General features: G+C 63.8%; 59 protein-coding genes and 2 pseudogenes (1 of these 61 running past the window's edge). 28 read left to right on the top strand and 33 right to left on the bottom strand.

What is annotated here, in order from left to right; translation table 11 throughout:
* From IQ26_RS12410 to mntR, 4 genes are all read right to left on the bottom strand, one after another.
* A protein-coding gene (locus IQ26_RS12410) for a TCR/Tet family MFS transporter (RefSeq protein ID WP_145717311.1) crosses the window boundary here: on the bottom strand, positions 1 to 240 show its 5' portion. The gene continues 1008 nt to the left of window position 1, outside the view; 240 of the gene's 1248 nt are visible here — the first part of the coding sequence; its start codon is at positions 238 to 240; its stop codon lies off the left edge, out of view.
* A gap of 193 nt (positions 241 to 433) precedes the next feature.
* Complete coding sequence (gene ypfJ / locus IQ26_RS12405; RefSeq protein ID WP_145717309.1) at positions 434 to 1372, bottom strand: KPN_02809 family neutral zinc metallopeptidase; 939 nt, start codon at positions 1370 to 1372, stop codon at positions 434 to 436.
* A gap of 362 nt (positions 1373 to 1734) precedes the next feature.
* The gene (locus IQ26_RS12400; RefSeq protein ID WP_126034291.1) at positions 1735 to 1923 is read right to left on the bottom strand and encodes a hypothetical protein; all 189 of its coding nucleotides are present in this window, start codon (positions 1921 to 1923) and stop codon (positions 1735 to 1737) included.
* A 94-nt stretch (positions 1924 to 2017) separates the two neighbouring features.
* Positions 2018 to 2473, bottom strand: a complete 456-nt coding sequence (gene mntR, locus IQ26_RS12395; RefSeq protein WP_145717306.1) for a manganese-binding transcriptional regulator MntR — start codon at positions 2471 to 2473, stop codon at positions 2018 to 2020.
* 244 nt (positions 2474 to 2717) lie between these two features.
* Here mntR and IQ26_RS12390 point away from each other — a divergent pair, with 244 nt between their 5' ends.
* The 3 genes from IQ26_RS12390 to IQ26_RS12380 all read left to right on the top strand — a co-directional run bounded on the left by IQ26_RS12390 (position 2718) and on the right by IQ26_RS12380 (position 5795).
* Entirely contained in the window at positions 2718 to 4085 is a 1368-nt protein-coding gene (locus tag IQ26_RS12390) for an Nramp family divalent metal transporter (protein ID WP_145717304.1), read from the top strand.
* A gap of 108 nt (positions 4086 to 4193) precedes the next feature.
* Positions 4194 to 4994, top strand: coding sequence for a protein-L-isoaspartate O-methyltransferase family protein (locus IQ26_RS12385; protein ID WP_407660311.1), 801 nt, complete (start codon positions 4194 to 4196; stop codon positions 4992 to 4994).
* A 147-nt stretch (positions 4995 to 5141) separates the two neighbouring features.
* Positions 5142 to 5795, top strand: coding sequence for a dihydrofolate reductase family protein (locus IQ26_RS12380; RefSeq protein ID WP_145717299.1), 654 nt, complete (start codon positions 5142 to 5144; stop codon positions 5793 to 5795).
* A gap of 65 nt (positions 5796 to 5860) precedes the next feature.
* Here IQ26_RS12380 and IQ26_RS12375 read toward each other — a convergent pair whose 3' ends face one another.
* The gene (locus IQ26_RS12375; RefSeq protein WP_145717462.1) at positions 5861 to 6730 is read right to left on the bottom strand and encodes a LysR family transcriptional regulator; all 870 of its coding nucleotides are present in this window, start codon (positions 6728 to 6730) and stop codon (positions 5861 to 5863) included.
* 97 nt (positions 6731 to 6827) lie between these two features.
* Here IQ26_RS12375 and IQ26_RS12370 point away from each other — a divergent pair, with 97 nt between their 5' ends.
* On the top strand, positions 6828 to 7427 hold the full coding sequence (locus IQ26_RS12370; protein WP_145717297.1) for a LysE family translocator: 600 nt from the start codon (positions 6828 to 6830) through the stop codon (positions 7425 to 7427).
* Positions 7428 to 7438: 11 nt separating this feature from the next.
* Here the strand turns inward: IQ26_RS12370 and IQ26_RS12365 are convergent, their stop codons facing one another.
* Entirely contained in the window at positions 7439 to 8233 is a 795-nt protein-coding gene (locus IQ26_RS12365) for an SDR family NAD(P)-dependent oxidoreductase (RefSeq protein WP_145717295.1), read from the bottom strand.
* 200 nt (positions 8234 to 8433) lie between these two features.
* Here IQ26_RS12365 and IQ26_RS12360 point away from each other — a divergent pair, with 200 nt between their 5' ends.
* The gene (locus IQ26_RS12360) at positions 8434 to 8892 is read left to right on the top strand and encodes a MarR family winged helix-turn-helix transcriptional regulator (protein WP_145717293.1); all 459 of its coding nucleotides are present in this window, start codon (positions 8434 to 8436) and stop codon (positions 8890 to 8892) included.
* A 29-nt stretch (positions 8893 to 8921) separates the two neighbouring features.
* On the opposite strand, the gene IQ26_RS12355 is transcribed toward IQ26_RS12360, so the two are convergent.
* Positions 8922 to 10100 (bottom strand): MFS transporter, encoded by a 1179-nt coding sequence (locus IQ26_RS12355; RefSeq protein ID WP_145717291.1) that lies wholly within the window; start codon positions 10098 to 10100, stop codon positions 8922 to 8924.
* A 192-nt stretch (positions 10101 to 10292) separates the two neighbouring features.
* On the opposite strand from IQ26_RS12355, the gene IQ26_RS12350 reads away from it, so the two are divergent.
* From IQ26_RS12350 to IQ26_RS41440, 5 genes and pseudogenes are all read left to right on the top strand, one after another.
* A complete protein-coding gene (locus IQ26_RS12350; RefSeq protein WP_145717289.1) occupies positions 10293 to 10649 on the top strand; it encodes an ArsR/SmtB family transcription factor in 357 nt (118 codons plus the stop codon).
* 59 nt (positions 10650 to 10708) lie between these two features.
* Entirely contained in the window at positions 10709 to 11467 is a 759-nt protein-coding gene (locus IQ26_RS12345) for a metallophosphoesterase family protein (RefSeq protein ID WP_145717287.1), read from the top strand.
* A gap of 397 nt (positions 11468 to 11864) precedes the next feature.
* Entirely contained in the window at positions 11865 to 12731 is an 867-nt protein-coding gene (locus IQ26_RS12340; RefSeq protein WP_322791161.1) for an SH3 domain-containing protein, read from the top strand.
* A 398-nt stretch (positions 12732 to 13129) separates the two neighbouring features.
* Positions 13130 to 16627, top strand: coding sequence for a carbamoyl-phosphate synthase large subunit (gene carB, locus IQ26_RS12335; protein WP_145717283.1), 3498 nt, complete (start codon positions 13130 to 13132; stop codon positions 16625 to 16627).
* A 249-nt stretch (positions 16628 to 16876) separates the two neighbouring features.
* Positions 16877 to 17131 (top strand): annotated as a pseudogene (locus IQ26_RS41440) (DUF262 domain-containing protein); the annotation flags it as partial.
* A 31-nt stretch (positions 17132 to 17162) separates the two neighbouring features.
* Here IQ26_RS41440 and IQ26_RS39685 read toward each other — a convergent pair.
* Genes IQ26_RS39685 through IQ26_RS12320 form a run of 3 tightly spaced genes read right to left on the bottom strand, consistent with a single transcriptional unit; the run spans position 17163 to position 18221 of the window.
* Positions 17163 to 17306, bottom strand: a complete 144-nt coding sequence (locus IQ26_RS39685; protein WP_167522680.1) for a RidA family protein — start codon at positions 17304 to 17306, stop codon at positions 17163 to 17165.
* 60 nt (positions 17307 to 17366) lie between these two features.
* The gene (locus tag IQ26_RS12325; RefSeq protein WP_145717279.1) at positions 17367 to 17831 is read right to left on the bottom strand and encodes a hypothetical protein; all 465 of its coding nucleotides are present in this window, start codon (positions 17829 to 17831) and stop codon (positions 17367 to 17369) included.
* On the bottom strand, positions 17832 to 18221 hold the full coding sequence (locus IQ26_RS12320; RefSeq protein ID WP_145717277.1) for a DUF6152 family protein: 390 nt from the start codon (positions 18219 to 18221) through the stop codon (positions 17832 to 17834).
* Between the two features lie 623 nt (positions 18222 to 18844).
* Between IQ26_RS12320 and IQ26_RS12315 the strand changes: the two genes are divergently transcribed.
* Positions 18845 to 19165, top strand: coding sequence for a DUF1476 domain-containing protein (locus tag IQ26_RS12315; RefSeq protein WP_145717275.1), 321 nt, complete (start codon positions 18845 to 18847; stop codon positions 19163 to 19165).
* Positions 19166 to 19183: 18 nt separating this feature from the next.
* On the opposite strand, the gene IQ26_RS12310 is transcribed toward IQ26_RS12315, so the two are convergent.
* The 4 genes from IQ26_RS12310 to IQ26_RS12295 form a co-directional block, all read right to left on the bottom strand.
* Positions 19184 to 19735, bottom strand: coding sequence for a DUF4142 domain-containing protein (locus IQ26_RS12310; RefSeq protein WP_145717273.1), 552 nt, complete (start codon positions 19733 to 19735; stop codon positions 19184 to 19186).
* Between the two features lie 97 nt (positions 19736 to 19832).
* The gene (locus IQ26_RS12305; protein ID WP_145717460.1) at positions 19833 to 20576 is read right to left on the bottom strand and encodes a DUF899 family protein; all 744 of its coding nucleotides are present in this window, start codon (positions 20574 to 20576) and stop codon (positions 19833 to 19835) included.
* Positions 20577 to 20752: 176 nt separating this feature from the next.
* On the bottom strand, positions 20753 to 21241 hold the full coding sequence (locus tag IQ26_RS12300) for a GNAT family N-acetyltransferase (RefSeq protein ID WP_145717271.1): 489 nt from the start codon (positions 21239 to 21241) through the stop codon (positions 20753 to 20755).
* Entirely contained in the window at positions 21234 to 22118 is an 885-nt protein-coding gene (locus IQ26_RS12295) for a lytic transglycosylase domain-containing protein (protein ID WP_145717269.1), read from the bottom strand. Before IQ26_RS12295 ends, IQ26_RS12300 begins: the two co-directional genes overlap by 8 nt.
* Before the next feature lie 179 nt (positions 22119 to 22297).
* Between IQ26_RS12295 and IQ26_RS12290 the strand changes: the two genes are divergently transcribed.
* Positions 22298 to 22867 (top strand): methylated-DNA--[protein]-cysteine S-methyltransferase, encoded by a 570-nt coding sequence (locus IQ26_RS12290; RefSeq protein WP_145717267.1) that lies wholly within the window; start codon positions 22298 to 22300, stop codon positions 22865 to 22867.
* 176 nt (positions 22868 to 23043) lie between these two features.
* On the opposite strand, the gene IQ26_RS12285 is transcribed toward IQ26_RS12290, so the two are convergent.
* Complete coding sequence (locus IQ26_RS12285) at positions 23044 to 23370, bottom strand: hypothetical protein (RefSeq protein ID WP_145717265.1); 327 nt, start codon at positions 23368 to 23370, stop codon at positions 23044 to 23046.
* Positions 23371 to 23698: 328 nt separating this feature from the next.
* Between IQ26_RS12285 and IQ26_RS12280 the strand changes: the two genes are divergently transcribed.
* Positions 23699 to 23911 carry a cold-shock protein gene (locus tag IQ26_RS12280; protein WP_023678332.1) on the top strand — a complete coding sequence of 71 codons (213 nt, stop codon included), beginning with the start codon at positions 23699 to 23701 and terminating at the stop codon, positions 23909 to 23911.
* Positions 23912 to 24338: 427 nt separating this feature from the next.
* Here IQ26_RS12280 and IQ26_RS12275 read toward each other — a convergent pair whose 3' ends face one another.
* The 3 genes from IQ26_RS12275 to IQ26_RS12265 all read right to left on the bottom strand — a co-directional run bounded on the left by IQ26_RS12275 (position 24339) and on the right by IQ26_RS12265 (position 26807).
* On the bottom strand, positions 24339 to 24950 hold the full coding sequence (locus tag IQ26_RS12275; RefSeq protein ID WP_145717263.1) for a glutathione S-transferase family protein: 612 nt from the start codon (positions 24948 to 24950) through the stop codon (positions 24339 to 24341).
* 112 nt (positions 24951 to 25062) lie between these two features.
* Positions 25063 to 25917 carry an EAL domain-containing protein gene (locus tag IQ26_RS12270; RefSeq protein WP_145717261.1) on the bottom strand — a complete coding sequence of 285 codons (855 nt, stop codon included), beginning with the start codon at positions 25915 to 25917 and terminating at the stop codon, positions 25063 to 25065.
* Positions 25914 to 26807 carry an EAL domain-containing protein gene (locus tag IQ26_RS12265; protein WP_145717259.1) on the bottom strand — a complete coding sequence of 298 codons (894 nt, stop codon included), beginning with the start codon at positions 26805 to 26807 and terminating at the stop codon, positions 25914 to 25916. Before IQ26_RS12265 ends, IQ26_RS12270 begins: the two co-directional genes overlap by 4 nt.
* A gap of 210 nt (positions 26808 to 27017) precedes the next feature.
* On the opposite strand from IQ26_RS12265, the gene IQ26_RS12260 reads away from it, so the two are divergent.
* Positions 27018 to 28220, top strand: a complete 1203-nt coding sequence (locus IQ26_RS12260) for a pyridoxal phosphate-dependent aminotransferase (RefSeq protein WP_145717257.1) — start codon at positions 27018 to 27020, stop codon at positions 28218 to 28220.
* A 62-nt stretch (positions 28221 to 28282) separates the two neighbouring features.
* Here the strand turns inward: IQ26_RS12260 and IQ26_RS12255 are convergent, their stop codons facing one another.
* Positions 28283 to 28678 carry a (R)-mandelonitrile lyase gene (locus tag IQ26_RS12255; RefSeq protein WP_145717255.1) on the bottom strand — a complete coding sequence of 132 codons (396 nt, stop codon included), beginning with the start codon at positions 28676 to 28678 and terminating at the stop codon, positions 28283 to 28285.
* Between the two features lie 344 nt (positions 28679 to 29022).
* Between IQ26_RS12255 and IQ26_RS12250 the strand changes: the two genes are divergently transcribed.
* Positions 29023 to 31074, top strand: coding sequence for an elongation factor G (locus IQ26_RS12250; RefSeq protein ID WP_145717252.1), 2052 nt, complete (start codon positions 29023 to 29025; stop codon positions 31072 to 31074).
* An 808-nt stretch (positions 31075 to 31882) separates the two neighbouring features.
* Positions 31883 to 32381 (top strand): annotated as a pseudogene (locus IQ26_RS12245) (methyltransferase family protein).
* A 170-nt stretch (positions 32382 to 32551) separates the two neighbouring features.
* Here IQ26_RS12245 and IQ26_RS12240 read toward each other — a convergent pair.
* Positions 32552 to 33448 (bottom strand): LysR family transcriptional regulator, encoded by an 897-nt coding sequence (locus tag IQ26_RS12240; RefSeq protein ID WP_126034322.1) that lies wholly within the window; start codon positions 33446 to 33448, stop codon positions 32552 to 32554.
* An 89-nt stretch (positions 33449 to 33537) separates the two neighbouring features.
* Entirely contained in the window at positions 33538 to 34512 is a 975-nt protein-coding gene (trxB, locus tag IQ26_RS12235; protein WP_126034323.1) for a thioredoxin-disulfide reductase, read from the bottom strand.
* A gap of 407 nt (positions 34513 to 34919) precedes the next feature.
* On the opposite strand from trxB, the gene IQ26_RS12225 reads away from it, so the two are divergent.
* A complete protein-coding gene (locus tag IQ26_RS12225; protein WP_145717248.1) occupies positions 34920 to 35405 on the top strand; it encodes an Lrp/AsnC family transcriptional regulator in 486 nt (161 codons plus the stop codon).
* A 1-nt stretch (position 35406) separates the two neighbouring features.
* On the opposite strand, the gene IQ26_RS12220 is transcribed toward IQ26_RS12225, so the two are convergent.
* From IQ26_RS12220 to IQ26_RS12205, 4 genes are all read right to left on the bottom strand, one after another.
* A complete protein-coding gene (locus tag IQ26_RS12220) occupies positions 35407 to 36066 on the bottom strand; it encodes a D-glycero-alpha-D-manno-heptose-1,7-bisphosphate 7-phosphatase (protein WP_145717246.1) in 660 nt (219 codons plus the stop codon).
* Positions 36059 to 36631 carry a D-sedoheptulose-7-phosphate isomerase gene (locus IQ26_RS12215; protein ID WP_145717244.1) on the bottom strand — a complete coding sequence of 191 codons (573 nt, stop codon included), beginning with the start codon at positions 36629 to 36631 and terminating at the stop codon, positions 36059 to 36061. Before IQ26_RS12215 ends, IQ26_RS12220 begins: the two co-directional genes overlap by 8 nt.
* Before the next feature lie 8 nt (positions 36632 to 36639).
* Complete coding sequence (rfaE1, locus tag IQ26_RS12210; protein WP_145717242.1) at positions 36640 to 38130, bottom strand: D-glycero-beta-D-manno-heptose-7-phosphate kinase; 1491 nt, start codon at positions 38128 to 38130, stop codon at positions 36640 to 36642.
* Between the two features lie 151 nt (positions 38131 to 38281).
* Positions 38282 to 38974 (bottom strand): LysE family translocator, encoded by a 693-nt coding sequence (locus IQ26_RS12205; protein ID WP_145717240.1) that lies wholly within the window; start codon positions 38972 to 38974, stop codon positions 38282 to 38284.
* A 165-nt stretch (positions 38975 to 39139) separates the two neighbouring features.
* Between IQ26_RS12205 and rfaD the strand changes: the two genes are divergently transcribed.
* Genes rfaD through waaC form a run of 3 tightly spaced genes read left to right on the top strand, consistent with a single transcriptional unit; the run spans position 39140 to position 42074 of the window.
* Entirely contained in the window at positions 39140 to 40108 is a 969-nt protein-coding gene (gene rfaD, locus IQ26_RS12200) for an ADP-glyceromanno-heptose 6-epimerase (protein WP_145717239.1), read from the top strand.
* Positions 40081 to 41088, top strand: a complete 1008-nt coding sequence (gene waaF, locus IQ26_RS12195) for a lipopolysaccharide heptosyltransferase II (protein ID WP_145717237.1) — start codon at positions 40081 to 40083, stop codon at positions 41086 to 41088. Before rfaD ends, waaF begins: the two co-directional genes overlap by 28 nt.
* A complete protein-coding gene (gene waaC / locus IQ26_RS12190; RefSeq protein WP_145717235.1) occupies positions 41085 to 42074 on the top strand; it encodes a lipopolysaccharide heptosyltransferase I in 990 nt (329 codons plus the stop codon). Before waaF ends, waaC begins: the two co-directional genes overlap by 4 nt.
* A 56-nt stretch (positions 42075 to 42130) precedes the next feature.
* On the opposite strand, the gene greA is transcribed toward waaC, so the two are convergent.
* Both greA and IQ26_RS12180 read right to left on the bottom strand, forming a co-directional pair.
* The gene (greA, locus tag IQ26_RS12185) at positions 42131 to 42604 is read right to left on the bottom strand and encodes a transcription elongation factor GreA (RefSeq protein WP_145717233.1); all 474 of its coding nucleotides are present in this window, start codon (positions 42602 to 42604) and stop codon (positions 42131 to 42133) included.
* 284 nt (positions 42605 to 42888) lie between these two features.
* Positions 42889 to 43422 carry a tetratricopeptide repeat protein gene (locus IQ26_RS12180; protein WP_145717231.1) on the bottom strand — a complete coding sequence of 178 codons (534 nt, stop codon included), beginning with the start codon at positions 43420 to 43422 and terminating at the stop codon, positions 42889 to 42891.
* A 198-nt stretch (positions 43423 to 43620) separates the two neighbouring features.
* Between IQ26_RS12180 and IQ26_RS12175 the strand changes: the two genes are divergently transcribed.
* The 4 genes from IQ26_RS12175 to IQ26_RS12160 all read left to right on the top strand — a co-directional run bounded on the left by IQ26_RS12175 (position 43621) and on the right by IQ26_RS12160 (position 47037).
* A complete protein-coding gene (locus IQ26_RS12175) occupies positions 43621 to 44046 on the top strand; it encodes a DUF3775 domain-containing protein (RefSeq protein ID WP_145717229.1) in 426 nt (141 codons plus the stop codon).
* Between the two features lie 180 nt (positions 44047 to 44226).
* Positions 44227 to 45135 carry an extensin family protein gene (locus IQ26_RS12170; RefSeq protein ID WP_162457940.1) on the top strand — a complete coding sequence of 303 codons (909 nt, stop codon included), beginning with the start codon at positions 44227 to 44229 and terminating at the stop codon, positions 45133 to 45135.
* 305 nt (positions 45136 to 45440) lie between these two features.
* Positions 45441 to 46241 (top strand): extensin-like domain-containing protein, encoded by an 801-nt coding sequence (locus IQ26_RS12165; RefSeq protein WP_145717458.1) that lies wholly within the window; start codon positions 45441 to 45443, stop codon positions 46239 to 46241.
* Between the two features lie 88 nt (positions 46242 to 46329).
* Positions 46330 to 47037, top strand: a complete 708-nt coding sequence (locus IQ26_RS12160; RefSeq protein ID WP_145717225.1) for an LssY C-terminal domain-containing protein — start codon at positions 46330 to 46332, stop codon at positions 47035 to 47037.
* 48 nt (positions 47038 to 47085) lie between these two features.
* On the opposite strand, the gene IQ26_RS12155 is transcribed toward IQ26_RS12160, so the two are convergent.
* On the bottom strand, positions 47086 to 48108 hold the full coding sequence (locus IQ26_RS12155; RefSeq protein WP_145717223.1) for a zinc-dependent alcohol dehydrogenase family protein: 1023 nt from the start codon (positions 48106 to 48108) through the stop codon (positions 47086 to 47088).
* A 128-nt stretch (positions 48109 to 48236) separates the two neighbouring features.
* Between IQ26_RS12155 and IQ26_RS12150 the strand changes: the two genes are divergently transcribed.
* Both IQ26_RS12150 and IQ26_RS12145 read left to right on the top strand, forming a co-directional pair.
* A complete protein-coding gene (locus IQ26_RS12150; RefSeq protein ID WP_145717221.1) occupies positions 48237 to 49151 on the top strand; it encodes a LysR family transcriptional regulator in 915 nt (304 codons plus the stop codon).
* A gap of 94 nt (positions 49152 to 49245) precedes the next feature.
* A complete protein-coding gene (locus IQ26_RS12145) occupies positions 49246 to 50562 on the top strand; it encodes a hemolysin family protein (protein WP_145717219.1) in 1317 nt (438 codons plus the stop codon).
* Between the two features lie 3 nt (positions 50563 to 50565).
* Here the strand turns inward: IQ26_RS12145 and IQ26_RS12140 are convergent, their stop codons facing one another.
* Positions 50566 to 51546: a quinone oxidoreductase family protein gene (locus IQ26_RS12140; RefSeq protein ID WP_145717217.1), complete on the bottom strand. Its 981-nt coding sequence runs from the start codon at positions 51544 to 51546 to the stop codon at positions 50566 to 50568.
* A gap of 97 nt (positions 51547 to 51643) precedes the next feature.
* Between IQ26_RS12140 and IQ26_RS12135 the strand changes: the two genes are divergently transcribed.
* Entirely contained in the window at positions 51644 to 52045 is a 402-nt protein-coding gene (locus IQ26_RS12135) for a winged helix-turn-helix transcriptional regulator (RefSeq protein ID WP_145717216.1), read from the top strand.
* A gap of 57 nt (positions 52046 to 52102) precedes the next feature.
* Here IQ26_RS12135 and IQ26_RS12130 read toward each other — a convergent pair whose 3' ends face one another.
* Entirely contained in the window at positions 52103 to 52708 is a 606-nt protein-coding gene (locus IQ26_RS12130) for an NADPH-dependent FMN reductase (protein ID WP_145717214.1), read from the bottom strand.
* Positions 52709 to 52800: 92 nt separating this feature from the next.
* Between IQ26_RS12130 and IQ26_RS12125 the strand changes: the two genes are divergently transcribed.
* On the top strand, positions 52801 to 53169 hold the full coding sequence (locus IQ26_RS12125; RefSeq protein ID WP_162457943.1) for a winged helix-turn-helix transcriptional regulator: 369 nt from the start codon (positions 52801 to 52803) through the stop codon (positions 53167 to 53169).
* Between the two features lie 49 nt (positions 53170 to 53218).
* Here IQ26_RS12125 and IQ26_RS39130 read toward each other — a convergent pair whose 3' ends face one another.
* The 3 genes from IQ26_RS39130 to IQ26_RS12110 all read right to left on the bottom strand — a co-directional run.
* Positions 53219 to 53368 (bottom strand): hypothetical protein, encoded by a 150-nt coding sequence (locus tag IQ26_RS39130; protein WP_156090934.1) that lies wholly within the window; start codon positions 53366 to 53368, stop codon positions 53219 to 53221.
* Between the two features lie 311 nt (positions 53369 to 53679).
* Complete coding sequence (locus IQ26_RS12115) at positions 53680 to 54075, bottom strand: acyl-CoA thioesterase (protein ID WP_145717208.1); 396 nt, start codon at positions 54073 to 54075, stop codon at positions 53680 to 53682.
* 245 nt (positions 54076 to 54320) lie between these two features.
* A partial coding sequence (locus tag IQ26_RS12110; RefSeq protein ID WP_208760146.1) for a group II intron maturase-specific domain-containing protein occupies positions 54321 to 54962 on the bottom strand: 642 nt, incomplete at its 5' end.

Here is a 54962-nt window from a genome sequence, read left to right as displayed (position 1 = left end):
CGGGCGGCGCCCGAAGCGGTCGCTGAGGTTGCCGACCAGCGGCGCGAACAGGAACTGCATGGCAGCGTAGACAAAGAACAGCCAGCCGCCCTCGATCGCCGCTTCGCTGACGCCGACGCCGGTCAATTCCTGCAGATAGGCCGGCAGCACCGGCATGATGATGCCGATGCCGGTGATGTCGAGCAGCAGCGTGGTGAAAACAAGCGCAAGGCCCCGCCTGGCGGTTTTGGCTTCGATCATGACGGTATCGACTCCTGGAGCCGCCTCGGAGCTAAGGCGGAACGGCTCGTTATAGGCGAGTCAGCCGCACAGAACAATAAGGGAACACGCCAGGAATTTTCATCCTGACATCAACTGTCGACATGAATGCGGCCATATCCTATATCGCCGCCCGCGCTTCAGCGGTCATTTCAACGGGAAACGAAAGTCCACCTCAGATGGGGGTGTTGAACGTATCGCAATCCGAAAGCTTGCCGCTCGTGTAGCCGCGCGCCAGCCAGGTCTGCCGCTGCTGCGAGGTGCCGTGGTTGAAGCTTTCCGGCACGACGTAACCCTGCATCTTCTTCTGCATCGTGTCGTCGCCGATCTGCTGGGCGGCGTTCAGCGCCTCTTCCATGTCGCCCTGTTCCAGGATGCCTTTCTGCCCGGTGAAATGCGCCCAGACGCCGGCGAAGCAGTCGGCCTGCAGTTCGACCTGGACCGACATGTGATTGGCGTCGGCCTCGCCCATCTGCTGGCGCATCTGGTTGAACTTGGGCAGGATACCGGTGAGGTTCTGCACATGATGGCCGACCTCATGCGCGATCACATAGGCTTGGGCGAAATCGCCCGAGGCGCCGAATTGCTGGTCGAGTTGCTGGAAGAAGGTGGTGTCGAGATAGACCTTGCGGTCGCCGGGACAGTAGAAAGGTCCGGCCGCGGACGAGGCGGAGCCGCAGGCCGAGCGGATCTGCCCGCTGAACAGGACCAGCTTCGGATCCTCATAGGTCAGGCCCTCGGCCTGGAAAATGCCGGTCCAGGTGTCCTCCGTCTCGGCCAGAACAGTCGAGACGAACTGCTTCATCTCGTCGGAGGCCGGTGCACCGGTGCCGCCGCCCTGCCCGCCGCTACTGTCGGTGATCTGGCCGCCGCCGCCCGGCACCAGGCCGCCATCGCCGCCGGCCAGGATCTGCAACGGGTCGATGCCGAAGGCCTTCAGCCCGAAATAGAGGACCACGAGAATGACGATGGTCGACAGCGACATTCCGCCGCCGGAGCGGCCGCCGACCGGGATGCGGAACTGGCCGGGCCGGCCGCCCGGCAGGTTGAACCCGCCGCCCTGGCCGCGTTCGTCCTCGACATTGTCACTCTGACGACGACCCTTCCAGAGCATGGCAACTCCCCGCAATGCACGTATCGGTAACCTGCCAATCCCATGGCCGGTCCGACCCAACAAATAATTATCTCAATGGTTGCGCCAAGTCACAGTTTTTTTCGCATTAAGGGAGGCTCCGCCGCGTTGCAGCCGCCATGGCACGCTGGGCAGAGGGAAGGTCGATCGCAACATCGTGGTTCTCGGCGTCAATCGAGCGTAACCGTGAAGCGCGACCATACTCCAACGTCCAGGCCGCACCGTCGCCATGCTCCCTCTGCCGCTCGCCGACTTCAAGACAACGAGTCGTACTATCGCCCAGATGGTGCCGGGCGCCACGCTGATCGCGGACACTCTGTCTGTGCTCCTCTTGGCGGCTACGCTCAGATCTTCTGCTTGGCGCCGGCGCTCTTGCCGTCCGAACTCTTCGAGCGCTCGTCAAAGCGGGCTGCGCCCTTTTTGAGCGGGCGGCCGGTATCCGCTTCCGTCTTGCGCTCGTCCTTCGCCGCGGCTTGCTTCAATCCCTTGGCTGCTTGCTTGCCCTTCGCTGTCGGTGCCTGTTCAACGCCCATGATATCCTCCTCGGCCTCGCGCCAATTGCGTGGCAGGTTCTCAACGCAGCAGCAATGCGGCGGTTCCGGCAGGACTGTCGCAATGGCGGTAGATTTAGCGTGACGCCGTCATCGCCTTGCGAAACGCTGCAAGCGTCTCGGCGCTGACATGGTGCTCGATGCCCTCGGCGTCGATACGCGCCGTCTCGGCGCTGACGCCGAGCGAGCGCAGGAAGGCTTCCACAGTCTGATGGCGAATGCGGCTCTCTTCCGCGACCTTGCGGCCGGCATCGGTCAGGAACACGCCACGGTAGGGTTTCCTGGAAACGAGCCCGTCCGCGCACAGCCGCGTCAGCATCTTGGCCACGGTCGGCTGGGCGACGCCGAGGCGCGCCGCGATGTCGACCTGGCGCGCCTCGTTGCCGTCCTCGATCAGGTCGGCGATGAGCTCGACATAGTCCTCGACCAGCGCACTGCGGCGCGCTTCGCGCGTCTGCCTGAACCCCTCAGAGTGAATTTCAGCATCAAGCAGCGGCTTTTCGCGTGGGACCGGTCTGTTCTTCAGCGCCAATACGCGCTCCTCCTCTCTTTCGACGGATGGGCCGGCAATTGTACATTCATAGCACGGGCTTCCATTCTTCTGGCCGTTTATTTGCATTCGACGGCAGGCGCAACCGGCGTTTCCGTTCCCCCCCGCGTCTCGCCAGCAGGGTGTCACTCAAAAGCAGAAACAATGAAATATAGCATGTTGTATAATGTTCAGCCCTGCCATAGATAGAGTGGCAGCAGAGACCGATCCAGCGGAAATCCCCCCAATGTCAGAAGCCGAAGCCGCAACAGCATCCCGAACCATGTGGCGTTTTGCTCGGCCGGAAGACGACGAGCAGCCAAGCCTGCGCGAGGTCAACGCCTCGATAGCGGTGCCGCAGTCGGGGATATGGTTTCGCCGGCTGTTCGCCTTCATGGGGCCGGGCTACATGGTCTCGGTCGGCTATATGGATCCCGGCAACTGGGCGACCGATCTCGCCGGCGGCGCCCAGTTCGGCTATACCCTGCTTTTCATCATCATGCTGTCGAACCTGATGGCGATCCTGCTGCAGGCGCTCGCCGCCAGGCTCGGCATCGCCACCGGCCGCGACCTCGCCCAAGCCTGCCGTGCCTATTATCCGCGGCCGGTCAATTTCATGCTGTGGATCGCTTGCGAGTTGGCCATTATCGCCTGCGATCTGGCCGAGGTCATCGGTACGGCGATTGCCCTGCAACTGCTGTTCGGCATCCCGCTGGTCGGCGGCGCCGTCATCACGGCCCTCGATGCCTTTCTGCTGCTTCTTTTGATGAACAAGGGTTTCCGTTTCCTCGAAGCCTTCATCATCGCGCTTTTGATCATTATCTTCGGCTGCTTCGCCATCCAGATCTTTGCCGCCGCCCCGCCGGTCGGCTCGATCCTGCATTCCATGTTCGTGCCGTCGTCGGAGATCGTCACCAACCCGGCGATGCTCTACATCGCCATCGGCATCATCGGCGCCACCGTGATGCCGCACAATCTCTATCTGCACTCCTCGATCGTGCAGACCCGCGCCTATGAACGCACCGACAAAGGCAAGCGCGACGCCATCAAATGGGCAACCACCGACTCGACCATCGCCTTGATACTGGCGCTGTTCGTCAATGCCTCCATCCTGATCGTCTCGGCGGTGGCCTTTCACGGCACCGGCCATCAGGACGTCGCCGAGATCGGCCAGGCCTTCGAGCTTCTGTCGCCACTGCTCGGCCTCGGCATCGCTTCGATCCTGTTTGCGGTGGCGCTGCTTGCCTCCGGCCTGAACTCGACGGTGACGGCGACGCTTGCCGGGCAGATCGTGATGGAGGGCTTTCTTCGCCTGCGCATCCCGCAATGGGCGCGCCGCCTGCTGACGCGCGGCATCGCCATCGTCCCGGTGGTGGTCGTCACCGCGCTTTATGGCGAGAAGGGCACCGGCCAGCTCCTCGTCTTCAGCCAGGTGATCCTGTCGATGCAACTCCCCTTCGCGGTGGTGCCGCTGGTGCAGTTCGTCTCCGACAAGCGCAAGATGGGCAATCTGGCCATTCCCAAGGGCGTCGCCGTGCTGGCCTGGGCGGTCGCCGCTCTCATCCTGGTGCTCAACTTCAAGCTGCTCTACGACACCGTCGCCGGCTACGGCTGAGGGGTTTTCTCGGCCGTGCATTGAAGGCAAGACAACTCGGCCAATTGCGCTATCTTCTCACGCGTCATGACCGGAACTGCCGAAGCCCGACAATTCTACGCGCGACTGATGGCTGCCAATGCGGGTTCGGCCGATCCGCGCCTCGAAGCGGTGTTCGCCGCGGTGCCGCGCGAAGCCTTTCTTGGTCCCGGACCGTGGACCGTGGTCGCCAACGGCGGCAAGGTCGAGACGCCGAGCGCCGACCCGGTGCACATTTATCAGAACGTGCTGGTGTCACTCGACGCCGACAAGGGCATCAACAATGGCGAGCCGTTCCTGCACGCCATGTGGATCGGCAAGGTGGCGCCAAAGCTCGGCGAGGCCGTCACCCATGTCGGCGCCGGCACCGGCTACTACACTGCCCTGCTGGCACAACTGGTTTCGCCGGGCGGCGCGGTCACCGCCTTCGAGCTGGAATCCAGTCTCGCCGACCGCGCGAGAGAGAATCTCGAAGCCTATCGCAATGTGACCGTCATCCATGGCGACGCGGTCGTCGGCGGCCTGCCACCGTCCGACATCATCTATGTCAATGCCGGCGTCGCGGCACCCCCGGCCGAATGGCTGAAGGCGCTGAAGCCCGGCGGCCGCATGATCTTTCCGTGGCGTCCGGCCGAGCGCGTCGGCCTGGCGGTGATGGCGACCCGCACGGATAAGGGTTTTGACTGCGAGCCGTTCATGCGGTCATGGTTCATCCCCTGCATCGGCGCCTCGCTGGCAAGCTCCGCGGCGAAAATCCCAGATCGCGAGAAGGCCGCGCGCAGCCGCTCGATCTGGCTGACCGCCGACAAGGCACCGGACCGCACCGCCACCGCGATCATCGGCAACGTCTGGTTCTCATCGCAAAGCATTGGCAGCAGGCGATCGCCATGAAGTCACCGAGGCGAGGCATTCCGTGCTTGCCGCTCGCCGCCGGCCGGAGCGGGAATTTTTCCCGGTCCCTGTCGGGTAAGCGTCCGCTCGCGCGTCCTTCGGCTGAAATCCGCCCCCGACGGTGCGGATGATGAAAGGGAGGATCCCATGAGGAAGATCATCACTGCGACATTCGTCAGCCTCGACGGCGTCATGCAGGCGCCTGGCGGGCCGGACGAAGACCCGGTCGGCGGCTTCGAATTCGGCGGCTGGACGTTCCATTACTGGGACGACGTCATGGGGGCCTTTATTGGCGGGGCGTTCTCGAAACCCTTCGCGCTGCTCCTCGGCCGCAAGACCTACGACATCTTCGCCGCCCATTGGCCGTACCAGGAGAGCGGTCCGATCGCCGACAGCTTCAATGCCGCCACCAAATATGTGACAACGCACCGGCCCGATACGCTGTCCTGGCAAAACAGCCAGTCGCTCGGCGACGACGTCGTGGCCGCGCTGCGCCTGCTCAAGCAGGAGGACGGCCCGGACCTGCTCATCCAGGGATCGAGCGAACTGATCCAGATCTTGCTCGCCAACGACCTGATCGACGAGATCAGCCTGCTGATCTTCCCGCTGGTGCTGGGCAAGGGCAAGCGGCTGTTCGGCAGCGGCGCAATGCCGGCGGCTTTCAAGCTGAACCGATCGCAGGCATCGACCACCGGCGTCATCATGGCGACCTATGAGCGCGCCGGTGAGATCAAGACTGGTTCCTTCGCCCAGGAACAGCCGTCCGAAGCCGAGATCGAGAGGCGCCGGAACTGGAAGTAGGCGACCGCGCCACTGTGTTAACAGGGGATGGCCGGGCACCGGCCGTCCCTTTGCTGTTTTGCCGATCACGCCGCCTGTTGCCGCCGCGCCAACCCGTCGCGGATGCACGCGGCAAATTCCTGCGCCGCCGGCCCGATACCATGCTTCGGCAGGTGCAAATTGATCGAGAAATTCGGCAAGGCCGGCAGCTCCGGAGCGGCGGACAGAATATCGAGGTCGGCAGGCACGGTGGAGGCCAGCCAGGTGGTGACGGCCAGGTCTGAACGCACAGTCGCCGTCGTCGCGTCGAGGTTGCCGTTCTCGAACACGGTCCGCCATTCCAGCCTATGCTCGTTGAGCGCCGCCAGCACCGCTGGGCGGAAGGCGCAGGTGTCGGCCACCATCGAAACCGGCAAAGGCCGCTTGCGGCGGGCTATGCCGCCTTTGGCGCCGACCCAGACCAGCCGGTCAATGGCAAGACACTCGCCGGCGGACGGACCGACTGGTTCCTCGATCACGGCAAGGTCTATCGTGCCAGCCGCCAAGGCCGCCGCAAGCTCCGGTGACGAGGCGCAGACCAGCGAAATCTCGACCTGCGGATAGGTCTCGGCATAGGTCTTCAACACAGGCGCAAGCATGGTGCCGACAAGATCGTATGGCACGCCAAGCCGCACCTCACCCGCGACCGCGCTGGTCGCCATATCGGCCCAGATCTCGTCATTGAGGCTGAGCAGGCGCTTGCCCTTGCCGAACAACCGCTCACCGGAACGGGTCAGCCTCAGCCCACGCCGGTCTCGCTCGAACAGGCTGCAGCCAAAAACCTCCTCCAGCCGCTTGATCTGCTGGCTGACGGCGCCTTGCGTCAAATGCAGCGCGTTCGCCGCCGCCGTCATGCTGGCCTTGTCGGCGACGGTGACGAAAGTCCGGATCAGGGCCGTGTCGAGATTGCGGATCATGAGTTGCATAATATTCTCTAATGCCAACCATGGCAAACATTGCATTTACTGATGCACAACAATGCCTAACATGCTGGTTCCCAACAGAGGAAACTGCATGTTTGAGGCGATCCTCCCGCTCGTCCTGTTCGCGCTGGTCTCGACCTCCACGCCCGGCATGGCCACGACCTTGTCGACGGCGTCCGGGGCACAGTTCGGCTTTCGCCGCTCCGTTCCGCTGATGGCCGGCAGCGCCACCGGCCTGGCCACGGTGGCAGCGGCCGGTGCGGCCGGGCTCGCCGGCTTGCTGGCGGCGGCCCCGTCCTTGCAACTGGCGATGAAGATCGCCGGATCGCTCTATCTGATCTGGCTCGCCCTCAAGATCGGCCGCAGCGGTCCACCCAATCTGGACGTGGCCATGGCCAAACCGAACAGCTTTTTCGGCGGCGCCGGCCTGCAATGGATGAACCCCAAGGGTTGGGCCATGGGGTTGGGAGCGGCGGCATCGTTCGCAGCACTTGCCGACGGACCGCTGCAACTCGCGCTTTTGCTCGGCGCAGTCTTCGGCCTGGCAGCCGCGCTGTCGCTGTCGGCGTGGTGCGTGGCAGGCACGCTGCTCGCCCGGTTGCTTAGAACCGAGCGGCAGTGGCGCGTGCTCAACGCCGTGCTTGGCCTGCTGCTCGCCGCCTCGATCATTCCGATGTGGCAGCCAGCATAGATGCCCGACGTTCAGGCGGCGTAGCGTGCCGCCGGCTTGCCCGCCAGAAGGCTGCCGAAAAACCCCTGCCGGGCGCCGAGAAAGGCGTCCAGTCCGGTCGCGTCGGCAAGGCCTGGCGCGGTGACGGGCTCGCCCCTGGCCAAACCGACAAGCGCTGCATCGACCAGATCGTCGGCGCTCATCACGATCTCTTGCGGCACATTCGCAAGATCGCTGCCGGCAACGTCCCAGAATTCGGTGCGCGTGGCCCCCGGCAGTACCACCTGCGCCTTCACTCCGGTGCCGGCGACTTCCCGCTGCAAGGCCTCGGTGAAGTTGACGACATAGGCCTTGGTGCCGCTGTAGATGCCGCCGAACGAAGTGTCGAAGGCGAGCACCGAGGCGATGTTGACGATGGCGCCGCGCTTGCGCGACAGCAGCCCCGGCAGCACCGCGCGCGTCAGCCGCGTCAAGGCGACGATATTGACCTTGATCATGCGCTCGGCGAGGTCGGCATCGGCTGTCGCCACCACTTGCGCCCCGCCGAGGCCGGCATTGTTGACCAGCAGCGTGACGCTCTCGTCGGCCGATATCGCCTGCTCGACGCGGCGGACATCGTTGTCGTCGGCAAGGTCAGCACTGATGACGCTGACCTTGCTTCTATAGGCATAGCGCAACTTCTCCGCCAGTTCCTCGAGCCGGTCGGCGCGGCGCGCCACCAGCACCAGATCATAGCCCTGCCCCGCCAGCCGATCCGCATAGACCGCGCCGATGCCAGACGAGGCGCCGGTGACCACCGCCGTGCCTTTGTTGTTCTGATTGCTCATTGTCCTGATCCTTCTGTTTCAACCTTGGCTGCCAGTATGGCGGGCGAACGCCCTGGCCTTTCCTCAGCCATCGGATTCCATTTAGTGGCATATGCCACTTTATGAGAAATAGGCATATGCCACTATCTTGTCAATCAGTCGGCCAAGGATTATTTCTGGCGGAACCGGCCGAACGCCGTTCGCCTCCCCAAGGAATCGCCATGACCCAAGCCACCCTGCCCGGCCTGACCCTTTGCAACAACGCCATGCTGCGCCGGGCGACGCGCAAGCTCGGCCAGTTCTATGACGATGTGCTGGCTCCGTCCGGCCTGAAGGCCACGCAGCAGGGCCTGCTCTACCAGATCCATATCGGCGACGAGCCGACCATGGGCGCCATTGCCGGGGCCCTTGTCATGGACCTGTCGGCGCTCGGCCACACGCTGAAACCGCTGATCCGCGACGGTTATGTCGAGACCTTCGCCGATCCGGGCGACCGCCGCATCAAGCGTGTGCGGCTGACGCCGCAGGGCCTGATCAAGCTCGATGAAGCCATGAAGCTGTGGCGCGTCGCCCAGCAGCGTTTCGAGGACATGGTCGGCAAGGAGCAGGCGGCAAAGCTGCGCGCGGCGCTGGATGACCTCGCCGCGCTGGATTTTGACCTGCCGCCAGCAGCGACCTGAGATCTCAGGCGGCCGGCAGCAGCCAGACTTTATTCGGCCGGCATGGCGACCGCCCGGGCCGCCCGGTGACCGGCCAGCACGACGCCGAGCCCCACGATCGGGAACACCGCCGCCACAAGGCCGAGATCGGCTGGCGCACCATAGCGCAGCACCGCGCCGCCGACGACGGCGCCCAGCGCCACGCCGAGATAGAGCGCCGAGGCGTTGAGCGACAGCACGATGGGTGCCGCGTCGGGCGCCAGCCTGATGATGCGGCTGGCCTGCGCCGGCGGGAAGGCCCAGCCGACAATGCCCCACGGCACCATCATGGCCATCAGCGCCGGTCCGGCAATCTCGCCCGGCAGGAATGTCGGGATCAGCGAAAGCGTGACCAGCATGACCGCGCTCAGCGCCAGCGACCAGCTGACGGTGCGCGTCGCGCCGAAGCGGTCGGCGGCCTGCCCGCCGACGATGTTGCCGATGACGGCGCCGACACCGAAGGCAAGCAGCATGCCGGGCAGCGCGATCGGGCTCAAGCCCCCGCCTTCGATGGCCAGTGGTGCGACAAAGGCAAAGACCGTGAAGGCGCCGGTGAGTGCCAAAAGCGTGGTCAGCAGGATCGATGGCACGCCGGGGCGAAGGGCTGCGGCCAACCGCTGCCCGAGCGGCAGCCTGGTGCCGACGATGCCGCGCGGCAGCCGGTACCACAGGATCGCGCCGGCCAGCGCGCCGAGACCGGCAATGGCAAAGAACGTGCCGCGCCAGCCGGCGACGGCCGCGACAAGCGCCCCGAGCGGCGCGCCGACCGCCACCGCAACCGTCGTGCCGCCAACAACGACGGCAATGGCGCGGGCGCGGTGATGATCGTCGACAAGCGCCACGGCCGTTCCTTGCGCCGTTGCCGCGAACAAGCCGGACGACAGCGCCATGACGATGCGCGCGATCAGCAGCAGTTCGAAGGACGAACTCAGCGCCGCAGCCAGATTGCCCAGCACGAAGAACACCAGCGTCCACAGGATGACGCGCCGCCGGTCCCACTCGCCGGTGAGCGTCGCCAGGATCGGCGCACCGATCGCATAGGCGAGCGCAAAGGCGGTGATCAGCGTCCCGGCGAGTGGGACGGAGATGGCGGCATCGGCCGCGATGTCGGGCAACAGGCTTGAAATGACGAAGCCTTCGGTCGCGATCGTGAATGACCCGAGCGCAAGCCAGATGAGGCGCTTATCCATGGATTCTTCCTTAGTTCAAAAGTTATTGAACAATTGGACATAACAGGGCATGATGTCAATGAAGCCTCGCGAAAATAGCTGACCCCTGCTGACAGCCCTGTGTCAGGACAAGGCGTGAATGGAGAGACTGTGTGCGTCCACCAAAGGAGGAGATGCGTTGAAATCGGCCCCGATTGCGCTTAATTCTCCGGCATGACCTTGCCCCATCCCACCGCCGACCAGATCAGCCTGCCGAACGTGCTTGCCGTGCTCGGAGACCCGACGCGGCTGGCCATCGTGCGCTATCTCGCCAGCAAGGAGGGCGTGCCGCTGAACTGCAGCCAGTTCCTCGATCTCGGCTCGAAGACCAATCTGAGCTATCATCTGGCCAAGCTGCGCGAGGCCGGCGTCACCCGCGCCGAGGTGGTCGGCACCAGCCGGCTGATCACGTTGCGCCGCGACGATCTCGACCGCCGCTTCCCAGGCCTGCTCGACAGCGTCATTGCCGCTGCCGTCGACGATACGGCACTGCCCGTGGTCGGCGCCCACGAGATCAAAATCCACGCCTGAAGGTTTCTCCCCGCTTCGCGGGGCGAAGGAAACGCTGCCCTGCCCACGGAGCTACCCTTATGCGCATTGCCGTCCTCGCCGATATCCACGGCAACATCCTGGCGCTGGACGCCGTGCTCGACGATCTGCGGCAGCGCGGCGGCGCCGATATTGTCGTCAACCTTGGCGATTGCGTCTCCGGCCCGCTCTGGCCGCGCGAGACGTTTGCGCGGCTTGAGGCGCTGAACCTGCCGACGGTGCGCGGCAATCATGACCGCCGTGTCGCCGGCGATCCGCTCGACGACGCGATGTGGCCCTCGGACCGCTACGCACATGACCGGCTGACGTTGGCACAGCGCGAGGCGCTGTTCGCCTTGCCTCTCACGCTGGAGATCGCGCCTGAGGTGACCGCCTTCCATGCCCGGCCCGACCATGACGAAAAATATCTGACCGATACGATGGCCGATGGCCGGCTGGTGCGCGCGCCGCTCGCCGCCATCAAGCGAAGGCTGGCCGCGCTCGACCCGGCTTGCCGCATCGTGCTGTGCGGCCACAGCCACCGCAGCGAACTGATCCGCATTCCCGACGGCCCGGTCGTCTTCAATCCGGGCAGCATCGGCTGCCCCGCCTACAACGATCCAACACCGCCGGCGCATGTTTCCGAGCAAGGCTCTCCTCACGCACGCTACGGCATCGTCGAATTGGGCGAGCAGGGCCGCCCCGACCGCTTCGAGGCCATCGCCGTCGACTACGACCACGAGGCGGCGGCGCGGCAGGCCGAACAGGCGGAACGGCCGGAATGGGCCCACGCGCTGCGCACCGGGTTTATATCAGGCTGAACGCGGAACGCGTTTATGCCAGGCTAAGCGAAGCTCATGCCTCCAGGCTGAGCGAGGCACGAGTTCATGCCAGGCTGAGCGAAGCTCATGCCTCCAGGCTGAACGCGGAACGCGTTCATGTCCGGCTGAACGTGTTCATGCCTCCAGGCTGAAACGCGTTCATGCCGTCCAGCTGAGCGAGGGCTGAACTTGTTCATGCCCGGCCGAACACCTTCATGCCGGGGCCGCATTTTCGGGGTTACCTAGCGCCGTGTCGTCGCTTATAAACCGGCTTGGCATGCGGTGGCGCTTCCGTGCCTGGCCGCGCCCTTCGGCAATGCAATCTATCGCCCACGGCCAGGTGATGAGGCGCACAATTTCGCTCCGAACGACGCTGCACGTGCTGATTGCCACCCCCTTGCTGCTGACGGCGCTGCTGCCGGCCAGGGCCGAGGAGGTCGTTTCGATCGTGACCGACCTCGCTCCGGGCGATCTCCTGAACGTCCGCGCCACGGCATCGGCGATGGGCAAGATCAAGGCCCGGCTGCCGAATGGCACGAGCGTCAACAATCTCGGCTGCAACGACGTCAACGGCTACCGCTGGTGCAAGGTTGCGGAGATTGACAACCCGCAACTGACCGGATGGGTTCCCGCGCGCTACCTGAACCCCGAGAATCCGGCGGCCGTTTCGGATGACGATGCCGAGACGACCAGCGAAAGCGCTGCTCCTGCAGCCGAGGCCTCGAACCCGGCAGCCGCAGACCAGCCGCTGCCCGACCTGACGGCGCGCCTGGGCGCGACCGGTCCCGAACCCACGATGACGGCCGCTGAGGCCATCGGCAGGGCGGCCATCGAGGATGCTTACCGCCTGGCGCTCGCGGCCAGCGCAAACCCGTCGACCGGGGAGATAGCCGCGTCGGACCAGCCCATCCAGAATCGCGCTGCCAATGCGGCGCCTCCGGCCGACGCACAAGCCGTTGCGCGGTTGCAGCCGCCAAGGACGCCGATCCCTGGTGCCGGCAACGAGATTCCCTGTGCGCGCTATGTCGGCCAGCCGATGACCAGCTGCAAGGCAGGCGTCGTGCACACGGGCGACAAAGCCGAGGTGACCGTGACCTGGCCCGATGGCGGCACGCGCGTGATCAGCTTCCAGGCCGGCCTGCCGGCCGGTTCCGATGCGCCCGGCGAATTCCGCTACACGCGCGAGGGCAGCCTGAACATGATCCGCGTCGGGGTGTCCGAACGCTTCGAGATTCCTGATGCCGCCCTGGCGACCAGAGGCTAGGTAGCATCTCGCTATGCCTATGCGGCACCGCGGCCGAACCTTTCGGAACGCCGGAGGGACAGCGCCCCCCTCTGTCCTGCCGGACATCTCCCCCACGAGGGGGGAGATTGGCTGCTTCGCCGACAACGCCTCTTTCTTGAGTGGCTATTGGCGAAATCAAAGACGAAGGCCGATCTCCCCCGTGTGGGGGAGATGTCCGGCAGGGCAGAGGGGGGCGCGACGGAATGAGGCGCTTGTTTGCTCAAGAAGCCCCACACAACCCGCATTTTAGGGGGTTACATCAGGCAAAACTCTTCCCTATAAGGCCCTCCTAGCCTGATACCAGAATCGCGAGCACAACCGGCCGGGTCTTCCCGTCCGGTTTTTCGTGCAAGCCGCCTGCCGAACGGACCCTCAATATGCCAAGACGCACCGACATCAAGTCGATCCTGATCATAGGGGCCGGCCCCATCGTCATCGGTCAGGCCTGCGAGTTCGACTATTCCGGCACCCAGGCCTGCAAGGCGCTGAAGGAAGAGGGCTTTCGCGTCATCCTGGTCAATTCCAACCCGGCCACCATCATGACCGACCCGGAGCTGGCCGACGCCACCTATATCGAGCCGATCACGCCCGAAGTGGTGGCCAAGATCATCGCCAAGGAGCGGCCGGACGCGCTGCTGCCGACCATGGGCGGCCAGACCGCGTTGAACACGGCGCTCTCGCTGCGCCGCATGGGCGTGCTCGACCGTTACGATGTCGAGATGATCGGCGCCGACGCCACGGCCATCGACAAGGCCGAGGACCGCGCTTTGTTTCGCGAGGCGATGAGCAAGATCGGGCTGGAGACGCCGAAGTCGATGCTGGCCAACGCCACCGACGTCAAGAACGCCGACCGCAAGACGCATGAGGCCGAGCGCGCAGCGCTGAAGGCCGAGAAGCCCGACAATCTCGACGCCGCGCTCGACGCGCTGGAAACGCGCTGGAACCTCGGCGAAGGCGACCGCAAGCAGCGCTACATCAGCCACGCCATGGCGATCGCGGCGCAGGCGCTCGACCATGTCGGCCTGCCCGCCATCATCCGCCCGTCCTTCACCATGGGCGGCACCGGCGGCGGCATCGCCTACAATCGCGCCGAGTTCTACGACATCGTCCAGTCCGGCCTCGACGCCTCGCCGACCACCGAAGTGCTGATCGAGGAAAGCGTGCTCGGCTGGAAGGAGTACGAGATGGAGGTTGTCCGCGACAAGGCCGACAACTGCATCATCATCTGCTCGATCGAGAACATCGACCCGATGGGCGTGCACACCGGCGATTCGATCACCGTCGCCCCAGCGCTGACCTTGACCGACAAGGAATACCAGATGATGCGCAACGCCTCGATCGCGGTGCTGCGCGAGATCGGCGTCGAGACCGGCGGCTCCAACGTGCAGTTCGCCGTGAATCCTGCCGATGGAAGACTCGTGGTGATCGAGATGAACCCGCGCGTCTCGCGCTCCTCGGCTCTCGCCTCCAAGGCGACCGGCTTCCCCATCGCCAAGATCGCGGCAAAGCTCGCCGTCGGCTATACGCTGGACGAGTTGGAGAACGACATCACCGGCGGCGCCACACCCGCCTCGTTCGAGCCGTCGATCGATTACGTCGTGACAAAAATCCCGCGCTTTGCCTTCGAGAAATTTCCCGGCGCCGAGCCGGTGCTGACCACGGCGATGAAGTCGGTCGGCGAGGTCATGGCCATCGGCCGCACCTTTCAGGAATCGCTGCAGAAGGCGTTGCGTGGGCTCGAAACCGGGCTGACCGGCCTCGACGAGATCGAGATCCCCGGCATCGCGCACGGCGCCGCCAGCCATGCCGACGACCGCAACGCCATCCGCGCCGCACTGGGCACGCCGACGCCCGACCGGCTACGCATGGTGGCGCAGGCGATCCGCATGGGCACCTCGCTCGAAGACGTGCACGCCATGTGCAAGATCGACCCGTGGTTCCTCGAACAGATCGCCGGCATCCTGGCCATGGAAGCCCGCATCCGCGAGCATGGCATTCCGCAGGACGCCGCCAATCTGCGCATGCTGAAGGCGATGGGTTTTTCCGATGCGCGCCTCGCGTCCCTGGTCAGGAAAGACGTGGAAGAGATTCAGAAGATTCGCGAAAAGCTCGACGTTCATCCGGTTTATAAGCGCATCGACACCTGCGCGGCCGAGTTCGCCTCGCCCACCGCCTACATGTACTCGACCTATGAAGTGCCCTTCGCCGGAGCGCTCGCCAACGAGGCGCAGGTCTCGTCGCGCAAGAAGGTCGTCATCCTCGGCGGCGGCCCGAACCGCATCGGCCAGGGCATCGAGTTCGACTATTGCTGCTGCCATGCGGCGTTCGCGCTGCGCGAGGCCGGCTTCGAGGCGATCATGGTCAACTGCAATCCGGAGACCGTATCGACCGACTACGACACGTCAGACCGGCTCTATTTCGAGCCGCTGACGCCGGAGGACGTGCTGGAGATATTGCGCGCCGAGCAGGCGTCGGGCGAGTTGGTCGGCGTCATCGTCCAGTTCGGCGGCCAGACGCCGCTGAAGCTGGCCGACGCGCTGGAGAAGGCCGGCATCCCGATCCTCGGCACCTCGCCCGACATGATCGATCTGGCCGAGGATCGCGACCGCTTCCAGAAGCTCTTGCACAAGCTCGGCCTCAGCCAGCCGAAGAACGGCATCGCCTATTCGGTCGAGCAGGCCCGCCTCGTCGCCGGCGAGCTCGGCTTCCCGCTGGTGGTGCGCCCGTCCTATGTGCTCGGCGGCCGCGCCATGCAGATCATCCACGACGAGGGCATGCTACAGACCTACCTGCTCGACACCGTGCCCGGCCTGGTGCCGGAGGACATCAAGCAGAAATATCCCAACGACAAGACCGGCCAGATCAACACGCTCTTGGGCAAGAACCCGCTGCTGTTCGACACCTATCTGTCGGGCGCCATCGAGGTCGATGTCGATTGCCTCTGCGACGGCAAGTCGACCTTCGTCTCCGGCATCCTGGAACATATCGAGGAGGCCGGCATCCATTCGGGCGACAGTGCCTGCTCGCTGCCGGTGCACTCGCTGCCCTCGGAGCTTGTCGACGAGCTGGAGCGCCAGACGGCGGCGCTCGCCAGCGCGCTCAATGTCGGCGGGTTGATGAACGTGCAATACGCGATCCAGGACGGCACGGTCTATGTGCTGGAGGTCAATCCGCGGGCGTCGCGCACCGTGCCCTTCGTCGCCAAGACCATCGGCCGGCCCATTGCAAAGATCGCCGCCCGCATCATGGCCGGCGAGAGCCTCGAAGACGCCTTCGCCCATTACGGCGCCATGCCCGACCCACGCAATCCCGGTCACATCGCGGTCAAGGAAGCGGTGTTCCCCTTCGCCCGTTTCCCCGGCGTTGACATATTGCTTGGCCCGGAAATGCGCTCGACCGGCGAGGTCATGGGTCTCGACCGCGACTTCGCGCTGGCCTTCGCCAAGAGCCAGTTAGGGGCTGGCGTCGACCTGCCGCGCTCCGGCACGCTGTTCGTCTCGGTGCGCGACGAGGACAAGAAGGGCATATTGCCGGCGGTGAAGCGTCTGGCCGGCCAAGGCTTCAAGGTGATGGCCACCTCAGGCACCGCGCGCTTCCTCGCCGAAAACGGCGTCGTCGCCGAGAAAATAAACAAGGTGCTGGAAGGCCGCCCGCACATCGAGGACGCCATACGCAATCGCCAGGTGCAGATCGTCTTCAACACCACGGACGGCCAGAAGGCGGTGTCGGACTCCAAGTCGCTGCGCAGGGCGACGCTGATGCAGAAAGTGCCGTATTACACCACGCTGTCGGGTGCGGCTGCGGTGGCGGAGGCTATTGCGGCGCTGAAGGCGGGGAGTTTGGAAGTGAGGCCGCTGCAGGAGTATTTTGCGTGAGAGCTTTCTTTTCCCGTTCAATGGGGAGAGATGCCAGCACGCAGATGAGGGGCGGCGCCGACCTTCAAACAGCTGCACGGTCCCAGCGGAGGATAATCATCCTCGATACGAGCCTTAGAGGTCCACACTGGCAAGATTTGTTTTCATTCCCTTATTCTTGCTGATGGACGGTGTATCTCATATTCTTAGCCGCGAAAATTGAAAACCTAACCGGTCCACGCTGTTTGAGATCAAGGAACAAGCAAAACAATGAGAAAGCCTGATCGAAGCAACTATACACCTTTAGATTTTCTGCAATGGGATGAGGCTGGAACATTAGCCATTTCTCCAAAATTCCAGAGACGAGGCGTTTGGAGCCGGGCAGCCCAGTCGTTTCTAATAGACACGTTATTACTTGGCCTTCCTGTCCCCCCAATTTACCTTCGAGTCACTCAGGATCCAATTAAGAAGGCTCTTGTTCGCGAAGTTGTGGATGGACAGCAGCGCGTCAGTGCTATTCTCGGATTCATGAGGGACAAATATTCCTTGACGAACCTCACGCCACCGCGACACACTCGATCTCGATGTCGAACTCCATTGGCCACGACGCCACCGAGACGAAGCTGCGCGCCGAACACGGCAGGGCGAGCGACCGCACCTTGGCCGACATCACCGGCACCTCGATGACTTTCTTCTTCATGGCAAACTCCCGCTGAATGCATTTGCATGGAGCTTATCTGCCCGCCTGCTGCCCCTCGCCTCAGTTTAGAAACCCAATAAACCGTCCGGCGAACAACACGCACGTCCACAGCACCAGCGAGAGCACGGCCAGCACGGTGACGGTCCCACCAGCCGGCTCGTCACCGCCTTTTGCGTGGCGCACAAACGCGAGAAAGTTGACGCCCGCGAGCAGGATAAGCCCCATCTTGGCGAGGAAAACCGGCATCGCCGCATACTCCCTCGCCCTGACAGAAAACAGCAGCGCCCCCGTGACAAGCGCCCCGCCAAACGCACATAACGCCACCCGGCGCAGCAGCGCCACGAACGCCGCCCGCGGCAACGAGCGGAAGGCGCCGATGATCCTGAGGTCCATGAGCCAGACGCTGGTCAACAGCGCGCCGGTCGATAGGATGTGCAGCGCGTTGACGATGGGGTAGGCGACGAAGGAGGCCTTCAGTCCCCGCACGAAGGCGAGTTGCTCGATGCCGGCAAACAGCGCGTCCATTCAGGCCGGCGGCACGCGGTCGGAATAGACATCGTAGGTCTTGCCGCCGACGATGATGCGCACCGCCTTCATGCGTTTTTCTTTCTCGTCGAGCGAGCGGTTGCCGATCGCGGTCACCTCGTCGCCGACCTTGGCGACTTCCTCGGTGAAGCCGGCGGCGATCGTGCGGGACGGCGGCGCCATCTCCACCCGCCAGGCCTCGCCCTCCACGTCGACATCCAGCGTGGCGTGCGGATTGCCGATGTAGATGGCCGTGATCCTGCCCCGCAGTTCGAAGAACCCGTCCTCAGTCCACGACCAGCCGTGATGGGCGTAAGCCGCGGTGCCGGCGGCAAGGATCGCTGCCGCTGCCAGCGTGACGCTACGAATCCCGTTGAAAGGTGACTGCATCGCTCGTCTCCTCGTCCCGCCATTCGAGAGTAGGTCACGGCGCGGCAACGTCAAATCACATCGGTGCGAAGGCCGTCGGCGGCGCTGCCGATCTCCCCCCTTGCGGGAGTGGTCCGCGCAGCGGACGGAAAGCCAATTGCTTGGCTTTCCGAACGACGAACGCCCGGCAGGGCAGAGGGGTGCTGTGCTGGGTGCTGCCCCTCCAACTTCTCAAGGCCTGGGTTCCTCGCCCCCGTGAAGCGCAGGGCAATCGCATATGGATTTTTTGCGAAGAGGACCCCCACCCTAACCCTCCCCACAAGGGGGAGGGAACGCTGCCGCGCGCCTTTCCTTCCCTCTTTGGCGTCGAAAGAGCGGCATTTTGCTGAGGTTAGCGCCACGGAAGTCTCCCTCCCCCTTGTGGGGAGGGGTTAGGGGTGGGGGTACATCGTAGAGCGAAAGCCTTGGCTTTTCATCTGCGATTGCCCTGCCGTGAAGCGGGGGAGAGGAACCCAGGCTGGAATGAAGCTGCGACATGAACGGTCCGGCCTTGCTTATGACATCCATGCACGCCATGTTCGGCCTCCCGCTCTTCCAGTCCACCGGATGAAGGTCGGAGACTCAACCCCCGAACGAGGCAAACCATGAGCAGTATGAGAGACCGTCAGGAAGGCTTCGAAAAGAAGTTCGCGATGGACGAGGAGACGAAGTTCAAGGCCATGGCGCGCCGTAACAAGCTGCTCGGCCTGTGGGCCGCCGAAAAGCTCGGCAAGACCGGTGAAGACGCTGATGCCTATGCGAAAGAGGTGGTGCGCTCGGACTTCGAAGAGGCAGGCGACGACGATGTGTTCCGCAAGGTACGCGCCGATTTCGACGCGGCGGGCGTCGCCCAGTCGGATCATCAGATTCGCAGCGCCATGGCCGAACTGCTGGTGACCGCGGTCGAGCAGATCAAAACGAGCTGAGCACTCGCTGTCGGCAGTCTAGCTGTGCGCGGCCGCCAGGTTCTTCAGGTGCTTTTCATGCATCCGCAGCGTCGGTAGCGTTTTCTTGGCGAATTCCTTCAGCGCCGGGTCTTCGCCCGACTGCGCGTAGGTCGAAAACAGCGCCAGCGCCTGCTTATGCGCCTCGGTCTGCAGGAGGATGTATTTCGCCTGGAATTCATCGCCGTCGAGCTTCCTGAGCTGGTCGAGCATCGCCTGGTCTTTCGGCTCCAGAGCCGGGCCGCTCGGTGTCACCGAGGCCGTGGTCTGGCTCTGCTCGAGCGCTGCCTTGAGATCCTCGCCAGCCTTGGTGTGGTCCTTGACCATCAGCGCGGCGAATTCCCTGACATCGGCGGCGACGTTCTTTTGTTCGGCCAGCCTGCTGCTTTCAATCTCGAACCGGTTGGCGCTGGCGGCCGTATTCGAGAAAGTCTCGGTGTCGATCCTGGTTTCCTCGACAGCAGGGATGTCGGCCGGGGCGTCTGATTGGGCGAAGGCCGCCGGCGCGCCGGCAAGCAAAGCGACCATGGCGATGGTGAGATGCGTTTTCACAGGAAAATCTCCGGGTTCGTGATCCTCGGAGTCTCCAACGCGACACAGGCGGCGAAGTTGCGCGCCTTCCTTCTCCCTTGTGGGAGAAGGCAAGGCCTCAATGGCAGCAGGCGCCGGCATATTGCAGCTGTTCGTCCCAGTCCGGCCGGCCCTCCGGGGTAAAATCCATCAGGTTCCACAGGATCTCGCAGGTGCCGACGGCGCGCGGGTCCTGGCCGGGCTCGGACGGCGCGAAGCCAAGCTCGGAGCTCCAGAAATGGCGGATGCCGTCGGCTTCACGATGGAACACCGACAGAACCGGAAGCTGCGCGCCATCCTCCGCCTCGGCGTGATAATCGCGCTTGAAGCTGTTGGCGGCCGAGGAGACCAGCCGCATGTTCTTCCAGCCGCGGTCGCGGCCAAGCGTGATCATGTTTTCGAGCGCGGTCTTGCCCACCACGGCGAAATTGAAGCCGGCGGCCTCGAGATGGCCAATGGCGCCGTCGAACTGGTCGAGCAGCGCCGTGCAGGACGGGCACGGCTGATCGGCCCGCGCGAGCTTCGCGGTGCCGCCACTGGTCGCCACGTCGCGCGTCTCCTGCGGATGGCGCGGAAACATCATCGAGTAGACGATCAGCGTGTCCTTGCCAGGCGAAAACAGCTCCGACAATTTTATGCGGGCCGGCTTGCCGTCGGCGCCAAGCCCGTCGAAAACATAATCCTCAGGCACCAGCCCGCCGGGCGGCAGCGCGCGGCGGGCGACCGCCACGTCCTCCATGACCCGGCGCAGCTCGATCTCCTTCCGCAGCAGCTTTTCGCGGGCGGTGCGGTATTTGGCGGATTCGTTGGGAAAGGTGATCATCGTCATCTCCATCATCCGTGGTTTTGACGGCGCGCGGCAACGCGCCTTACCTCTCAAGGACGTATGGCGAAGCAGGGTTCCGACATTTTTGCGCAAGCGAGGAGCAATCGCTTCCGGTTTGCGCCGACTTCGGCAATTGGCGGTCGAGCGTTCGCTTTGCCTGAAGCGATTGCCCCTCACCCCGCCCAGTCGACTTCGAACATCCCCAGCCGCTCGTAGAGCCTGACGGCGGCGGCGTTCTCCACCGTGTTGGTTTTGAGATCGACATGCGCGGCGCCGCGCGCGCGAAAGGCGGCGAAGACGTGCCACATCAGCGCTTCGGCGATGCCCCGGCCGCGCGCCTCGGGGTGGACGGCAAGGTCTTTCACGAAGGCCCTCGTCCAGCACAGCGCCGCGCCCGCCAGCCGGCCCTTGCCGTCGATAACCAGGAAACACAAGGCAGGGTCGAATTCCGCGTCGCTTGAAATGCGCGGCCACCATTCGTCGAACGGCCCGTCGGCGCCATCGTCGAACACGGCGGTCAGCAGCGCATGCAAGGCGCCCGCGTCGGTGGCCTCGAAGCCGCGCATGACGAAGCCTTCCGGCCAGCGCGGCGGGGCAAGCGTATCGTCGAGGATCTTGCGCAGCCTGATGTCGTTTGGCGCCGGCGGGCGCGGTTCAGGCATCGGGCTGCAGGCGACGCCTAACGCGGTCGCGGCCAAGGCCGGTTTCTTCCAGCATGCCCTTGCGCTTGGCGTCGTAATAATAGCCGCTCTGGTAGAGCCGGTCGGCGCGCTTGGCGTTGCCGCCGGCCACCAGCCAGGCGCCGCGCAGATATTTCACCGCATATTTCAGATTGGTCTCGGCGTCGAACAACCCCTTCGCCGGACCCTCATAGCCCATGCCGCGCGCCGTCGCATGCTTGATCTGCATCAGCCCCCAATGGCCGCGATTGTAGGCCTTGGGATTGAAGGTGCTTTCGCGGCTGACGACGCGGCGCACCAGATCGACCGGCACCTCATAAAGCGCGGCATATTTCTCGATCAGCCGCTCGAGCTCGCCGCGCGGCCCCGTCGAGTACTCCCTGGCAGGGCTGGTCGAAAGCAGGGCGGACGGGTTCTCAGGCACGGCATAGGCGACCTGCTGAACGCCGGGCATCGTCTTGCCTGTCTCACCGGTGACCGGCACGGCGGCAGCGGCCGTCGCATGGACAGGTGCCGCGCCGGCTGGCGCCGCGTCGGCCGCCATACCCGAAGATGCCGTGGCAGCCAGCGGGGTCGGGCCGGCAAAAGCGGCCGGCTGGGCAGGCGTCGCGGCGGTGTCGACAGGCAATGCCGCCGTCTGGACAGGCAATGCCGCCGTCTGGACAGGCGCGATACCGGAGGATTCTGGCAGCACCGAAACCGTGTCGGGCAACGCCAGCGCAAAACCGGCATCAGCGTCCGCCGCAGTGGTCTCAGTCAGCGAAGGCGCGGCCTTCATCTGCGCGGTCGAAGTGCAGCCGCTGAGACCGGCCGCAGCGAGCATCACGCCGATCGCGGGAAAGATGATTTTTGCTGGCAAGCCGCGCTCGGGTCCGGTTCGTCTGTTAAGAAGTCCTTACACCAGCGCCCTGGTCCGGGCAATCCGCAGCCTGCTGTGGACTTCAAGTGGTTTTCGGGTGGCAACGGCAACCTGAAAATGCGATATCTCGTTCTCGATATGTACCGGATTCCATCCGTTCCTTCGGAAAGGAGCACATCATGGAAAGCACCTCCCAGGCCACCGTCGGCCACGCCGTCTTCGAAACCGTGATCGGCTTCATGGGCATCGCCTGGAGCGAGGCCGGACTGACCCGGCTCTGCCTGCCCCAGCGCAACCGCGACGCGGTGGAACGCCGGCTCTTGCACCATGCCGGCATCGCCGCTTCGAGCGCCCGGCCGCAATGGGTCACCGAGCTGATCGCGTCGATACAGGCCTACGCGGCCGGCGAAGACGTCGATTTCTCCGGCGTGCCGGTCGATCTCACCGGGGTCGACGATTTCCGCCTCGCCATCTACGACGCGGCGCGAAAGCTCGCCTTCGGCGAGACCACCACCTATGGCGAGCTGGCCAGGCGCGCCGGCCATGCCGGGCTGGCGCGTGAGACGGGCGCGGCGCTCGGCGCCAACCCGGTGCCGCTGGTCATCCCTTGCCACCGCATTCTTGCCGCCGGCGGCAAGATCGGCGGTTTTTCCGCGCCGGGTGGCTCGACCACCAAGGAAAAGATGCTGGCGATGGAAGGCGTGCGCGTCGGCCCGCCGCCGCCGGCGCAAGTGTCGTTCGGATTCTAGGCATGTCGATATTCAGGTGATGCCGGCCTGCAAATGGCAGTTTCCTGCGCTTCCGGTACTCGCGCACCCGAACGTGCGCTGCGTTCCGGTTCTCGGAACCCACCATTTTCGGCTCGGCCTGACCTGAATCTCAACACGCCCTGGAGCATCATCCGGACCGTCTGCGACGGAAGACGCTAGTCCTGCAGGATGCGCCGGCGGAAACGCCGGTCCGTGTCCACCCGCTTGCATTTATAGACGATGCAGGAGTTCGTGTCGGCGCTCGGCACCGAAGCGCGTGCCCTGACTTCGCCGATGTCGCAGAAACGCTGGCTCCGCACATAGCGGTCGTAGAGCGGCAATCCCGGCGTGCGCGTCGACTGGTAACGCAGGATGACTGCGCCTTCCCGCGCGATCGTCGCCCGCACCCTGCCGCAGCTCATGCGGGTCGGGTCGTAGCGCGAGATCGCCTGCGCCTCGGCGGCCACCAGCATCAGGCAGGCGGCAAGCAGAACAGTTTTCATGGTCCTCTCCCAAAACAGGACCGGACGCTCGAAGGCGGCGCGGTCCTTCCCCCGCAACGTGCGCGTAAGCGATGCGACCTCCGCAACACGCGACGCTGCAACGCTTTCACGCGATTGGGGCGGCCGTTGGGCAGCGCCGCATCAGCGCCTTTTTTCGCGCAGTCTTGTTTTTTGCACGGAAGCGGACTATATCAGGTCCATTGATATTTCGGCCGATCGATCCGGGCCTCGCGATATTCGCGTTTGCTGACGTCTATCTCCAAAATCTCGATACAAACCGGCTGGACTTCGGTTCGGTCAAGCTAAAGCAAACGTAAGGACTATCGAAATGGCTACAGGTACGGTCAAGTGGTTTAATTCCACCAAGGGTTTCGGCTTCATCCAGCCTGACAGCGGCGGCGCGGACGTTTTCGTCCACATCTCCGCAGTCGAGCGCGCTGGGCTGTCGACCCTGGTCGAAGGCCAGAAGATCAACTTCGAGATCGAGCAGGACCGCCGCACTGGCAAGTCGTCCGCTGGGTCTCTGAGCAAGGCAGCCTGATTTTGCGAATGGCGCGTGCCGGAGCGAGAGCTCGGGGCGCGCGCGGCAAGTCACGGATGTACTGACGGTCGCGCGAGAAGCGCGCCGGAGCGGAAGGACCCGACAAGCCGAAGCAGCAGATTGCTGCCGGCCCGGCCAAAACGCTCCCGATCAGGCTACCAAGCATGGGAAGGCGGGATTTTGTCCCGCCTTTTTGCTGTCCGGATTTCATCTCTGTTCGGATTTTGCGCCACGGCCGAAGGCCGCAAGCCCGACCGGGCGTCGCGCCATTACAGCGCCGCGCGTCCTCTCGGACGCGCAAAGGACGCTGTAACACTTTGATTTTGCTCATGATCCTTACCGAAAATCGAAGTCGTTTTTCGGGGTCATGCGCTGGCGTGCCCCGTCCGGAGCGGCCGCGAAGCGGCGACGAGCGTGAGGACAAAGACTACCCCAGCCATTCTATCGGCACATGCCCTGGATCGGCCTCGACCCGCCTCAGCCAGGCCGCCACCGCCGGATAGGCGTCGAGCTGAAAACCGCCCACCTCGGCAGTATGCGTATAGGCGTAGAGCGCGATGTCGGCGACGCTCAGTGCCTCACCGGCAAAGAACGCACTGCCTTCCAGATGCTTGTTCATCACGCCGAGCGCCTTGTTTCCGCGCTCCAGCGTCACCGCCAGCCGTTCCGGCGTGGCGTCCTTGGCCCGTTCGGGAAAGGTCAGCAACGCCTTGCGCACCGCGATATAGGGCTCGTGGCTGTACTGCTCGAAGAACAGCCATTGATAGGCCAGTGCCCGCTCGTATTTGTCGGCCGGCAGGAACCGCGTGCCTTCGGCGAGATACAGCAGAATGGCGTTGGATTCGGCCAGCCGCCGGCCGTCGTCGAGTTCGAGCAGCGGCACCATGGCGTTCGGGTTCTTGGCGACATAGTCGGGCTTGCGCGTGTCGCCGGTATGCGAACTCACCTCGACATTGGTGAAGGGGATGCCGAGCTTGGCCATCAAAAGGCGCGGCTTGTAGCAATTGCCGCTGTCGATCATTCCATAGAGTATGGTCATTGGTGCTCCCATCGCCGCTCCCCAGCGGGACGGCGCTTACCGGCAATTATCCCGGCAGCATCGGCTTCATCCAGTGATTTGTTTTGGCGCAACCATCAGCGCCGCTGATACATCACCCGAACAGCGGCACGACCTTGTTGTCCATGCCGAGCAGCGTATCGACGGGCAGCGGCTCCTCGTCGAAGACCGTACCGGCCAGCGCCGGCCGCGCCAGATGATAGCCCTGCAAAAGATCGACGCCGCCATCCAGCGCGACGCGCAGATGGGTGGATTGCTCGATCCCTTCGACCAGCACCTTGGTGCCGCGGTCGTGCAGCGCGGAGACCAGCGGCCGGAAAAATCGTTCGGCGGCGGCATGGCGGCAGAATTCCGCGAACCAGGTGCCGTCGATCTTGACGATGTCGGGCTGGACAAGGGCGACCCGTTCAGCCGTCGAATGCCCCGTGCCGAAATCGTCGATGGCGATGCGGATGCCGTCGCGCCGCATCTCGCGCGCCAGGCTGACGAGCACCTTGTCGTCCGCGGCCTGCTCGGTGATCTCGCAGACCAGCATGCCGGGGTGCAGGTCGAACTCGGCGAGGTGCCTGGTCATCAGCCTGATCTCGGCCAGCGCCCGCCCAGGATGATCGTTGATCAGCGGATTGTAGTTGAAGAACAGGTCGAGCCCGTCGACGCCGATGTTGCGGAAGTTCCTGAGATGCAGCACCTGGCACATCGTCTCGACGAAAAAGCGATCCGGCGCCGGTACGCCCTCGAAAAACGCGGGTGGCGCGACCGGCCTGCCGGCGCGGTGCGGCTCGATCAGGCCTTCGACCGCGACGGCCTTCAAAAACTCGCCGCGCGGCGCGAAGATCGGCTGATAGGCGCTCCGCAGCCGGAACGCGCCATAGACGCCGTATTCGATCCCGACCTCGTCGGCAAAGATCGCCTCGCCGACATTGCGCCGCCTGTCGGGCCGCCCGGTCATGGCGCCACCTTGCGCCCGAAAGCCCGTTTCGGCCGCGGCGAAGGCGAGACAGTCGCAGGCGCTTCGCCGGCATCGGGCACTGTCACAGGCGCCTGTTTGTCCTTGCCGAAGACGTGAAAGCTGGTCGGCGCAAGCTCCGGGCGCGCCAGCGCGAATCCCTGCACCATCGAGGCTCCCGATTTCTCGGCCAGCTCAAGCTGCCAGCCTTCCTCGATGCCCTCGAACACCGTGCGGATGCCTTGCTGTTCGAAGCTTGCCACCATGGCGGTCAGCAAGGCGAAGCCAGCGCCGGACTCCATCAGTTGCATGATCCAGTGGGCATCGAATTTGACGATGTCAGGCCTGAGTTCCTTGATGCGGTTGATGTCGGACTCGTCGGCGCCATAATCGTCGACGGCAATGCGAAACCCGTTGGCCCTGAGCGCCTCGATGAAATTGTAGAGCGTTTCCTGTGACGCCGACTTCTGCTCGGTTACCTCGCAGACGACGCGCTTCGCATCGATGCCAGCTTCATGCAGCACCAGCCGCATGTCACGCAGTGCGCTGTCGGCGATGCTGCGCTCGGTGAACACCGATGGATCGAAATTGATGAAGATGGACGCCTCCTGCGGCAGGCAGGCGCCGGCGTTCAAAAGGTGAAGCGTCCTTGTCAGCGCTTCGATATGCAAGCGGTCGACCGGCGGACAGGTGCTGAAGAAAATCATCGGCGACTGCGGCTCGCCGTCACGGAACGGCCGGATCAGCCCCTCGAATGCGGTGACGGACAATTTGCCGTTGCTGAAGGCGAAGATCGGCTGGAAAGCGCTCTGCAGCATGTAGATGCCCCAGACACCGCTGGCGGTGCCGTCATCATGACGGACGATATGGGCAAGCCCGATGCTGCGCGACACGGTTCCTCGCTTTGCGAGACTGGCGGAATGGTGTGATCCGGCCGTCCGGGGTTTTACCGCCAGGAGGTGAATTTATTGTTGCCGGATTTGTCATTGCCGAGGATTTGAGGTCTGGCGCATCCGACAATGCTTGCGCTTGGCGGAATGATGCGACATGAGAGACGCCGCGGTCGGACGGACCGCCCAAGCCCACAAGGAGACACCATCGTCATGGCCTTTCTTGCCGACGTCCTTTCCCGCGTAAAGCCTTCCGCGACCATCGCAGTGACGCAGAAAGCGCGCGAGCTGAAAAGCGCCGGCCGTGACGTGATCGGGCTGGGCGCCGGCGAACCGGACTTCGACACGCCGGACAATATCAAGAACGCTGCAATCGAGGCCATCCGCCGCGGCGAAACGAAATATCCGCCGGTTTCCGGCATCGTGCCGCTGCGCGAGGCGATCGCGAAAAAATTCAAGCGCGAGAACAATCTCGACTACCGGCCGGAGCAGACCATCGTCGGCACCGGCGGCAAGCAGATCCTGTTCAACGCCTTCATGGCGACGCTGAACCCGGGCGACGAGGTCATCATCCCGAGGCCGTACTGGGTCAGCTATCCCGAGATGGTGGCGATCTGCGGCGGCACCCCGGCCTTTGCCGACACCACCATCGACAACGGCTTCAAGCTGACGGCGGCGGCGCTCGAAGAGGCTATCACGCCGCGCACCAAATGGCTGTTGATGAACTCCCCGTCGAACCCGTCGGGCGCCGCCTACACCGAGGCGGAATTGCGCGCTCTGGCCGACGTGCTGTTGAAGCATCCCCATGTCTGGGTGCTGACCGACGACATGTACGAGCACCTGATCTATGGCGACTTCGTCTTCAAGACCATCGCCGAGGTCGAGCCGAAGCTTTATGAGCGCACGCTGACCATGAACGGCGTCTCGAAGGCCTACGCCATGACCGGCTGGCGCATCGGCTACGCGGCCGGGCCCGTGGCGCTGATCAAGGCGATGGACATGATCCAGGGCCAGCAGACCTCCGGCGCCTGCACCATCGCGCAGTGGGCGTCGGTGGAGGCGCTGAACGGTCCGCAGGATTTCATTGCGAAAAACAAGGCGATCTTCCAGGCTCGGCGCGATCTCGTCGTGTCGATGCTCAACCAGGCGCGCGGCATCACCTGCCCGTCGCCCGAAGGCGCCTTCTATGTCTATCCGTCCTGCGCCCAGTTGATCGGCAAGAAGACCAAAGCCGGCAAGGTGATCGACAGCGACGAAGCCTTCTGCTCGGAGCTGCTCGAGGCCGAGGGCGTGGCGGTCGTGTTCGGTTCGGCCTTCGGCCTCGGCCCGAACTTCCGCATCTCCTACGCCACGTCGGAGGCGTTGCTCGAAGAGGCCTGCACGCGCATCCAGCGCTTCACCGCCTCGCTGACCTGATCAGGCGCATCTCGAACACCAAAACCCGGCCGCGAGCCGGGTTTCTATTGGGCTCAGAAGCCTCAGCCGCCATATTGCTCGTCGGTCACCTTCTCCAGCCATTCGGCGTGGACGCCGTCGAGCGCCTCCTGCATGGCGATATGCTCCATCGCCGATTTCGGGCCGGCGCCGTGCCAGTGCTTTTCATCGGGCGCGAACGAAATGACGTCGCCGGCCCTGATTGCCTGTATCGGTCCGTTCCAGCTTTGGGCGAAGCCGGCGCCTGACATGACATAGAGCGTCTGGCCTAGCGGATGCGTATGCCAGTGGGTACGCGCGCCAGGCTCGAAACCGACCATGATGGCGCGCAGTCGCGCCGGCGCTTCCCTCTCGATGATCGGCGTCTGCAACACACGGCCGGTGAAGTACTTTTCCGGCGCAATGACGGTCGGCACGCTGCCGCAGGCAATGATCTTCATCGTCGCGATTCCTCAAGCTGACGGCGGATCGGTCGGCGACGACCGTTCCTTTTTTGCCAGGAAACGGGCACTTTCGTCTGATAACCCTCATGGCGCAACCACTTTTGCGGCTTTTCGGCGACTGGCTCTGTCGCCGATTTGATGGGAAGCCCAGGCCCGCATCCGACGGCTTCGCCGATCATGGCTCAACATCCGCGGTATCAGGCCATCCTCAAATCCCTTGCCCTCCCGGCTAACCCGTGGGACGATGCTCTTGGGTAGGTGGCGAACTGAAAAAAGCCCCGCCCGCGACGGTCGACAGGCCGGCCGCCGCTCCCAGGGAAACGCCTGAGTGGAGGTCAGTCATGGGAACTCGCGCCGGAGGACGACGCACGGGACCGAAATGCATTGCCATAGTCGGTCCCTTTGCAAGCGGTAAGACGACACTTCTCGAAGCCATATTGGCGCGCACGGGCGCCATTCCCCGCCAGAATCCCGTTTCCTCGGGAAACACCGTCTCCGATCATTCGCCTGAGGCACGTGCCCACGCCATGAGCGTCGAGGCGACCTTTGCCACCACCGAATTCATGGGCGAGCAGCTCACCTTCGTCGATTGTCCCGGCTCCATCGAATTCTCCTTCGAGGCAGAACCGGTGCTCGCCGCCTGCGACATCGCCGTGGTCGTCGCCGAAGCCGACGAGAAGAAGATCCCTGCCCTGCAGCTGATCATGCGCAAGCTCGACGATCTCGGCGTGCCGCGCATCCTGTTCCTCAACAAGGTCGACAAGGCGATATCAGGCGTGCGCGACACGCTGAAGATGCTGCAGCCGGCAAGCTCGGCGCCGTTGCTGCTGCGCCAGATTCCGCTGCGCAAGGACGGCGTCGTCATCGGCTCGATCGATCTGGCGCTGGAGCGCGCCTACATCTATCGCGAATATGCCGAAAGCGAGATCGCCCAGATTCCGGGTGACGAAAAGGCGCGCGAGCTGGAGGCGCGCTTTTCCATGCTGGAGACGCTCGCCGATCATGACGACCAGTTGATGGAGCAGCTGCTCGAAGAGATCGAGCCGCCGAAGGACGCGATCTTCGACGACCTCGCCGCCGACCTGCGTGACGGCGCGGTGACGCCAGTGCTGATCGGCACCGCCGAGAAGGGCAACGGCGTGCTGCGCCTGTTGAAGACGATCCGCCACGACGCGCCCGACGTCGAGGCGACCCGCAAGCGCCTCGGCGCACCCGACGGCAACGCGACGGTGATCCAGGTGATGAAGACCATTCACACCGCGCATGGCGGCAAGCTGTCGGTCTCGCGCATCCTGTCCGGCCAGCTTGCCGACGCCGCCGAGCTCTTCCTTTCGAACGGCGCCACGGCAAAAGTCTCCGGCATCTACAGAATGCTTGGCAAGGATCAGTCCAAGCTCACCTCGGCCAAGGCCGGCGACACGGTCGCGCTCGGCAAGCTGGACGACGTCACGACCGGCCAGACACTGAGCTCGGCCAAGGGCGGCATCAAGCCGTTGGTAACGCTGACGCCGCCGCAACCGGTCTTCGCCTTCGCGCTGCGCCCGAAGGAGCGCAAGGACGAGGTGAAGATGTCGGCGGCCATCCAGCGCCTTGCCGAGGAAGATCCCTCGCTCAGCCTGCGCCACAATCAGGATTCGGCCGAAACCGTGCTGTCGGGCCATGGCGAGATGCATCTGCGCGTCGTGCGCGAGCGGCTGGAGGGCAAGAACCAGATCCCGGTCGAAGGCCATCCGCCGGCCGTGCCCTATCGCGAGACGATCCGCAAAACGGCGCAGCAGCGTGGCCGCCACAAGAAGCAGTCGGGCGGCCATGGCCAGTTCGGCGACGTGGTGATCGAGATCAAGCCGCTGCCGCGCGGCTCCGGCTTCCAGTTCACCGATACCATCACCGGCGGCGCCGTGCCGAAAACCTATATCCAGTCGGTCGAAACCGGCGTGCGCGACTATCTGAGATCCGGGCCGCTTGGCTTTCCGGTGGTCGATGTCGCCGTCAACCTGTCCGATGGCTCCTACCATTCCGTCGATTCGTCGGACATGGCCTTCCAGATGGCGGCGAAGCTGGCGATGAAGGAAGGTATGGCCGCCTGCTCGCCAGTGCTGCTCGAACCGGTGATGAAGGTCGAGATCGTCACGCCGTCCGACGCGACCTCGAAGATCATCGCCCTGATCCCGCAGCGGCGAGGCCAGATCCTCGGCTACGATGCGCGGCCCGGCTGGCCGGGATGGGATGTCGTCGAGGCGACCATGCCGCAGGCCGAGATCGGCGACCTGATCATCGAGCTGCGTTCGGCGACCGCGGGCGTCGCCAGCTATCGTGCCGCCTTCGACCACATGGCCGAACTCACCGGCCGCCTGGCCGACGAGGCCCTGAATGCCAGTGGCAAGGCTGCCTGACACCGGATTTTGCCGACAGTATCTCGGCCAATACACGGAAGCGGCGTCCGGAATGATCCGGACGCCGCTCTCTTGCGGACCGTCTTCGTGGGAGGCGAAACGGCAGGTCCGCCGCATGTACCGCCAGCGCCTGATGCTGCGGCGGAAGAATGGTTCGGACGCGGTAGCCGCCTGAGCCCGGGTCGTCCGAGTGATGCCCCCATCTCCCGCACGAACCACACCGCGTCCTATGATCTGCTTAGTCGATGCTGGGCGCTTGCGATATGTTACCTGAGGTTACATGTCACTGTTACGTGACAATTTCGGTCGGCCTTCCGTCGGCACCGGCAGCCTTCGGGCAACAAAAAAGCCGGATCAACGAAGATCCGGCTGAGTTTGATTGGAAGTGCCTGTTAAGGCTAACCTCCAGAGGGGAACACTCAAGGGCGCTAATGGGAGGAGAACGCGCCCAGGAGATGATATATATATGTGCTCATCATGCCCAAGAAACAAGCATCTATTTTGCAACACACGCATGCAAAAAGACGCAGGCTGTGGTCTAACCCATTCTTTGACCCCATAGGACCAGCAGAATCGTCGAAATGCAGTGTGCGGTCGGCCAAGAATCATTGCGAAACAGCGAATCAGAGCCGATTCTTGCTCCAAGGCGCTGAAAACAACGGATGACGTCGAATCGGGCAGCACGCGTTATTTTTGCGGCAATCGCGCATCGCCCCGAAAATCGGTTCCTATTTTGCTGCGCTGACCTTCGGTTCGGAAAGCACGATGCGCAGATTCGAAAGTGCAAGTCGCTTTAGAAGGAGCCTCGATGAGGACACGTCAGGCGATCGCCGGCAGCGCGCTGTTCTTCATCGCAGCGCCCGGCGTGGTCGCGGGATTGCTGCCCTGGCTGTTGACCGATCGCTATCGTCTGCCATGGTCGACCTTGCCCGGCTTGGTCCCGGTCGGCTGGGTTCTTGTTGTCGTCGCGACGGCCTTGCTGCTTCATGCCTTCACCCGTTTTGCGCTCGAAGGCCTGGGCACGCCGGCCCCGGTCGCGCCGACGGAGCGACTGGTTGTCGGCGGCATCTACCGCCATGTCCGCAACCCGATGTATCTGGCGGTGCTGTCCGATCATCCTTGGCCAGGCGCTGCTGTTTTCGAGCTGGGTTCTCGTCGCCTATGCCATTATCGCCGCCATCGCCATGGTCTCGTTCGTGAAGTTCCATGAGGAACCGACGCTTGCCCGCCGCTATGGCGCCGACTACGAGTCCTACCGCCATGCCGTTCCAGGCTGGCTGCCTCGCCTGACACCGTGGCGCGGGTGAGCCGGGAAAACAGAGCTGCGCCGTTTCAGGGTGTGTTGAGATTCAGGTCAGGCCGAGTCGAGAAGGGTGGGTTCCGAGAACCGGAACGGAGCGTACTTTTTGGTACGTGAGTACCGGAAGCGCAGGAACCCGCCGTTGGTAGGCCGGCATCACCTGAATATCGACATACCCTAGAACGACCAGCTGCGCGCCTTGGCGATAATGAAATCGCGGAAGACATGCAGTTTCGCCTGGTTCTTCATCGCGTCGGGATAGGCGAAATAGGTGTCGAAGGACGGCACCTCGGTCTCCGGCAGCAACTGCACCAGCCCTGAGTCCTTGCTGATGACATAGTCGGGCAGCATGGCGATGCCGGCGCCACCCTGTACCGCGCGCTTGATCGACAATATGTCGTTGATCTGCAGCGTCGGCACCCTTTGCCCGCCTTCGAAATCGCCGACCGTTTCCAGCCAGTTCAATTCCGACAGATGCGCCGGCACCGGCACGCCGAAGGTGACGATGCGATGGGTTCTCAACTCGGCGATCGACTCCGGCTTGCCATATTTGTTCACATAGGAAGGAGCCGCGTAGAGGTGGAAATGCACGGTGAACAGGCGGCGCTGGATGAGATCCGGCTGCTGCGGCTGGCGCAGCCGGATCGCGCAGTCCGCCCGGCGCATGGTGAGATCGAGTTCCTCGTTCGCCAGGATCAACTGCAGGCTGATCTCGGGATAGAGATCGATGAATTCCTGCACGCGCTCGGTCAGCCAGCCGGCGCCGAGCCCGACCGTGGTCGTTACCCTGAGCACGCCGGAGGGCCGGTCCTTGGCCTCGGTCAGCCGCGACTTGATCGTCTCCAGCTTCATCAGCACGTCATGCGCCGTGCGGAACAGCATCTCACCCTGCTCGGTCAGCACCAGGCCGCGGGCATGGCGGTTGAACAGCGGCACGCCGACGTCATGCTCGAGCGCGCTGACCTGCCGCGAGATCGCCGATTGCGACAGATGCAGTGTCTCGGCGGCATGGGTGAACGACCCTGCCTCCGCTGCAGCATGAAACACGCGTAGCTTGTCCCAGTCCAACGCCATGATGCCCCTCGTTCTGTTTTTGGCGTCTGCCTGTTTTTAGCCCCTGAATGAAAAATCAGGCTTTTGCGCGGCTTTCTCAGCCCGCTTCCTTACTCCGCCGCTTCGCGGTGAACTTCGATCCCCGCGAGATACTTTTCCGCCTCGAGCGCGGCCATGCAGCCGAGCCCGGCCGCTGTCACCGCCTGGCGGTAAATGTCGTCGGTCACGTCGCCGGCGGCGAACACCCCCGGCACGTCGGTGCATGTCGAATCCGGCGCCGTCCACAGATAGCCGTTCGGCTTCTGCTTCAGCTTGCCGGCGAACAGCTCGACCGCCGGCGCATGGCCGATCGCCACGAACACGCCGTCGACCGTCAGATGCATCTCCTGACCGGTCACCAAATTGCGCAGCTTCAGCCCTTCCACCGACGGCGGCAGCGGCATCTTGCCGGACTGGCCGGTGATCTCGTCGACGACGGTATCCCAGATGACGCGGACATTGTCCTTCTTGAACAGCCGCTCGCTCAGGATGCGCTCGGCGCGGAAGTCGCTGCGCCGGTGGATGACCGTCACGCTCTTTGCCAGGTTGGAAAGGTAGAGTGCCTCCTCCACCGCAGAATTGCCTCCGCCGATCACCGCGACATCCTTGCCGCGATAGAAGAAGCCGTCGCAGGTGGCGCAGGCCGAAACGCCGAAGCCCATGAAGGTCTGTTCGCTCGGAATACCCAGCCATTTCGCCTGCGCACCGGTGGCGATGATCAGCGCGTCGGCGGTATAGATGGTTCCGGAATCCCCCTTGGCGCGGAACGGGCGCACATTGAGGTCGACCTCGGTGATGATGTCGTTGATGATGTCGGTGCCGACATGCTCGGCCTGTTTCAGCATTTGCTCCATCAGCCACGGACCCTGGATCGGATCGGCGAATCCCGGATAGTTTTCAACGTCGGTGGTGATCATCAGCTGACCACCCTGCTGCAGACCGGCGACCAGCATCGGCTTCAGCATGGCGCGGGCGGCGTAGATTGCCGCCGTATAGCCGGCGGGGCCGGAGCCGATGATGAGAACGGGTGCGTGCTTGGTGGTCATGGACAGGCCTTCACAACAACCGGACGCGAATGAAGCGTCCGGCACAGGGGTCGAATATCGGCTCTAATCTAGGTGTTGCAGACGACGCCAGCAAGACGACCTGGCCTTCGTCCCCGGAAAGCTTCGGCACAAACAGGCGATCCATGAACATCTTGCCCGGTGACCTGTCCGAAAATTGCTGGCTTAGAGACTGTTTCGAAATTCGCTCTGGCGAGGCATATGGTGGTGGTTTCGAGAACCGGAGCGCAGCGGACATTTGGGTCCGTGAGCACCGGAAGCGCAGAAAACGCCATCAGATGGCCGCCAGAGTAGAGTTTCCAAACAGACTCTGAAGGGATGGAATGGACACCGAAGTGGTTTAATTACAAAATCACGAAAGATTCTTGCGTGAAGCGCCGAAGGTATCCATGCCGCTCAAAGCCGATCTCGACGCCATCGACTGGAAGATCCTGCGCGAGCTTCAGCAAGACGGGCGCATGACCAATGTCGAGCTGTCCGGCCGCGTCGGCATTTCGGCGCCGCCATGCCTGCGCCGTGTCAGGCGGCTGGAAGAGACCGGAATCATCCGCGGCTACCGCGCCTTGCTCAATGCGCCGGCGCTCGGCATGGACGTCGTTGCCTTCTGCCTCATCGGCCTGCATCACCAGGCCGACGCCGAGCTGAAGACCTTCGCCGAACGCACGCGCGGTTGGCCGATCGTGCGCGACGCCTGGATGGTGTCGGGCGAATCCGACTTTTTGCTGCATTGCGTTGCGAGCGACCTCGGCACCTTCCAGACCTTCGTCATCGAGGAGCTGGCCTCAGCGCCGAATGTCGATACGGTGCGGACGGCACTGACCATCCGCCGCGTAAAGGACGAGGGCCTGATGGCTTTCAATGGGGTGAGACCCTAATTTAGCCCTTGCCGAGTTCGGCGATGGCGTCGCGGAGTTTTCGGTGATCGTTGCCGCTCATCAGTCTGCGCGTCGCGAAAGCATGATCGCCGGCGACCCGATTGGATCTGCCGCGCACCAGCCAGCCCTCGCGCAGCCCGGCTCGCCGTCCGGCTTCCATGTCATCGGCCTTGTCGCCGACGATGATCGATCGGCTGATATCCACGCCCAGCAGATCGCGGGCGCGCAGAAGCATGCCCGGATTGGGCTTGCGCATCGGATGATCACCGACTGCCAGTTCACCCGTCCCGCGCGAGTGGTAGGCGCAGGCGAGCATCAGATCGATCCGGCAACCCTGCGCTTCGAGAAGCGCCAGCAGCCGAGCATTGACTGCGGCGAAATCCAGCCAGCCGAAATAGCCGCGAGCTATACCTGACTGGTTGGAGATTACGATCGCAGGAAGGCCGACGATGTTGGCCGTGCGGATCACCGGCAGCATCTCCGGTCGCAGCACGATGTCGGCCGGATCGCTGGGATAACCGGTATCGACATTGATAGTGCCGTCGCGGTCGAGGAACAGCGCCGGCGTGCCGGCTGGAAAAACCGCGGTGCCGATCCGTTCGACCCACAAACCGGGCTCTTCGAGCGGATAGGGCTTCACGACAGCGTCCCTGTCAGCCATCGCAGAGGCGCGCTTCGACCATTTCGCACAGATGATGATAGAGGCACAGATGCCCCTGCTGGATGATCGGCGTCGAGGTCGAGGGCACGTTGAGCAAGATGTCGCAGAGCGGCTTGAGCTTGCCGCCGGTATCGCCGGTCAGGCCGATCACCGTCATGTCCATCATGCGCGCCTGTTCGGCCGCGGCAAGAATGCTGGCCGAGTTGCCGCTGGTCGAGATGGCAAGCAGCACAGCACCCGCCGAGCCATGCGCCTCGACCTGGCGTGAAAACACCGTGTCGAAGCCGTAATCATTGCCCCAGGCGGTCAGCACCGCCGCATTGGCCGGCAGCGCGATGACATTGTAGGCCTTGCGCTCCTTCAGGAAACGGCCGACCAGTTCGCCGGCGATGTGGATGGCGTCGCTGGCCGAACCGCCATTGCCGCAGATCAGCAGCGCCTTGCCCTGCGAAAGCGCCGCGACGACGGCGGTAACGGCCCGCTCCATCTCGCTGGTGAGGTCGCGCTCGACCATCGCCGAGATCGCGGCCGCCGAGCGGACCAGGTAATTGTTCAGTTCGGACATGAAAAACCTCAGTTTGTACTGCCGGCGCGCAACTTGCCTATGGTGCCTGTCGTGCTTTTGCCGGCGACGAGATCGACCAGCACGACGCGTCCACCCGCCTTCTGCACCACGTCCGCACCGACCACCTGATCGATTGTGTAGTCGGCGCCCTTGACCAGTATGTCGGGCGTCAGCGCCTCGATCAGGGCGAGCGGCGTGTCTTCCTCGAAGACGACGACAGCGTCGACCGAGGCAAGGGCCGCCAGCACGCAGGCCCGGTCATGCTCGTCGTTGACCGGGCGCCCCGGCCCTTTCAGCCGGCGCACCGAGGCATCGCTGTTGAGGCCCAGAACCAGCCGGTCGCACTGGCTGCGTGCCGCATGCAAAAGGCTGACATGGCCGGCATGGAGGATATCGAAACAGCCGTTGGTGAAGCCAACGCTCAGGCCTTCGTCCTTCCACGCCGCCACCAGCCTGGCGGCGGCCGCGGCATCGAGGATCGCATCCTTGTGGGCAACCGGTCCGTGCGAGCGAAACAGCGCGCCGGTGAGTTCCTCGACCGTCAGCCGCGCAGTGCCACGTTTTCCCACCACCGCGCCGCCTGCCGCGTTGGCGATGGCGGCGGCCATGATGCGGTCGGCGCCCGCGGCAAAAGCCAGCGCAAATGTCGCGATCACCGTGTCGCCTGCGCCCGAAACGTCGAACACTTCCCGCGCTTGCGTGGTGATGTGCCGGGCATCGTCCGGGCTAACGACGCTCATGCCTTTCTCGCTGCGCGTCGCGACGACGAAATCGAAGCCATGTGCCGCGATCAGTTCACGCGCCGCGGCCACGATCTCGTCGTCGGCAAACACTTCACGTCCAACCGCCTCGCCGAGTTCCTTGCGATTGGGCGTGATTGCCGTCGCCCCGGCATAGCACGCATAGTCGCGGCCCTTGGGATCGACCAGGACCGGCTTTCCCGCCTCGCGGCAGATCGAGATCAGCTCGCTTGCGACGCCGTCGAGCAACATGCCCTTGCCGTAGTCGGACAGGATAACGATGTCGGCTTGCGTAAGGGCGGCACGGAAATGCCGGATCAGCGTCGCGCGCTCCGCGTCGTCCAGCGGCTTGATTTCCTCTTCGTCGAAGCGCAGCACCTGCTGGTTGAGCGCGCTGAAGCGGCTTTTCGACGATGTCATGCGGTTCACGTCCTGCGCGAGGCCGCCGGTGTCGACGCCAGATTCCCCGAGCATGCGCATGAGATTGTCGCCGGCCTGATCGTCGCCGATCACCGAGACCGGTATCGCGGCAGCGCCGAGCGAGACGATGTTGGAGACGACATTGCCGGCGCCGCCCATCGCCGACGTTTCACCGCGCCCGCGCAGCACCGGAATAGGCGCTTCAGGCGAAATCCGCTCGATGACGCCGTTGACGAAACGGTCGAGAATGAAATCGCCGACGACCAGCACGGTGACGTTGCCGAACCGCGAGATGGCGCGGTGAAGGGGTTCGGGAGAAGGCAGGTATTGCTCGCTCATGTCATCCGCGACGTGCAATGAAAGCCGGTCCCGATGCTGTGAAAACGCTGGACTGGCAGGGCTGGTCGTTCATGGCGAAGCCGATATACCGCAATTCGGCGCAGCGCAACGGCAGGCATCGAGCGGGTCACAGCCAACGGCGGCTGACGGATCAGCTTTTCTGCAAAGCGACATGAACGCCCAATCCCACGAGCACCACACCGCCGGCACGCCGCATGAGGCGCTGCGCGTGGCTCGAACGCCGCAGCCTGGTGATCAGCGCGCCGGCCAGCACCACGCACACGACATCCGCCGAGGAGAACATCAGATTGACGATCGTCCCGAGAACGAGGAATTGGAGCCAGACGGGAAATGTCGCCGACGCGTCGATGAATTGCGGCAGGAACGCCATGAAGAAGATCGCCGTCTTGGGATTGAGCACCTCGACGGTGATGCTCTCGAAAAAGGCGCGGCGGGCAGATTTCGGAACAATGCCTGAGGCAACGGGGCCTGAGGCAACGGAGCCTGAGGCAACGGAGCCTGAGGCAACGGAGCCTGAGATGACGGCATCGTCTTGCGCCCTGGCGCGAAACAGCGAGATGCCCAGCCAGATCAGATACAACGCGCCGGCCAGCTTGACCGCGACGTAGAGCGTCGGCACGGCGTGGAAAAGCACGGACAACCCGGCAGCGGCGGCGACGACATGCACATAGCCGCCTAGATGAATACCCAACGCCGCCATCAGCCCGGACCAGCGGCCCCGCGCCATGGTTTGTGCAGCAGCGTAGAGCATGGCCGGGCCGGGAATATAGGCGAAGATCGCCGTGGTGGCGAAAAAGGCGATAAGCAGTTCGGTCGATGGCATTGCCTTGCTCCTGTCGCGCTTCGCCGGTGGGTTGCCGACTGAAGCGAGAGCTTTGCGGCGGCACTGTGGCACTCACCCAGCCGCCGGATTGCGGCCTGCTTTATCGACAGCCCCGCCAGCCTCCCCTATAAGGACCGGAATCGGCATGAGGTACCAGAGGCATTCATGATCATCGTCACGGGCGGCGCCGGCATGATCGGCTCCAACATCGTCGCCGCGCTCAATGCCGAAGGGATTAACGACATCCTTGTCGTCGACGACCTGACCGACGGCCACAAGATCGCCAATCTCGCCGATCTCCAGATCGCCGACTATCTCGACAAGGACGATTTCCTGGCGCGCCTCGAAGACGGCGGGCTCGGCCGCATCGAGGCCGTCTTTCACCAGGGCGCCTGCTCGACCACCACCGAGTGGAACGGCAAGTTCATGATGGAGGTGAACTACGCCTATTCGAAGCGGCTGCTGCATGCCTGCCTCGCGCTGCGCGTGCCTTTCCTCTATGCCTCCTCCGCCTCGGTCTATGGCGGCGGCGCCGACTTTCGCGAGGAGCCGGAATGCGAACGCCCGCTCAACGTCTATGCCTATTCGAAGAAGCTGTTCGACGACTACGTCCGCCGCACCGTCTTCGACCCAAATCATTCCCAAATAAATGACCATTCGCCGGTGGCTGGCCTGCGCTATTTCAACGTCTATGGACCGCATGAGGCGCACAAGGGTGCCATGGCCTCGGTCGCCTTCCATCTGTTCAACCAGGTCGAGCAGGGCCAGAACCCGAAACTGTTCGGTGCCTATGACGGTTTCGGACCCGGCGAGCAGAGCCGCGATTTCATCCATGTCGGCGATGTTGCCGACGTCAATCTGTGGCTGTGGAAACGCGAACTGAGCGGCATCTTCAATTGCGGCACCGGCCGCGCCCAGCCGTTCCGCACCATTGCCGAAACGGTGATCGGCACGCTGGGCAAAGGGCAGATCGAGTTCATCGACTTCCCCGACCACCTCAAGGGCAGCTACCAGAGTTTTACCCAAGCTGATATGTCCCGGTTGCGCGCTGCCGGTTACAATGGTCAGTTTCGCACAGTGGAAACCGGCGTCAGAGACTATGTCGAATGGCTGAAAGCCCAGCGATCCTCGTGATCGGCCCCCGCTGGGTGGGCGACATGGTGATGGCGCAGTGCCTCTTCTCGGCGCTGAAAGAGCTTCACCCGAACACCGCGATCGACGTGCTGGCCCCGGCATGGGCGGCACCATTGGTCAAGCGCATGCCCGAAATACGCCAGCAGATCGATCTGCCGCTGAAATCCGGCGCGCTGGAATTCAGCATCCGAAGGCGCTTCGGCCGCCGGCTGCGCGACCGCTACGACATGGCCTATGTCATGCCGGGAAGCTGGAAGTCGGCGCTGGTCCCGTTCTTTGCCCGCATCCCGCGCCGTGTCGGCCATCTCAAGGAAATGCGCTACGGGCTGCTGACCGACATCGTTCCCTTGCCCGACGGTGTGAAACGGCGCACGGCGCAAGCCTATTTCGGCCTCGCGCAAGGCGGAACGTTCCGCGTCCCAAGGCTTGCTGTCGACACGAAAAACCAGGCGGCATTGCTGGGCCGCTTCGGGCTGGAGGCGAAGAAATTCGCAGCACTTATGCCGGGCGCCGAATTCGGCCCGGCCAAACGCTGGCCGAGTGAAGCCTATGCCGGCCTTGCCCGCAACATGATGGCGAAAGGACTGAAGGTCGCGCTGTTCGGATCGAAGAACGACGCCGACGTCACGGCGGAAATCGCCGCGCTTGCACCGGGTGCTGTCGACCTCGCCGGCCAGACGGGGCTGGAGGACGCCATCGACCTGATCGCCTCGGCCAGGCTCGCGGTGTCGAACGACAGCGGGCTGATGCATGTTGCAGCAGCGGTCGGCACACCGATCGTTGCCGTCTATGGCTCGACCTCGCCGCAGAATACACCGCCGCTGGCCGAGCACCGCGAACTGGTCTGGCTCGGCCTGTCCTGTTCGCCCTGCCATAAGAAAATCTGCCCGCTCGGTCATCTCAACTGCCTGAAGACGCTCGAGGTCGCGCAGGTCGCGGCAGCAGTGGAACGGCTGCTGGAAATACCGGCCGCCGCATGAAGGTGCTCATCGTCAAGACATCCTCGATGGGTGACGTCATCCATACCTTTCCGGCCGTCGAGGATGCGCGCCGCAACCGACCCGATGTGTCGTTCGACTGGTGTGTGGAGGAGGCTTTTGCCGGTATCGTGGCGCTGCATCCGGCGATCGCGACCATTCACACCGTGGCGATCCGGCGCTGGCGCACAAGTCCGCTCGACCGCGGCACATGGCGCGAGGCGGCGGGTTTGCGCCGCGCCTTGCGGGATTGCCGCTACGATCTCGTCATCGATGCGCAAGGATTGCTGAAATCGGCGCTGGTGGCGAAACAGGCGGCGGCGCCGATCGCCGGATTCGACGGCTCGAGTGCCCGCGAACCTTCGGCGGCTTTGTTCTACGACCGCCGCTATGCTGTGCCGCGCGACCTGCACGCCATCGAACGCACGAGGCGGCTGTTCGGGCTGGCGCTCGGCTATGAACCGGATTTTTCCGGGATCGAGTCCGGCATTGTGCCGCCGGCCGGCGGTTCGACCTTTGTCGGCGAAGACCCCGCCTTCCTGCTGCACGGCACCAGCCGCGAGGACAAGAAATGGCCGGCCGGCCACTGGATCGAGACTGCCCGGCTTCTCGTGGAAAGAGGAATGACGCCGGTCACCACCTGGTCGAACGACAGGGAAAAGGCGGTTGCCGAGGCGATTGCCCAAGCCGTTCCACAGACGGTTCTGGTGCCGAAATCGCCGCTTGCCGAGATCGGCGCGATCATCGGCCGGTCGGTGCTGGTCATCGGCGCCGACACCGGCCTCACCCACCTCGCCAGTGCCTTCGGCCTGCCGACCGTCGCCGTGTTCTTGGCGACGGAGCCCGGCCTGACCGGCCCGCGCGGGCCGTTCTCGTCAACGCTGCTTGCCGCGCCCGGCGGCGGCGTCGCGCCGGCGGAGGTGATGGCGGAGGCCGAGAGGCTGCTTGAGCGCCGGGCGCTTGGTCAGGCCGGCACCGGCAAGAATTGATTTGTTCAATCAATTCAATCGGAAAGGTCAGCGCGAGGCCGAACCCTTGAGTTCCCTCAGATATACTGCACCTGGACGATCTCATAACCCCGTGCGCCGCCTGGCGCATTGACCTCGATCGCGTCGCCGACTTCCTTGCCGATCAGCGCCCGCGCGATCGGCGAGGAAATCGAGATACGGCCGGACTTCACGTCCGCTTCCTGGTCTCCGACGATCTGGTAGGTCTTCTTCTCTTCCGTGTCCTCGTCGACCAGCACCACGGTCGCGCCAAACTTGACCTTTTCGCCGCTGAGCTTGGTGATGTCGATCACCTCGGCGCGCGCGATGAAATCCTCAAGCTCGTGGACGCGGCCCTCATTGAGGCTCTGTGCCTCTTTCGCCGCGTGGTATTCGGCATTTTCGGAAAGGTCGCCATGCGAGCGCGCTTCGGAGATTGCCTCAATGATGCGCGGTCGCTCTTCCTGCTGGCGCCAGCGCAGCTCTTCCTTCAACGACGCGAACCCCTCGCCTGTCATCGGGACCTTGTTCATGATGCCTGACCTTTCCTGCAGCCGCCCCCGCTTTCCGGGAACGACCTTGTCGATGGTACAAAAAGAAAACGGTCCGGCAGCCTCGGGCTAACGGAACCGTCTCACCACAATTTTTCCCAATATAGCAATCTTCGCGGGTTTTTCACGCCAAAAAAACGGTTTTGAAAAATTCGCCCGTCATTTGCGGGAACCCCGTCGCGGCGGCGCGCGCCTGGCAGGACGCGCGGCAACGAAAACCGGCTGCGATTGCCCGCAGCCGGTGTGAGGAGCGTTCGGGGGTCGAGTCAGCTCCTCGTGAAATGGTCGATCTGCTCGGACAGCATGCCGTATTCGCGAGATCCCTTGCCGGTGCGCTTCTCGATCTCCTGGAGCTGTTCCTGGGCGCCGGCGAGATCGCCGATCTGCAGATGGGCCTCGCCGAGATATTCGCGCACTAGCGTATAGTTCGGGTCGATGCGCAGCGCTTCCTCGTAATAGCCGAGGCCGACGGTGACGCGTCCGGAATGGCGATGCGAGTAGCCGAGATAGTTGAGGATGCGTGGGTCTTTCTTGTCCGCAGCGAGGCTGAGCACGGCGATCGCCTCGTCATAACGTCCGGCCATCGCCAGTGCGTGGCCGGCTTCATAGATGTTGTCGTCGTCCAGCATGCCTTGCTTCGGTGTCACGCATTTCTTCAGCTTCTTGTCGTAGACATAGCCTTTCTTGCATTTCGTGACGGTCTCGCCACCTCCGCCACCCTCGCCCGCCGAAAACACCGGGGCCGCAAACAGCGGCAGGGCGGCAAGCGCCAGAACCTGGATCAGCAATCGTCTGCGCATCGAAACCTCCTTGAAACACGACAGTGCGAGGCTAACGCCGGGCCGAAGCCGTTTCATCCCGGAAAGATTGCGGCCCCCAAAAGCTTTTTTGAAACCGTCCGTAACGGCCGCAAAATTGAAGAGCCGAAGGTGACGTGACGAGCGCCGCAAATTCGCTATCATCCAGCATACGGCAAACGGAGCATGCGGAGAAGGCCAGTGCGGCGGAGCGTTGAAAGGGAATGGGAACTTTCGATCGGTCCCGACACCGTGCGCCTGTTCATCCTCAAGGCGAAGGCGCTGAGTGCTGCCGTCAACGAAGACTATGCCGATGGCGCCGAGCACGAGATAGAACTCGACGGCGAGGCGCACGACAACCACCACCATGATGGTCTCGCGGAGGAAAGTTCCGAAAACCTCACCGAAGAAGAACTGCGCGAGCTGATCAACGACCTCAATGTCGACGAGGCGGCCGAACTCGTCGCGCTGGCCTGGGTTGGCCGCGGCGACTATGACGCCTCGGAATGGGCGGACGCGCTGGCCGCCGCGCGCGAGCGCGCCAACAAGCGCACGGCGAAATATCTGCTCGGCATGCCGCTCTTGGCCGATTGGCTGGAGGAAGGGCTGGAAGCGATCGGCGCGTAACGCCGCGGTTACTGTTCGTGATCGGCCAAGCCCTCGTCCAGGGCAACTTCCGCACGCACCCGCCGTTAAGGACGAATGGCGGCGCTAACCCCTCCCGGATCGATCGGATTGGCCGGATTGACCAGATTGGTGAGCAGATTGGCTGGACTGGGCAGATTGGCGCCGCCTTTGGCGGCGGCCATGCTGTTCGCAGGAGCGGCCCTGGCCAAAGCTCCAAAATTGCCTGAAACCGTGCCCGTCCCGGAGCTCAATCGATCGCAACCAGCGCAAAAGGCCGCACCTGCCGACGCGCCGGTCCCCGAGCCGCGCCCTGCGGATGCGCCAACGCCTGATCAACCCGCGACCGACAAACCGGACCAGGACAAACCCGACCAGACCGAGGAAGCCCGGCCGGAGCCGCCGACAGTCGCTCCAAAACCGACCGAAAAGCCCGCTGAGGCGGAGCCGCCGGCCACCGCCCCGAAACCACCGGAGAAGCCGGCGCAGACGCAGGAGAAGGAAATCCCTCCCGACCCACGCTCGGCCTCCGTGCCGCAGGAAAAAATGCCGGAGGAGGAACTTGCCTGCCGCAGGCGGCTGAAGTCGGTGGGCGTCGACTTCGAGGAAAGGAAGGCCGAGCACGATGCGGCGGTCGGCTGCTCCATCCCCTATCCAATCGTGCTGAAGACGCTGGGCAAGTCATTGGATATCAACCCCGAAACCGAGCTGAACTGCCAGATGGCCGAGGCCGCCGCGCGCTTCGCCACCGATGTCGTCCAGCCGGCGGCCAAGGCCGAGTTCGGCGCCAATCTCAAGTCGGTCGGCCAGGCATCGGCCTTCGTCTGCCGACAGCGCAATGGCGGAGGGAAATTGTCGGAGCATGCCTTCGGCAATGCGCTCGACATCGCCAACTTCACGCTTTCGGACGGGAAAAGGATCGACGTCGGCCCGGTGCCGCCGGAAAAGGACGCGAAATTCCTGAACGCGCTGCGCAAGGCAGCCTGCGGACCGTTCAAGACCGTGCTTGGCCCGGGCAGCGATGCGGATCATTCGCTGCATTTCCATCTCGATCTCGCACCGCGCCGCAACGGCGGCACCTTCTGCCAGTGACACGGTCCCGGCCCGACTGCGCGCCGCAATTTGGCCGCAGCCGTAAACGCAGCCGCTGATTTTTCCTTTACTCTTGGCGACTAAACTCTGTGCCATCTGGACCATGATCCCGAAAAAGTGGGAACCGGTTTTCGGAAAAGATCATGGTCAAACAAACAGGCAGAACCTGATCGGGATCAGGTTCGGGGACAGGGAACCTGCCTATGGCCGGGATATTTCGCGTCGCGTTTGTCGCCGCGCGGCAAATGAGACGCGCGCGCCTAAGCAGGTTCCGCAAAAGTGTTCCACGGTTTTGCGACAAGAACCTGCGGCAAACAAGAGAATCTAAGCAGGCATTCGTGGGCTGGGCCACGAGTGCCTGCTTGGTTGCCGGCGGGCTTGCCATCGCCGCGATCTCGGCCTGCACCACCGGCAGCGTGCTTTCGCTGGAACCGGCCGTCGATGTCGGCAGCCAGACATCGGCCGTCCCGAAATACACTGGCATGCAGACCCTCGTCCCCTCCAACCCGTACATGACCGCCGCCTATCCACGCATGGACGAGCCGATGGCGCCGGCCGAACAGATGCCTGCCAGCGAGGTCGACTGCCGCAAGGAGCTGAAGCGCCTCGGCGTCGCCTACACCGACCTTGCGCCAATCCGTGAGGGCCAGTGCGGCATCGACTATCCGGTCAAGGTCTCGGCCATCGGCAGCATCGGGATGAAGCCGGCCGCGACGCTGACCTGCGACATGGCCGCCACCTTCGCCGGCTGGACCAGGAACGAACTCGTCCCGTCCGCCCGCTGGCGCTATTTCTCAGGGGTCAAGACCATCCGCCAGGGCTCGAGCTATTCCTGCCGCAGGATCGCAGGCGAAGGCGTGCTGTCGGAGCACGGCAAGGGCAACGCCCTCGACATCATGAGCATCGAGCTCAACAACGGCAACGATATCGACGTGCGCAAGCCCGGCCTGTTCGCCTTCCGCACGCGCGGCTTCCTCAACACCGTGCGCGCCGACGGCTGTCAGTATTTCACCACCGTGCTTGGTCCCGGTTACAATTACGACCACCGCAACCATTTCCATTTCGACATCAAGAACCGCAAGAACGGCTACCGCGCCTGCCGCTGAGCCCTGGCGGTTGCCCTCTGCCCAAGATCCGTGGCGCCGCGTACAATGACGCCACACAAGTGATGCCATATCGCCTGGGTGGTATCTCGTGAGCCGACGAAGCCTTCGACGACGCGCAACGATCTGGCTGGTGGCGTTTTGCGCCGGCTATCTCGTGCTCGCCTATTTCGCCGCGCCGGAATTCTGGAGCCTGCGAAACCGCAACTTCCGCACGCAGCGCTTCGAGATGGTGACGCACACGCCGCAAGGCATTCCTGGCGACCCGATCAATGTCGGCCTCGTCGGCACCGAACAAGAGCTGGTCCACGCCTTCGCCATCGCCGGATGGGACACGGCCGACGCCGTTACTCTGAAGACCGCGATCGAAATCGGCGAGAGCGTGCTGTTCGGCCGCCCCTATCCCGACGCGCCGGTGAGCCGGCTCCTGTTCGATGGCCGCGCACAGGACATGGCTTTCGAAAAGCCAGTCGGCGCCAGCGCCGACCGGCGCCATCATGTCCGCTTCTGGCAGACCGATGCGACCGGCGACGACGGCCGGCCGCTGTGGCTGGGTTCGGCAAGCTTCGATCGCGGCGTCGGCCTCAGCCACGACACCGGGGCGATCACCCACGATATCGCTCCCGACATCGACGCCGAGCGCGACTTCCTGATGCACGACCTGTCCGCCGCCGGCATGCTGGTCTCGACCAGCGAGATATCAGGCATCGGCGCGACCAAGACCGGGCGCAATGGCGGCGGCGACCCCTATTTCACCGACGGCAAGGCGGTGGTCGGCGTGCTGCTGCAGTTGCCGTAGGCGCAGGACGAACGGCCGGCCTTCCGCGTCATCGCCTGACGGCCGTAATCAGGACCCGGCGATCACGATCTTGCCGAACGGCCCCGTCTCCAGGTGTTCGAAAGCCTGCGGCACCTCGTCGAAACCATAGACCTTGTCGATCACCGGTTTGATCGCAAGCGTCTCGATCGCCTCGTTCATCCGCTCGAAGGCGCGGCGGTGACCGATCGATATGCCCTGCACGACAATCCGATTTTGCAGGAACGGGATGATCGGAAAGCTGAGTTCCATACCGCCCAGAAGGCCGATGACCGATAGCCGGCCATCGGCGCCCAATGCATTGAGCGATCGCCGCGCATTGTCGCCGCCGACCATCTCCAGCACATGCCTGACGCCGACGCCATCAGTCAGGTCGCGCGCGGCCTCGTCCCATGCCGGTTGGGCGCGATAGTTGATCACCTGCCAGGCGCCGAGTCCCGTTGCCCGCTCGAGTTTCTCGTCGCTGCTTGACGTCACGATGGCGCGCAGGCCGAAGGCGGCCGCGAACTGCAGCGCAAACAGCGACACGCCGCCCGTGCCCTGGATGAGAACGGTCTCGCCCGGGATCGGCTTTGTCGCCTCGACCAACGCGAACCACGCCGTCAAAGCCGCGATCGGCAGCGTCGAGGCCTCGACATCGCCGAGGGACTGCGGCGCCACCACGGCTGCATCTTCGTGGAAGAGTACATAGTCGGACAACGTGCCGGGCAGCGACGACCCCAGCGTATGCTTGTGCAACACCGGCGGTGCGTCGCCGTCCAGCCAATCGGCGATCACCTGGCCAAGCACGCGCTGCCCGACGCGGAAGCGGCTGACCTCGCTTCCGATGGCCATCACTTCGCCCACGGCGTCGGATGTCGGCACGAAAGGAAAGGCAAGGTCCGGGATCAGCACGCCGTCGACGATCATCCTGTCCTTGTAGTTCAGCGAAACGGCCTTGATCCGCACCAGAAGGTCGCGTGACCCCGGCTTGGGTATCTTTCCCTCAGCCGGCTCAAGCCTGGACAGGCCGAAACCGCTCATCTGCCAGGATTTGTTGATTTCAGGTCTCATCTTCGGTCCGCACTCCGTGATTGGTGGCCACGCAAGACATCTATGCGAATTAACTATAGATAAAAGTGCTTCTATGAGGCAAATTTGGAAACAGATTGAGGACTTAAATTCTATAATAGGAAGGCGAAATGGAATCAGCCAGCCTGCAAGGCATCCTCGCATTCGTTCAGACGGTCGAGGCCGGCAGTTTCACCGGCGCCGGTCAGCGGCTGCATGTAACGAAGTCGGCGGTCGGCAAGGCGGTCGCGCAGTTGGAACAGCGATTGGGCGTTCGCCTCCTCAATCGCACGACCCGCAGCCTGAGCCCAACCAGCGAAGGCTTGGGCTACTACGAAGCATGCGTCAGGGCACTGTCCGAAATCGAGGCCGCCCAGTCATTGCTCGCCACGCATCGGCTGGTGCCTTCCGGTCGGCTTCGCGTTGACGTGCCCCTGGCCTTCGGCCGCAGATGCGTGGCGCCCGTGCTCTTCGACATTTCCAGGCAGTTTCCGGATCTGACGATGGAAATCTCCTTCAACGACCGGCGCGTCGACCTGATCGAGGAAGGCATCGACCTGGCGGTCCGCATGGGCGACCTCGATGACAGCCTGTCGCTCGCCGCGCGCCGCATCTACGCCCAACGCTCGGCGATCTGCGCGGCCCCCTCCTATCTCGAAAAACACGGCAGGCCGCGATCGATCGAGGATCTCGCCAACCACAGCGTCATCGGCTACGGCCGCGACGGCATTGTCCGGCCCTGGACGGTAAGGCATGCCGACGGCCATGTCGGAAGATTCGTGCCAAGGGCGCGGCTTGTCCTCGGTCACGGCGAACCGATGCTGGACGCAGCCCTTGCCGGCTGCGGCATCGTCTTTCTGCCGACCTGGCTGGCGGCCGACAGCCTCAGGAGCGGCGAACTCGAGACAGTCCTGTCGGATTGTCTCGTCGAAGACATCGTCGTGCATGCCGTCTGGCCGGTGACGCGCAGCCTGACACCAAAGGTCCGTGTCGTCGTCGACGCCCTGATCAAGCATTTTTCGTCACCGCCATGGGATGCCGCATGAGATGGCTGCCTGCGCCGGCATGAAGAAAGCCGGCATGAAGAAAAATGACGGCCACCTATTTTCGAAGACCGCGCCGCAATGCTATTGACCGCGCATGCTCTATGCTGAAATCGCCATCGTGGCCGTCCTCATCTGCGTGAACGGCCTTCTGGCAATGTCCGAACTCGCCATCGTCTCGTCACGGCCGGCCCGCCTCAAGGCGATGATCGACCGCGGCGTCAAGGGTGCCGGCCGCGCCTTGGCGCTCGGCTCCAATCCCGGCAAATTCCTGTCGTCGGTGCAGATCGGCATCACCCTGGTCGGTGTTTTGTCCGGCGCCTTTTCCGGCGCCACGCTTGGCGAGCGGCTGTCGGTGTTCCTGGCATCGATCGGCGTCCGCGAAAGCATTGCCGACCCGATCGGCGTCGGCATCGTCGTCGCCCTCATCACCTACTTCTCGCTGATCATCGGCGAACTTGTGCCCAAGCAGATCGCGCTGCGCGATCCCGAACGGGTCGCCGCCAGGGTTGCTCCGGCGATGACCATCCTTGCCACCGTCTCGGCGCCGCTGGTGTTCCTGCTCGACATTTCCGGCCGCGCCATGCTGTGGCTGCTTGGCCAGCGCGGTGAAAGCGAGGAGAAGGTCACCGACGAGGAGATCAAGATGCTGGTCGCCGAGGCCGAGCATCACGGCACCATCGAATCGGACGAGCGGCGCATGATCGCCGGCGTCATGCGGCTCGGCGATCGCGCCGTCCGCGCGGTGATGACGCCGCGCACCGAGGTCGACTGGATCAACCTGCAGGCCGACGACGCGGCGACCCGCAAGCTCCTGATGGAGACCCAGCATTCGCGCCTGCCGGCCGGCGACGGCAGCGTCGACGCCATGATCGGCGTCGTCCAGACCCGCGACGTGCTGGCCGCGATGCTCGGCGGTCGCGCGCTCGACTCGCGCCGGCATGTGCGCGCCGCTCCCATCGTCCATGACCAGGCCGACGCGCTGGATGTCCTTTCGACACTCAGGGAATCCGACGTGCCGATGGCGCTGGTCCATGACGAATACGGCCATTTCGAAGGCATCGTCACCCCGGCGGACATACTGGAAGCCATCACCGGCGTCTTCCGGGCGGATCTCGACGCCGGCGACGAGGAGGAAAACGCCGTCAAGCGCGACGACGGCTCATGGCTGCTCGCCGGCTACATGCAGGCCGACGAGATGGCGGACGTTCTCGGCATCGACCTGCCCGAGAATCGCGACTACGAGACTGTCGCCGGCTACGTGCTCTCGCACCTGCACCATTTGCCGACCACCGGCGAATGCGTCGATGCGCAGGGCTGGCGCTTCGAGGTCGTCGACCTCGACGGCCGGCGCATCGACAAGCTCATCGCCACCCGCCTGCCCGCCGGCCACCGCGAGATCTTGCGCAAATAAGAATTATGGTATCAACACGACCTTGCCGGTCGAGCGGCGCTCCTCCAGCGAGCGATGCGCTTCGGCCGCCTGGTCGAGCGGGTAGCGGCCGCCTCGTATCACGGCAAGCTCTCCGCTGGCGGCCAGATGGAAAAGCTCCGACAGGCTGGCCCTGAGACCATCGGCAGAGAGCAGCGGAAGCAGGGCGAAGCCTCGCAACGATTGGTTCCGGGTGATCATCGCTTCCAGTTCCGAGGCGCCGATCGCGTATCTGCCCAGCGCCGCGAAGACCAGCTCTCCGCCAGGCGCGAGAGCCTCCAGCGACGCCGCCGTGATCGAGCCGCCGACAATGTCATAGACGACATCGACGCCGGCGCCGCCTGTTGCTTCCCGGACCTGAGCGGCCCAATCCGCTCCGCGGTAGTCGACGGCCGCATCGGCGCCGAGCAATAAGGCAAGATCACGTTTGGCCGCGCTGCCGGCGGCAGCGATCACGGCGCTGGCGCCCTGGCGCCTGGCCAGTTGGATCAGCAGGGAGCCGACACCTCCGGCGGCGGCCAAGACCAGCACTGACTTGCCCTTCGGTAGACTTTGCCGCAGCAGATGGAAGGCCGTCAGCCCCTGCACCATCAGGGCCGTCGCATCCTCGAAGGAGAGCGCGTCGGGCAAAGGCACGGCCAAGTCTGCGTCGATCGTCACATACTCGGCATATCCGCCGAATGGGCGCTTTGAAGCGAACAGCGGCGCCGCGACGCGTGTCCCTGTCAGCGAGGCGTCCACCCCTTGGCCAAGTGCCTCCACGGTTCCGGCTGCCTCGACGCCGAGGATGACAGGCAATTGCGGCGTCACCGCATAGCGATCCCCGCGCATCAGCACTTCGAAGAAATTCACTCCGGCCGCATGAACGCGGATCAGGACCTCGCCGGCTTGCGGCAGCGGCTTCGGCATCTCGATGACGTCGAGGACGTCGGGACCGCCGAAACGGTTCAGTTGAATGGCTCTCATGGCATGCACCCATCGCTATGGCATCGGATGCTGTTTGCCACTATCTGCCTGATCGCGACTACACACTCATTTGTCCCCTGCTGACCAGGAGGTGACCATGGCCAAACTGACCAAGAGACTGCCCTTGCTGCCGGCGGAACGCGCCCTGAAGGTGATTTCGGGCCGATGGAAGGCTGTCATCCTCTACCATCTCTTCGATGAACCCCGGCGGCTGTCGGTGCTGAAGACGCTGGTGCCTGATATCACGCAGAAGGTGCTGATCCAGCAGCTTCGCGAAATGGAAGAACACGGCCTGGTTCGCCGCGAGATCTTTGCTGAAATTCCCTCACGCGTCGAATATTCGGCGACGCGCCTTGGCCTCAGTCTCGAGCCTATCCTTTTGGCGCTTTGTGAATGGGGCCAGCACCACGCGGAAGAGCTGAACGAATTGAACCACCTTGCCGACTGCATCGTCAGGCCACGGCAGGCGCTGCAACCGGCCATCGCCTTCACAAATTAAAAGGGGCGACGCAAACGCCGCCCCGGATCCTTGGGAGGATGTTTCCGATCCGACGGCTCAGGCCGCCTTGGCTTCCTCGGCAATCGCATCAGCCCTGCGCGCCGCCTTCAGGACCTTGGCCCACCAGGCAACGTCGTTGACCAGCGCGGTTGCCGCCTGGTTCAGGTGTTCAAGCTCTTCAAGCTTCTTCTCGCCTTGGCGGACGGCGAGGAAATCGCCCCACGCAATATGGACGGCGGATTTGACCGGCGCCATCTGCAATTCGACGGCATGCATCCGGAGCTGCTCGACGGCACGCGCGCCGCCGACGGCGCCATAGCCGACGAAGCCGGCCGGCTTCTTGTTCCATTCATTGGCGGCGTAGTCGATGGCGTTCTTCAGCACCGCCGTCGGGCCATGGTTGTATTCGGCGGCGGTGAAGATGAAGCCGTCGAACTCGGCGACCTTCTTCTGCCAGCGCAGCGCCACTTCGTTCTGCGACGGCACCCAGGCGGACGATGCAACCTCGTCGAAGAACGGCATCGGGAAGTCGCGCAGGTCGACCACTTCCACGTCGATGTCGGCATGCGACTTGGCGATCTTGGCGATCCACCCGGCGGGGATGTCGGCGAAGCGCGCGGCGCGCGTCGAACCGATGACGATGGCGATTTTGGGTTTGGACATAGAGGGGCTCTCCTTTAGGCAAATTTCTGGTATCGTTTAGATACCTGAGCTATATGAGTGACTACGCCCACGAGGCGCAAGGAGGCACCTTTTTGATACCAAGGCACCCGCACCGCACCGAGGACTGCCGCGCGGTCTCGGAAATCCTGCAGCGCGTCGGCGACAAATGGACGGTGCTCGTCGTCGGCAAGCTCGGCGACGGGCCGCTGCGCTTCAACGAATTGCGCAGCGCCGTCGGCGGCATCTCGCAAAAGATGCTGACCACCACTTTGCGCGGGCTGGAGCGCGATGGCTTCGTCACCCGCACCGTGTTCCCGACCATCCCGCCGCGCGTCGACTATGAGCTGACCGATCTGGGCTACGAACTTCTGGTGCCGGTCGGTGCACTCGGCGAGTGGGCGCGCAGGAACACCGAGCGCGTCAAGGCGGCGCGGGCGAAGTTCGATGGGATTCACACCTGAAACTCTTGCGCAGCAAGGGTTTGCGCGCGGCGCGTAGCGTAGACGAATTCTACGGCTGCATCTGCATTCCGGCCTGAGGACGGCTTTCGAGCCGCTTCGACTTCGGGGTCTGATCGACCACCTTGTCGCCGATGGCGCAGGCCGCCCCTTTACCGCAATTGCGCACAGGCGTCGTGCCGGTGTCGCACGTCGTCGCCACGCAGATTCGCACCTGGTCGCTTGCCGCTTGAGGGTGGTTTTTCGGAGGTGCAACGGGCTTCGGCCTCGTCTTGTCTGACCTCGGTATAGGCGGTTGCGGCCAACAGGCAGAACAAGGCTGCAAGCGCGCCCGCCAATGCGCCGTTCAGCAATCGTTGACGCATTGTCTTTTTCCCGGATCCGCTCGGACACGGTCACGGAAATTTGCGAACGCGACTATGAAAAGCATCACACAACTCGCTGTTCGCATCCCCCTGCGGGAGGCTGGCAGCGGCGTTGCTGTCCGATTTTAGGCTAACTACACCCGGCTGGTCAGCCTTCCGCCGGAACCGCCTTCGGCTTGCCTTCGCTGTCCAGTGCCACCATGACGAAATCGGCATGGGTGACCTTCTCCATCAGGTCGGAGAGGTAGCGTTGCGCCCAGGCCTCGACCTTGAGCGTCATCGAGGTGCGGCCGACGCGCTCGACATGCGTATAGATGCACAGCGTGTCGCCGACCTTCATCGGCTTGGCGAACGACATCTCCTTCACCGCCGCCGTCACCACGCGGCCCTTGGCGCGCTCGGCGGCGCGGATGCCGCAGGCAAGGTCCATCTGCGCCATCACCCAGCCGCCGAAGATATCGCCCGCCGCATTGGCGTCCGAGGGCATGGCTAGCGTCCGCAGTGTCAGATCGCCGATCGGCCGTCCATCAGCGTAATGCACCATGCGGGAATTCCTTCGAGATCGATAGTCGATCCGTACCGGGATGGCAGTGACGCGTCAACGCGCCGCCAGCCGGTAATGTCGCAGTTTGAGAATTCGGCCACGGGGTGGAATATTGCCCTTCGTCTCATCGATCGGAACGAGCAGGTAGCGCCATAGATCGGGATAGGGGGACGCCTCGCGGCGCCGCCCCTCCCACACCACCGGGCATACGGATCACGTACCACGGCGGTTCGACCGGATTAAGCTTAGACAGAGACATAGAGACGGGGGAGACCGAGCGACTCGAAGTGGTGGTTGCGCAGGGCCTGTTGGACCGCCGGGTGTCCTGACATGCGCCAGAATCCCGTCGGTGAACCGGCAGCAACCGCGGCCCGGAGCTTTGGCACGCCACGACGGCGCAGCTCCTTGAAGCGGTTGTGCCCGTTCCCCCATTGCCGCCAAAGATACATGCGTAATCTTCGGCGGGTCCACGCTTCCAAGTTCGTAAGCACCCGCGGGGTCTGGCAGAAGCCGAAGTAGCCGCGCCATCCGATGAGGTATGGCTTCAGCTCCTTGACCAGCTGCGGCAGACTTATGCCCCGGGTCCGGCGTGTCATATCCCGGATCAGCGCCTTGAATTTGGCGAGGGCCTTCGGCGCGATGCGCCGCTCGCTCCCGTCATTCGCGATGCTGAACCCCAGGAACTTCCGCTCCTCCGGCCGCGCCACCGCGCTCTTCGCCTCGTTGACCTTCAGCCGCAGCTTCTTGGTCAGGAACCGGCTTACCGAAGCCATGACCCGTTCGCCGGCGCGGCGGCTGCGAACATAGATGTTGCAGTCGTCCGCGTAGCGGCAGAAGCGGAGACCACGTCGGGCCAGTTCCCTGTCGAGGTCGTCGAGCAGGAGGTT

The organism is Mesorhizobium tianshanense, from assembly GCF_007830515.1.
In the GTDB taxonomy this organism is placed as follows: Bacteria; Pseudomonadota; Alphaproteobacteria; order Rhizobiales; family Rhizobiaceae; genus Mesorhizobium; species Mesorhizobium tianshanense.
The sequence above is the reverse complement of the archived record's forward strand: the minus strand, read 5'-3'. Positions and strand labels throughout refer to the sequence as shown.

Bases quoted from the DNA above. Each gene is read 5' to 3' on its own strand.
- ypfJ (WP_145717309.1), bottom strand. From the start codon at position 1,372: ATGCTCTGGAAGGGTCGTCGTCAGAGTGACAATGTCGAGGACGAACGC.
- IQ26_RS12400 (WP_126034291.1), bottom strand. From the start codon at position 1,923: ATGGGCGTTGAACAGGCACCGACAGCGAAGGGCAAGCAAGCAGCCAAG.
- IQ26_RS12390 (WP_145717304.1), top strand. From the start codon at position 2,718: ATGTCAGAAGCCGAAGCCGCAACAGCATCCCGAACCATGTGGCGTTTT.
- IQ26_RS12385 (WP_407660311.1), top strand. From the start codon at position 4,194: ATGGCTGCCAATGCGGGTTCGGCCGATCCGCGCCTCGAAGCGGTGTTC.
- IQ26_RS12380 (WP_145717299.1), top strand. From the start codon at position 5,142: ATGAGGAAGATCATCACTGCGACATTCGTCAGCCTCGACGGCGTCATG.
- IQ26_RS12375 (WP_145717462.1), bottom strand. From the start codon at position 6,730: ATGATCCGCAATCTCGACACGGCCCTGATCCGGACTTTCGTCACCGTC.
- IQ26_RS12370 (WP_145717297.1), top strand. From the start codon at position 6,828: ATGTTTGAGGCGATCCTCCCGCTCGTCCTGTTCGCGCTGGTCTCGACC.
- IQ26_RS12365 (WP_145717295.1), bottom strand. From the start codon at position 8,233: ATGAGCAATCAGAACAACAAAGGCACGGCGGTGGTCACCGGCGCCTCG.
- IQ26_RS12360 (WP_145717293.1), top strand. From the start codon at position 8,434: ATGACCCAAGCCACCCTGCCCGGCCTGACCCTTTGCAACAACGCCATG.
- IQ26_RS12355 (WP_145717291.1), bottom strand. From the start codon at position 10,100: ATGGATAAGCGCCTCATCTGGCTTGCGCTCGGGTCATTCACGATCGCG.
- IQ26_RS12350 (WP_145717289.1), top strand. From the start codon at position 10,293: ATGACCTTGCCCCATCCCACCGCCGACCAGATCAGCCTGCCGAACGTG.
- IQ26_RS12345 (WP_145717287.1), top strand. From the start codon at position 10,709: ATGCGCATTGCCGTCCTCGCCGATATCCACGGCAACATCCTGGCGCTG.
- carB (WP_145717283.1), top strand. From the start codon at position 13,130: ATGCCAAGACGCACCGACATCAAGTCGATCCTGATCATAGGGGCCGGC.
- IQ26_RS39685 (WP_167522680.1), bottom strand. From the start codon at position 17,306: ATGAAGAAGAAAGTCATCGAGGTGCCGGTGATGTCGGCCAAGGTGCGG.
- IQ26_RS12325 (WP_145717279.1), bottom strand. From the start codon at position 17,831: ATGGACGCGCTGTTTGCCGGCATCGAGCAACTCGCCTTCGTGCGGGGA.
- IQ26_RS12320 (WP_145717277.1), bottom strand. From the start codon at position 18,221: ATGCAGTCACCTTTCAACGGGATTCGTAGCGTCACGCTGGCAGCGGCA.
- IQ26_RS12315 (WP_145717275.1), top strand. From the start codon at position 18,845: ATGAGCAGTATGAGAGACCGTCAGGAAGGCTTCGAAAAGAAGTTCGCG.
- IQ26_RS12305 (WP_145717460.1), bottom strand. From the start codon at position 20,576: ATGATCACCTTTCCCAACGAATCCGCCAAATACCGCACCGCCCGCGAA.
- IQ26_RS12300 (WP_145717271.1), bottom strand. From the start codon at position 21,241: ATGCCTGAACCGCGCCCGCCGGCGCCAAACGACATCAGGCTGCGCAAG.
- IQ26_RS12290 (WP_145717267.1), top strand. From the start codon at position 22,298: ATGGAAAGCACCTCCCAGGCCACCGTCGGCCACGCCGTCTTCGAAACC.
- IQ26_RS12285 (WP_145717265.1), bottom strand. From the start codon at position 23,370: ATGAAAACTGTTCTGCTTGCCGCCTGCCTGATGCTGGTGGCCGCCGAG.
- IQ26_RS12280 (WP_023678332.1), top strand. From the start codon at position 23,699: ATGGCTACAGGTACGGTCAAGTGGTTTAATTCCACCAAGGGTTTCGGC.
- IQ26_RS12275 (WP_145717263.1), bottom strand. From the start codon at position 24,950: ATGACCATACTCTATGGAATGATCGACAGCGGCAATTGCTACAAGCCG.
- IQ26_RS12270 (WP_145717261.1), bottom strand. From the start codon at position 25,917: ATGACCGGGCGGCCCGACAGGCGGCGCAATGTCGGCGAGGCGATCTTT.
- IQ26_RS12260 (WP_145717257.1), top strand. From the start codon at position 27,018: ATGGCCTTTCTTGCCGACGTCCTTTCCCGCGTAAAGCCTTCCGCGACC.
- IQ26_RS12255 (WP_145717255.1), bottom strand. From the start codon at position 28,678: ATGAAGATCATTGCCTGCGGCAGCGTGCCGACCGTCATTGCGCCGGAA.
- IQ26_RS12250 (WP_145717252.1), top strand. From the start codon at position 29,023: ATGGGAACTCGCGCCGGAGGACGACGCACGGGACCGAAATGCATTGCC.
- IQ26_RS12240 (WP_126034322.1), bottom strand. From the start codon at position 33,448: ATGGCGTTGGACTGGGACAAGCTACGCGTGTTTCATGCTGCAGCGGAG.
- trxB (WP_126034323.1), bottom strand. From the start codon at position 34,512: ATGACCACCAAGCACGCACCCGTTCTCATCATCGGCTCCGGCCCCGCC.
- IQ26_RS12225 (WP_145717248.1), top strand. From the start codon at position 34,920: ATGCCGCTCAAAGCCGATCTCGACGCCATCGACTGGAAGATCCTGCGC.
- IQ26_RS12220 (WP_145717246.1), bottom strand. From the start codon at position 36,066: ATGGCTGACAGGGACGCTGTCGTGAAGCCCTATCCGCTCGAAGAGCCC.
- IQ26_RS12215 (WP_145717244.1), bottom strand. From the start codon at position 36,631: ATGTCCGAACTGAACAATTACCTGGTCCGCTCGGCGGCCGCGATCTCG.
- rfaE1 (WP_145717242.1), bottom strand. From the start codon at position 38,130: ATGAGCGAGCAATACCTGCCTTCTCCCGAACCCCTTCACCGCGCCATC.
- IQ26_RS12205 (WP_145717240.1), bottom strand. From the start codon at position 38,974: ATGCCATCGACCGAACTGCTTATCGCCTTTTTCGCCACCACGGCGATC.
- rfaD (WP_145717239.1), top strand. From the start codon at position 39,140: ATGATCATCGTCACGGGCGGCGCCGGCATGATCGGCTCCAACATCGTC.
- waaF (WP_145717237.1), top strand. From the start codon at position 40,081: ATGGCTGAAAGCCCAGCGATCCTCGTGATCGGCCCCCGCTGGGTGGGC.
- waaC (WP_145717235.1), top strand. From the start codon at position 41,085: ATGAAGGTGCTCATCGTCAAGACATCCTCGATGGGTGACGTCATCCAT.
- greA (WP_145717233.1), bottom strand. From the start codon at position 42,604: ATGAACAAGGTCCCGATGACAGGCGAGGGGTTCGCGTCGTTGAAGGAA.
- IQ26_RS12180 (WP_145717231.1), bottom strand. From the start codon at position 43,422: ATGCGCAGACGATTGCTGATCCAGGTTCTGGCGCTTGCCGCCCTGCCG.
- IQ26_RS12170 (WP_162457940.1), top strand. From the start codon at position 44,227: ATGCTGTTCGCAGGAGCGGCCCTGGCCAAAGCTCCAAAATTGCCTGAA.
- IQ26_RS12155 (WP_145717223.1), bottom strand. From the start codon at position 48,108: ATGAGACCTGAAATCAACAAATCCTGGCAGATGAGCGGTTTCGGCCTG.
- IQ26_RS12150 (WP_145717221.1), top strand. From the start codon at position 48,237: ATGGAATCAGCCAGCCTGCAAGGCATCCTCGCATTCGTTCAGACGGTC.
- IQ26_RS12145 (WP_145717219.1), top strand. From the start codon at position 49,246: ATGCTCTATGCTGAAATCGCCATCGTGGCCGTCCTCATCTGCGTGAAC.
- IQ26_RS12140 (WP_145717217.1), bottom strand. From the start codon at position 51,546: ATGAGAGCCATTCAACTGAACCGTTTCGGCGGTCCCGACGTCCTCGAC.
- IQ26_RS12135 (WP_145717216.1), top strand. From the start codon at position 51,644: ATGGCCAAACTGACCAAGAGACTGCCCTTGCTGCCGGCGGAACGCGCC.
- IQ26_RS12130 (WP_145717214.1), bottom strand. From the start codon at position 52,708: ATGTCCAAACCCAAAATCGCCATCGTCATCGGTTCGACGCGCGCCGCG.
- IQ26_RS12115 (WP_145717208.1), bottom strand. From the start codon at position 54,075: ATGGTGCATTACGCTGATGGACGGCCGATCGGCGATCTGACACTGCGG.